Here is a 57,671-nt window from a genome sequence, read left to right as displayed (position 1 = left end):
GATCTTTATCTTCATTGCCATAAAACGAAAGATTAATTTTTTCAGTGTCAGTAAGAGTTCCTCTTAAATTATAATATTTGTTATCCCAGGTAATTATTTCGTCCTTGATATTTTTATTCGTATTAGGATTTTGGTATCCTGTTTTTGTAGCATACCACGCACCCAATACCTTAACTCGGTTTTGGACTCTGCTGTTATTGTCTTTTTCAGAATAAAGGGAGTTTACAGTATAAACCAGACTAGGCGGAAAATTAGGCATAAAAGTTATATTGCTTTTTTTAACTTCTCCTATTAAAACATAATCCATAACAAGCTGGCCATCTTTAAGAACTTCCTGCTTTTGAAGAATATTTCCATTCTCAACTTTAATTCTCAAGGCAACCATTGCATCATTTTCTGTTTTTAACTGGTCAATTGTTTTCTGATTTGCATCATCAAAAACTTTTGTAATGTTAGTAGGTGTTCCGTTAATAAATTCTAAAACCCCTTTTTCATCTAAACCGGATGCACTGATAAATTTGTATTTTTCATTACAAACACTGGCTACAATAGCTCTTTGAAAACTCAAACCCTGATCTGTACCATAATCAACAATCTCATTTGTTTTGTTATTGCTTAAATCAGTAAGAAGAGACCAATAAACCGTTGAACCATCAAGCAGGGTATTAGCTTTTCTTTCGATAGAAAAAATAGGTCTGTTGTCTAATGAAAGAATTTTATACGATAGTTTTTCTTTGTCTAAAATCGCGACTTCAGTTCCGTCGATGCTGATTTTATCTTTTTTAATTTTAATATCCTGACCAATTGCTGTTACAGAAGCGATCATGGCAAGCCCAAGTAATACTTTTTTCATATGTTATATTTTTGGCTAAAGTAGCCTTTTATTGTGTATTACCTGTTTAAAATAATTGCTGCTTCTTTAGCAAAATAAGTAGAAATAATACTTGCTCCCGCACGCTTAATGCAATATAGTTGCTCTATCATAATTTTGTCGTGATCTAACCATCCTTTTTCTGCTGCAGCCTTTACCATAGCGTACTCACCAGATACTTGGTATACGGCAACTGGTACATGAACGGTATCTTTTATCTCACGAACAATGTCTAAATATGCAATTCCTGGTTTTACCATAACAATATCCGCGCCTTCTTCAACATCTAATAATGCCTCACGAATTCCTTCAATTCTATTAGCATAATCCATTTGATAAGTCTTTTTATCTTTAGGGATATTTTGAGAATCTACCGGAGCAGAATCCAGAGCATCACGAAATGGTCCGTAAAATGCCGAAGCATATTTTGCACTGTAACTCATGATTCCCACATTATGATGTCCGTTTTCTTCTAATGCTTTTCTAATCGCTAAAACTCGTCCATCCATCATATCACTTGGCGCAACAAAATCAGCTCCGGCTTCAGCATGACTCAAACTCATTCTGGTTAAAGCATCTACAGTAGCGTCGTTGATTAATTGACCATTTTCAATAATTCCGTCATGGCCGTAAATAGAATAAGGATCTAAAGCTACATCCGGCATAACAATCATTTCAGGAACAGCATCCTTGATGGCACGAATTGTTTGTTGCATCAAACCATCTTTATTCCAGGCTTCTACACCTTTATTATCTTTTAGATTGTCGCTTACTTTTACATAAATATTCACCGCTTTTATTCCTAAATCCCAGGCTTCTTTTACTTCTTTAATAGTATTGTCTAACGAATGACGATATATTCCCGGCATTGACGGAATAGCAACTTTTACGTCTTTTCCTTCGGCAACAAACATAGGAAGCATAAAATCTTGTGGGCTTAAACTTGTTTCACGAACTAAAGAGCGAATAGATTCATTGGTTCTTAAACGGCGGTTTCTTTGTAATGGGAACATATAATTTAGGATTTAGATTTTAGATCTCAGATTTTAATCTGATTTATTCGAAAGCAGATTGGTAATCCTTAATGCTAAAAGTGTAGTTATTTTTATTTTTTTGAAGATTATAATGCTTTTTTAGAAGCACTGCAAAGTTAAAGAAAAATCAACAGAATAAGGAGATTAGAGTATTGGAGAATCCGTTAATATTATCTAAAAATTTGATGTTTTTTAGTTTCTGACGAAAATTTCAAAGCCCGTAAAATGAAACTTGTTTCGTCTGATATTATTGTTTTTAAAAATTTTCCCATTAAATTTGTCTAATGAAGAAATTTCTCGCTTTATGCTGTTGTTTACTGCTAACAAGTTGTTTTGAAATAACAGAAAGAATCAAACATCACGACGATCAAAGTGGCGAGTACACATTAATGGTCGACTTCTCAAAATCATGGTTTAAAACAAAATCTGCAATGTGGCTCGAAGAAGTCGATGGCGTAAAAATTCCAAACGAACAGGAAATCACCAAAAAATTAGAGGACTTTAAAACAAAAGCTTCTAAAATTGACGGAATTACAAACGTAACTACCAAGACTGATTTTGAAAATTATGTTTTCATTATCAAACTCAGTTATGCAAACGTAAAAGCGCTTAATGCCGTTGTAAATACGATAAACAATCAAAGCGATCAGATTCACTTTGCCAGTAGCGCCAAGAATTTCGAAAGAATTGCTTCATATCCAATTCCTGAAAAACTGATAAAAGATCCTAAGAAAAAACAAGATCTGGAAGCAGCCAATATTATTGCCATTTACACATTTGATAAAGATGTTCAGGCGGTGCAAAATCCAAATAGTAAAATTTCCCAAAACAAAAAGACCGTATTTTTAAAACAAAGTATGTACAGTGTACTTAAAAAATCGGCATTAATGAACAATACAATCCAATTAACTCCCTGATTTATGAAGCAGTTTTATACGCTCTTTTTATTATTCGCCCTGCATTTGACTTTTGGCCAAGCCAATCAAAAACAATACGATTATTTCGTTCAATTTAATGGTAACCAGCTTTCTAAAAAAGTAAATCTTGCAGATATACTCAATCATCCGCTTATTGCGAAATACAAAGATGGTCCTGATTTAGCCCAATATGCAGCTCTTTTTCAAATGGATCAAAAAGCATCTATTCACGGGAATTTTACAGATAGTATTCCATATTACCAGGTTACGATTCCTATAAAAAGCAAAGAAGCCGTTAAGGAATTTCTAATAGAGCAACGCACCATTAATAAAAATACAGATTCTGTTGAGGTGCCGGTAATACAGGATCTTGGTAAATATTTGCTTTTTTCTCCAAAGAACCAAAAGAAATCATTTGCATGGAATGATAATTACTTGGTTATTTTAGAATTTACTAAAAAATATAAATCAAACATTCTTTTTCCTGAGACAACGCAAGATTCTATTTCAATCGAAGAACCTTACGAAGAAACGGCAACGGTCGAGACAAACGGAACAACTGAAAACGATGATGCTGAAGAAGTAGAAGAATATGCCGGAATATCGAATGCAGAATATGAAAAAGCGGAAGCCGATTTTAACTTTTTGCAGGCAGAACAACAAAATCTTTTTATCAAATCGTTATTCGAAAATGGTTTTACAGCGCCAAATTCAGATAAGATAAATGCCGCTGCAGATATTTCATCATGGATAAACTACAGTTCAGTAATGTCTACATTAAGTTCTACATATGGTGCTTTGTCACAGTTTACCAGCTACAATAAGTTTTTACCAATGCAAAAAAGCTTTGGAAATTTTGTAAAAGGAATTAACCTTGATTTTTATTTCGATAATGACAATGCACGAATTGATGAGGTCGTAGAATATGCAGAACCAATGGCAGTAATCGTAGAGAAAATGACGAATAGAAAAGTAAATAAAAATATCTTTAATTATTTTCCTGATCAAAAACCATTGGGCTATATGTCATATCATATCAATAGCAAAGCCACATTGGAAAATTTCCCGTCATTAACCGCTGAACTTTTTCAAAATCCTAAACTCCTTAAAGAAGATATAACCATTGTAACCGATTTAATTTCGACAATTATTGATGAAGAAGCTACTGCAACACTTTTTGATGGTGATTTAAGTATGTTTTTATACAACATGAAAGAAGTTGAAGTAACAACCAAATCTTACGGATATGATGAAAATTATGAAGAGAAAGTAACAGAACAGAAGATTAAGAAAAACATTCCGTTATTCTCTGCCGTTTTTACCTCGACACATCCTACATTTGGTGATAAACTTATTCAATTAGGTGTTCGTAAACAATTTCTGGAGCAAAAAGGAGATTATTATCAAATACTGGGAACAGAAGAATACGGAACTATTTTTATCAAAAAAGATAAAGATGTAGTGGTTATAACCAACACGCAGGATTATTTTAATGCTGGAAAAGGATCTTTCTCTAAAGAAGCTAAAAAAGCCTTAAAGAAAAACTACATCTTCGGAAAATTCAACATTGCCGGATTATCAAATGTCTATGCAAATACTGGGGACACGACTAAATCAGATAAAATAAAAAGAGTTGCCGAAGAATTTATAGATGTCACATTCGAATCGCCTAAAAAATTAATTGACAACAAATTGATATTCGAATTTAAATTAAACGCTGCAAAATCAGATAAAAATATCATTTTGCAAACATTAGATTTAGCAGAAGAATTAAGTAAATAGTTTATAAAACTTATAAAAAAAAATCCCCAAGCTATTTTCTTGGGGATTTTTTTTATCATCTTATGTAATAGAAGCTTCGTAAATCCCTTTAATTGTTTTAGCTATTTTAGTATCAAACTCTTCATCAGACTGAGAAGCAGTAAGTCCTTCTGATAAGGCTCTTGAGAAACTGGCGATCAATCCGTGGTTTTGCGAAAGCTTTTCATTGGCTTCATCCTGTCCATATCCACCGGATAATGCTACAACACGCACAACATGCGGATCAGACATTAGGTCTTTATAAAAATCATTCACAGTTGGAATGGACAGTTTTAGCATCACTTTTACATCTTTGTCTAATAAACCAAGTTGTTTTTTGATTTCTGTTTTTAAAATCTCTTCTGATTTTGCTTTATCAGCACTATAAATATCAACTTCAGGCTCGATAATAGGAATAAGTCCTTTTTCGAAGATTTGTAAACCTACCGCAAATTGTTGTTCGACTACTTCACGAATTCCTGTTGCATTTGCTTCTTTAATTACAGAACGCATTTTAGTTCCAAAAACATTTCGTTCTGCGGCACGTGTCAGCAATTCATCTAAATTAGCAATAGGTTTCATCAATTGTACACCATTTGCAAGATCAGCAAGTCCTTTATCAACCTTTAAAAAAGGAACGATGTTTTTTTTCTCCCACAAATAATCGGCAGTCCATTGATTGTCAATTTTACGATCCATTGTGTTTTCAAATAGAATCGCGCCCAGGATATACTCACTCTTAAAAGCAGGGCTTTTAATGATGCGGGTTCTCATTTCATGTACAAGCGTGTACATTTCTTCATCATTCGAGAAGCTGCTTTCCAGGACTCCGTATTGAGCTAAAGCTTTTGGTGTACTTCCGCCACTTTGATCCAGTGCGGCGATAAATCCTTTTCCGGAATGCATACGGTTTAACTGTGCTATGTATCTTTCTCTATTTTTCATATCGTTATATTTTAGATTTTTAGAATGAAGATTTAAAGATAATGAATATCACAGACCTATTTTCTGATTTACCTTGTCATAAACTTCTTTTACTTTTTTGGGAGGATCAAATCTATAACCTGCAGAAAGTTTTAAAGTAGCGATATTATCATTCAGTCGCGGATTGACTTTTTCATCCTGAGCAAAACTTACAGTATTGATACTTGCAAAAGCAAAGAAACGATCCTTATTGTAGGCCAGTTTTAAATTAAAATCGGCTTGATATAGAGCCGATGAATCTCCGTCAATATCATTAATTCCAACGCCTAAAGCAATTCCGGTACCAATTAAAACTCTGTCACTAATTACAAAATTATAGAAATAGGATGGAGCCAAAGTAAATACATAAATATCTCCAGGTGTTGTGTCTGTAATGTTTAAGTCTATATTGGTGTAGTAAAACGAGAAAGTTGGAATAAAACTTCCGGAACTCTTAGTTTGCCATTCGTTTTGGCTTACCAGCGTTTTAAAAGAGAATTTATTATTAAAAACGTAAGCCGTCGATCCGCCAATTTTCGTAGTACGCATATCTGGCAGTTGTGCCGTTATATTATCATCGCTGATATAAAATCCTTTTTGATTGATGAAAGTAAAAGACTGCATCCATTTTTTGTAATAAAAACGGGTATTGAAATTAAAATTTTTGGAATGAGAGTCTCCTTTATTTTGACTTAGAAATTTTGGGGCAAAGCCAACAGAAATATCAATGATTTTATAGTTCAGATTAAAACCAATCTGTTCTCTTCTATTAGGAATAAGATTAACAAATGTTTCTGAATCCAGATTGCCTGAAGCAATCTGAAAACTATTCGAAGTATCTAAATAATAAATGCTGCCAGTAATTTTATCATTATACGATTTAAAATAGGGGTTCTGTAGTGAATCGTTTTGGGCAAAACATCCCAAAATACTATTCAAAGTTAATATACCGATTAATTTAAAATTCATCTGCAAAATCAGTTTTTATAGTGCTCCAACGTAGCAAAATATTTATAGCAATTGAATTGCCTGAATTATTTAAAGCTCCAAAGGAGCGATTATTAAACGTTTTCAAAAAGATATTCATTTCTAAAATCAATATTGAATAATTTTAAAAATGCGATATATTCTTCCCTAAATGTTTTTGTTTTATGATGTTCTTCCTGGTTTTCAATATATTTTATAAGATTGTTCAATTGAGAATGTCCATATGAAAAAGCACCAAAGCCAGTCTGCCATTCAAATTTTCCATTGATCCATTTTTGTTCGTTTATGAATTTGGATGAACTTGATTTAATATCTCTTACTAAATCAGATATTGAGATATCCGGTTTTATTCCAACTAAGATATGAATATGATCTGGCATTCCGTTAATAGAAATTAGTTTTTGTTTGTGATTGGTGATAATTCCTGTAATATATTTATAGATTTCGTCTTTATTATTTTTGGAAATTAAGTTTTGTCTTCCCTTTACCGCAAAACAATTTGAATATATAGTTGAGTGTAAGTGTTTGCCATATTTTAATTAAAATTTATTGATAGGTAAAGCTAAAGAATAAATTCAATTTGTAGGATAAATATTTCTTTTTTTGTTATCGAAAAATTAATTGAATTCTGTTGATAATTATAATATGTCACCCCTCTGGGGCTTTTTGTGAATGGTAATAAATTTTCTATAGATATTTCGCTCCTCTGGAGCTTTATTTGGATGGTAATAAATTTTGCTATAGATATGACACCCCTCTGGGGCTGGCAATAAATTTTTCTATAGATATTTCGCTCCGCTGGAGCTGCATTATTTTGCTATAAATATTTTACTCCTATGGAGTTTTATATCTAGCTAAAGTCTAAACGTAGTTCCCAGAGGGACGAAATATTTATAGCAAAAATCATGGGGACATCATGCAAAGCTCCAGCGGAGCGACATATCTCTAGAAATAAATGGGCGAACAAGATTATAAGCTCCAGCGGAGCGGCATATTTATAAAAACATAAATTCGGATATAAATATTAAACCCAATCAACAGGATTTTCTAACACCTTCACCAATTTTTCTTCTTCACTTCCAGCTTCTGCATGATGATCATAAACCCATTGCACGTGCGGAGGTAAACTCATCAAAATGCTTTCAATTCTTCCGTTGGTTTTTAAACCGAATAATGTTCCTTTATCATGAACAAGGTTAAATTCGACATAACGACCACGACGGATTTCCTGCCATTTTCTGTTTTCCGGAGTATATTCTAAATTTTTTCTTCTTTCTACGATTGGAACATAAGCTTCAAGGAAACTATTACCAACTTCGGTTACGAAATTGTACCAATCGTCCATCGACATTTGTTCATTTGCTTTGCAATAATCAAAGAACAATCCACCAATTCCGCGGGCTTCGTGTCTGTGTGCATTCCAGAAATAAGCGTCGCATTGTTTTTTATATTTAGGATAAAACTCTGGATTATGTTTGTCACAAGCTGTTTTACAGGTTTGGTGAAAGTGCTTGGCATCTTCCTCAAACAAATAATAAGGCGTTAAATCCTGTCCGCCGCCAAACCATTGTTCGATTACTTTTCCGGATTCGTCATACATTTCAAAATATCGCCAATTGGCATGAACCGTTGGAGTCATTGGATTCTTTGGATGTAAAACCAAACTTAATCCACAGGCAAAAAAATCTGCTTCGCCAACGCCAAACATCTTCTGCATCGCTTCAGGTAATTTTCCGTGAACTGCTGAAATGTTGACACCGCCTTTTTCGAAAACATTTCCGTTTTCAATTACGCGGGTTCTTCCTCCGCCACCTTCAGGGCGTTTCCAGAGATCTTCGCGGAATTTTGTAGTTCCGTCAACAGCTTCTAATCCAGCGCAAATCTGGTCTTGTAATTTTTGTATGTATGCGTAAAATTTATCTTTCATGTGCTTTATATTCTGATTTGAGCAATCCAAAGTAAACAGTGTTTTGCAATTCTCCGTCACCATTTCTAAATTCGTCTCGTAAAATTCCTTCTTGTTTAAAATTATGTTTCAACGCAATTCGCTGACTTGCCAAATTAACTTCTGAGGTGCATATAAAAACCTTGTTTAGCATTAATTTGTTGAAACAAAAATCAAGTACATGAGAAACCATTTTTGATGTAATTCGCTTTCCTTGATAATCTTCATCAATAAAATAACCTAATTCGCATTTAGAAATTCGGTAATCTATGGTTTTAACACACAAATAACCAATTAAAGCATTAGTTTTTATATCTCTGGCGTAAAAATGATAACCTTCTTTGTTTTTCTCTTTGTCAAGACTAACTTTTAAAAAATTCTGTGCTTTCTTTAGAGAATCAGAATTGGCCAGCGTAACGGGAAAAGTTTTTCCAATATAACTTTTGTTCTTTTCGATGAGGTTATAAAACTCTTCCGGAAGAATGTTGGCAATTGTTTCTATTTTCCAATCTGTAAAACTCATTTTTGTTTGTTTTTAGCCGAAGCAATTTTAGCATTTATTCCAAATGAAAAAACCTTGCTTTCCTGCTGGATATATTGATAAATTGCTAAAGCTTTATCTTCAAATTTATAGTTGTCTGTTTTTGAAAAATGGATTAAGAAATCAGCAAATTGTTCCAGTTGATTCCAATCGAATTGATTACGGATTAATAATGCAATTAATTCTTCATTATCGTAATCAACCAGAATTTGAATGTTTAAACCGAGTTCCTGAAGTTGATTTTCAATTTCAAGTTTTTCATCGTCATTCAACATTTTAGGAACAAAGTCAAGAGCGTGCAATGTTTTCAGGACATTGTCAATTCTGATGCTTTCGTTGTCTCGTAATCCCTTGTTGAGCATGATTAGTTATTTTTTATTCGATTTAAATTTCTGATTATTGATCGTTTGGCTAAAGACTAATTTACCTTCTTGGGAGGTAAAATTGTTAGTTCTTCCAAAGTTTTTAATTGTCCAATAGATAAAATACAAAACAGGCAAAGAATAATATATAAATCCCATGCATATCGGGACATAAGGTTTATCTATGAATAATCCGCTTGATTTTACAGTATCGAAATAATGGGATTTTTCTAAAAATTCATCTGTTAATCCGAATTTCGGAATTATGCCATTTCCGAAGCATACGGCAAAAATTAAAAAGAAATAAAACATTGCTTTTGCTACAGATTTCCCTATTTGTAAAGCCCGAACTTCCGGCGGGACATCAGAAAAAGCAAAGCGCATTCGGTTTAAAACCGTCAACAAATAAATGTAAAAAATATTGGTATTAATTACAGAATGATTAAAACCATATGCAAACAATCCGTACATGGGGAAAAACACGAAAAGCGACAATTTTTTAGGCATAACCGCCATAAAAACTCCTGAATGTACCATGATAAACTCGAAAGCCATTAAAATAGCCAGGTCATTAATCATACTTACATTGTGTTGTTCCGGATGTAACCAAACCATCAAAAACACCGTCGCATAATATGCCTGAAAAGCATATTCTATAAAAGAAAATGGTGAATTTCTATGAAGGTTTATGTTTGCAAACATTTTAGGACATGGTTTTTTAAGTTTGCAGCCCCACTCGCAGTTTTCAGTTTAAAATTAGACTGAAAACTGCGACTGAAAACTGAATACTATATTTAGTTCCCGTATTCCTTAACCGCGTCAATAAACGCTTTTGCATGATCTACAGGGATATTTGGTAAAATTCCGTGACCTAAATTTACAACATATTTATCTTTTCCGAACTCGTCGATCATTTCATGAACCATTTTTTTGATAGTTGGAATTGGAGAAAGCAATCTTGACGGATCAAAGTTTCCTTGTAAAGTAATGTTTCCACCAGACAAATAACGAGCATTTCTAGCCGAACATGTCCAGTCTACACCCAATGCCGAAGCTCTACTTTTACCCATTTCGCCAAGAGCAAACCAACATCCTTTTCCGAAAACAATAACCGGAGCGTGATCAGCCAAAGCTTCAACGATTTGGTTGATGTATTTCCATGAGAATTCCTGATAATCAACCGGAGAAAGCATTCCTCCCCAAGAATCAAAAATCTGAACAGCATCAACTCCTGCTTTTACTTTTTCTTTTAAGTATAAAATAGTAGTGTCTGTAATTTTTTGTAGTAAAGTATGCGCTGCTGCAGGGTTTGAGAAACAGAATCCTTTTGCAGTATCAAAACTTTTAGAACCTTTTCCTTCAACAGCATAACAAAAGATTGTCCAAGGCGAACCAGCGAAACCAATTAATGGCACTTCGTCGTTCAGCATTTCTTTAGTCAATTTAATGGCATCCATAACATAACCTAAACTTTCCTGAATGTCCGGAACATAAACTCTATGAACATCTGCCAAAGAACGAATTGGGTTTGGTAAAAAAGGACCAAAATTCTCTTTCATTAAAACTTCTATTCCCATTGCTTGCGGAACAACCAAAATATCCGAGAATAAAATTGCTGCATCCGGAGCAATTCTGCGAATAGGCTGAACAGTAATTTCAGCAGCCAATTCAGGAGTCTGACAACGAGTGAAGAAATCATATTTATCACGCAAAGCGATAAATTCCGGTAAATATCTTCCGGCTTGACGCATCATCCATACTGGCGGACGTTGAACAGTTTCTCCTTTTAATGCTTTTAAAAATAGGTCGTTTTTTAACATGTTTTTTATTTTAGGTGCAAAGCCACAAAGGGACAAAGTCACAAAGGTTTTTACTTATATTCGTTAATCACATCTTCAATTACGTCTTCAACTGTAGGCTGATCTGCAATGATGATGTTTTTGGTAATTTTATGTAAAGCTTCTGCGGTGGTTTCTCCAATGCAAAAGCACTTTTCTTTCTTGATTGTATTGTCTTTCAAATAACTTTCAACGCCGGAAGGACTAAAAAATAAAATTCCGTCTACCGTAGTTTTTATTTTCTGAGGAACTAATGACGTATCATAAACCTGAATTTCATTCAATTTGACATCAGCATCTTTCAATGCTTTTGGCAACGTTTCTCTGCGAAGGTTTCCGCTAAAAAAAGTATAGCTTTCGCTGCGGTAAATTAAAGTGATGATTTCGGCTAAATCAGAGGCATAACCTGTATAAGCCACAACATTAAAACCATTTTCAGATAATAGAATTTTGGTTTTTAAGCCCACACAAAACACATTTTTGCTTTTCAGTTTTTCTGAATCAGGATTCGATAAAACGCTATGAACTGCATTCTGACTCGTAAAAATCAGATTTTCGTTGAGGTCTTTTAGTTCGAAAGATTTGTTTTGAGTTTGAATAAAATCAGCATCAATAACTTCAATATTGGCTTTTACCAATGCTTGTTTTTGTTCGCCCGATAGCTTTTTTGTAGATAATATTTGAATTGATTTACTCATTTATTTTTTTAAAGATTCTTTTATAGATGCCATCAGTTCAGTTCCGCCATTGTTTAGAATTTCCTGGGCGGCGAAGAAACCTAGTTTTTTCCACTCTGCTATATCAACCGTTTTGTTTACTTCTAGTTTTTGTTTACCATCAACAGAAAGTAAAACGCCTTGAAAATGCAGCGTATCTTCATCTTCATTATATTTTACCAAAGCCCCGATTGGCGCGGTACAACCGCCTTCCAGCGTTCTTAGAAACTGACGTTCTATATAGGTACAAATTTCAGTTTCGATATGATTCAATTGCGAAAGCGCGTCCAGCGTATAATTGTCATTTTCCATTGCAACAACTAGCATTGCGCCTTGTGCCGGTGCTGGAATCATCCAATCAAGATCAATATAATTTCCCGGTTTCAGATTTATGCGCTCCAAACCTGCAGCAGCAAAAACAGCTCCATCCCAGGTATTGTCTTGTAGTTTCTGCATACGTGTATTTACGTTTCCGCGTAAATCAACAACAGTATGATTAGGATATTTGTTGAACCATTGCGCCTGACGACGTAAACTTCCGGTTGCAATTGTACTTGGATTTGCGAAATCAGGATTGCCTTTATGAACTAAAATGTCTAAAACATTGGCTCTTTCTAAAACTGCTGCCTGAACAATACCTTTTGGTAAAGCGGTTGGAACATCTTTCATCGAATGCACTGCAATATCAATATCTCCATTAATCATGGCAATATCTAAGGTTTTGGTGAAAATACCTGTAATGCCAAGTTCATAAAGAGGTTTGTCAAGAATAATGTCTCCTTGGGATTTTACCGCAACAATTGAAGTTTTATAACCTAAGTCATTCAGTTTTTTCTCGACAGTATGTGCTTGCCAAAGTGCTAATTCGCTATCGCGGGTTCCAATTCTGATTGTTTTTTCTGCCATGTTTTACTTTTTTTCCACCATATAAGTTATGTAAGTAAATTTAAGCAATGCGTAAACAACTATATTAAATGAACTTATATGGTGAAAAGAGTTTATGTTTTTAAGATGCTTTTATTTTAAAGACTTTCTCGATCCACTCGATGCTTTCATCAACCATGGTATCGTCGTCTTTTAAATGATTTGCGAAATGTGTAGTGATTTTCTGGATGATTCTGTTGCTGATGATTTCAGCCTGAGCTTCATTGAAATCAGCAATTTTTCTGCTTTGAAAATCTAATTCTGAAACTTTAATAGCATTCAGTTTTTCTTTTAAAGCATTTATGGTTGGAGCAAATTTTCTTCCTTTTGTCCAGGTAACAAATTCCTCTTTAACCTCTTCAATAATAGCTTCGGCAGCAGGGATATGTAATTTTCTGTTTTCAAGAGTTTCATCCGTCAATTGCGACAAATAATCCATGTGAATCAACGTTACACCTTCTAATTCCTCTACGTTTTCGTGTACGTTTTTCGGAATCGATAAATCAAGAATCAATAAAGGTTTCTTTAGATTTAAAATTGCTTTGTCAACTGTTGGGTTTTGAGCACCTGTAGCGACAACTACAACATCGGCTTTTTGAAGTTCTAAATGAAGTTCAGAATAATCTTTAACAATCAAATTTAGTTTTCCAGCCAGTTTCTCGGCTTTATCTTTCGTTCTGTTTATTAAAGTAATATGTTCGTTTTTGGTATGTTTTACAAGATTCTCGCAAGTATTTCTTCCAATTTTTCCTGTTCCGAAAAGTAAAATATTTTTATTGCCTATGTCTTCTACATTTTTGATAATGTATTGTACCGATGCAAAAGAAACAGATGTTGCGCCTGAACTAATCTCCGTTTCATTCTTGATCTTTTTACTGGCCTGAATTACGGCGTTTACCAATCTTTCTAAGAAAGCATTCGCAAGTCCCATTGATTTTGAATGTGCAAAACTGGTCTTGATTTGAGAAATAATCTCAAAATCACCTAAGATCTGACTGTCTAAACCAGTTCCTACGCGAAACATATGATTAATGGCTTCTTGATTTTTGTAGACAAAACCAACTTTCTGAAAAGCATCAACAGAACCGTTGCTGTTATCACAAATTAGTTTTATTAATTGAAATGGATGTTCTGCAAAACCGTAAATCTCGGTTCTGTTGCAGGTCGAAGTGACAATCAAACTTTCTATTCCTTCTTCTTTAGCCTGTTCCAGCAAACGCGTTTTTGCAATTGCATCCAAACTAAATTTACCTCTTACCTCAGCATCAGCTTTTTTATAACTCAAACCAACTGAGTAAAAATAAAGATGTTTAGGTACGTTATTGTTTTCCATAAATTCACTTTCATAAAAGTGCAACAAAATTATCACTATAGTCTTTATAAAAGTAACGCTGAAAGTACTTTTTGTATCGCTGCGTGTTTTTTTGTTTGTAAAGGTCTGTTTTTATGCAAAAAGAAGTACTTTTGTAGCAAAATCAACTTGTTAGAAATGTTTTGTTTAGAGTGATTCTAAATAACATTTTGCAATTGTCCTGATTTTTGTTCTAAAAAAATATCGCTATGAGTTCTCAGGAAATTATAAAAATTGAAGACGACTTTACGCTTATTCGTTTTCAAAATGACAGTTTAGAACCTTTTTCTGCACAACGAGAAATTGGTAGTGGCCTGATACAGTTTCACTTCGGAATAAAAGGAAATGCAAAATTCTTGTTCAATCAGGGTAACTATGCATTGGAATTGAAAGAAGAAAAATCGCTGCTTTTATATAATCCGCAGAAAGAATTACCACTCAATTTAGAGTTGGCTCCAAATTCCTGGGTGATCTCTGTAATTGTTTCGATTAAGAAATTTCACGCGTTGTTTTCTGCTGAAGCAGATTATATTACTTTCTTAAGTCCGGATAATAAGGACAAAAAGTATTATAACGAAGGAAATATTAGTCCGTCAATGGCAATTGTTTTGAGTCAACTGTTTCATTATAACTTACATCCGTCTATAAAAAACCTTTATTATAAAGGAAAAGGATATGAATTGCTGAGTTTGTATTTTAACAGAACCGAAGATCCAAATGCAGAGCAATGTCCGTTTTTGATTGATGAAGATAATGTTTTGAAGATCAGAAAAGCCAAAGAAATTATCATCGCTAATATGGCTGAACCTCCGGGATTGCAAGAGTTGGCAGATGAAATTGGTTTGAATCTAAAGAAACTCAAAATGGGTTTCAAACAAATTTACGGCGATACAGTTTACGGTTTTCTATTTGATTACAAAATGGATTTCGCCCGAAAACTATTAGATAGCGGATCTTATAATGTAAATGAAGTAGGATTAAAAATTGGTTACAGCACCGGAAGTCATTTTATAGCGGCTTTCAAGAAAAAGTTCGCCACAACTCCAAAGAAATATTTGATGTCAATTAATACTAATGTATAGCAAATGAGAAAAATACTTTTTTTGATATTTATTCCTTTATTAAGCTGTAAATCAACTGATCGTTCTTTATTGAATGAATATAAAAACTATGCATCGCATGATATTATAGTAGATAGTGTAAAGACATTTACTTATGGTTTACCTTTTATTTCTCCGATCGAGACCGAAAGAAAAATTCAAGAGACAAGAAAGTATAAGCGTGATAGTGTTTATAAAAAATATGGTTTATATAAACAAAATCAAGGTTGTGTTATAGGTGACAAGAAAATGGACAAAGCAATAAAAGAGTATCATAGAATAACAGATGTTTACCTCGTAAGTAGAAATGGAAAAGGATGGAAAGAGAAAATGGAAAAAGAGTTAAACGTTTTAAGTGAAGATTAAATTAAAAAGACTTCAGCATCAATTTTATATATCAGAACATAAATAAAAAATAACATTTATCATATTTCTAAAAAGTTGCAAGTTTTACTTTTGACGAAATTTTTAAACAAACAAATGCTTAAAGCCTATAGCTTAAAGCCTAAAGCAAAAAAAACAGAATGAAAGGCGTATTATTAGTAAACTTAGGATCTCCGGAAAGTCCAACACCAAAAGATGTAAAACCATATTTAGACGAATTTTTAATGGATAAATACGTGATCGATGTTCCGTATTTATTGAGAGCTTTATTGGTTCGTGGTATTATTTTAAGAAAAAGACCAGAAGAATCAGCGCACGCTTATGCGAAAATTTGGTGGGACGAAGGTTCTCCATTAGTAGTTCTTTCTGAAAGAATGCAGAAAAAAGTGCAGCCTTTAGTAAATGTTCCTGTTGCTCTGGCCATGCGTTACGGAAGTATGACTATCGAAAAAGGACTTCAGGAATTGCATGATAAAGGTGTTACTGAAGTATTACTTTTTCCGTTATATCCACAATATGCAATGGCTTCGACTTTGACCATTTTAGTAAAAGCAGAAGAAATTCGTAAAAAGAAATTCCCTCAAATGACTTTTACTGATGTTCCCGCGTTTTATAACAAACCGGATTACATCAAGAATTTGGCAGATTCGATTCATAAACATTTAGTTGGTTTTGATTACGATCATTTATTGTTCTCGTACCACGGAATACCGGAACGTCATATTCGCAAAACCGATGTAACAAAATCACATTGTAAAATTGATGGTTCTTGCTGTAATACACCTTCACCGGCACACGATTTTTGTTACCGTCACCAATGTTATGAGACAACCAGACAAGTCGTAAAATTATTAGGACTTCCTGAAGATAAATATAGTTTAACTTTTCAGTCTCGTTTAGCAGGAGATAAATGGTTAGAACCGTATACCGATGTTGAAATTGATAAAATGCCAGGAAAAGGAATCAGAAATTTAGCTGTTGTAACACCAGCTTTCGTTTCTGATTGTTTAGAAACGCTGGAAGAAATTGCAATGCGCGCCAAAGAAGATTTCGAGAAAAACGGAGGAGAAAAATTCCTGGCAATTCCGTGTTTAAATGATGACGATGAATGGTGTGAAACAGTAGGTAATTGGATTAATGATTGGGCTAAATAGAAAATAGAACAAAGAAGAAAGAGTAAAGAAAAAAGACTTTATAATGGAATACTATAACTATCTGAAATCACTGCATCTTATTTTTGTAATAACCTGGTTTGCCGGATTGTTTTATATCGTGCGTTTGTTTGTTTATCAAATTGAAGCCAACGAAAAATCATCTCCTGAAAAAGAAATTTTACAAGCGCAATACAAAATAATGACGTATCGTTTGTGGTATATTATTACGTGGCCGTCAGCAATTTTGGCAAGTATTTTTGCTTTTTGGATGTTGCTTTTTACAGATTTAGGAAACGCCTGGCTCAAAATGCCATGGATGCACGTTAAGTTATGTTTTGTTTTTTTATTGTATTTGTATCATGCAAAATGCCATCAAATATTTAAGCAATTGCAAAATGATGAGGTAAAATATTCTAACAATTTTATGCGTTTATGGAATGAAGGCGCAACGATTATCCTTTTTGCCGTGGTTTTTTTAGTAGTTTTAAAAAGTGCCATCAATTGGATTTTTGGTGTAATCGGAATCTTTTTATTCTCGATTATCATTATGTTGGGATTCCGTTTTTATAAAAGAATAAGAGAGAAAAAATAGTATTCAGTCTCAGTCTTAGTTTTCAGTTTATGCTGAGACTGAATACTGAGACTGAATACTGAGACTGAATACTGAGACTGAATACTAAATATATGCTGAACAACTTCAAAATGTCAATGCTTTCGCTTCGTACCAGGATTTTCCTGTCGATGATTGTATTGATTGTTGTGGCATCTTTTTTATTGGCTTCCATTTCGATTATTCAGTTTAAGAATGAAGCCAAAGAATACCATCAGGAACGTCTTGAACGAAAAGAAAATGCAGTAAAAGAACACATTAATTATGTGCTTTCGACTACAACTTATCCTTTAAAAACCGGAAACCTGGATTTGATTTTCAAGGATAAAATCCACGAATTAGCTCAGATTCATAAAATTGAAATCAATATTTATAGTCTTGATGGAAAACTATTAAAATCATCAAAAGAGTCTTTTGCCGTTGATAAAGTAGCGCCGCCTGTTCCGGATTATATTTTAAAATTAGTGCGTTCTTCGATCGAAAAGCGTTTTGTAGATATTAAAACCATCGATGGAGTCAAAAATCGATCATCTTACAGTTTAATCAAAGACGAAAAATTCAAACCGCTTGGTATTTTAAATCTTCCGTATTTAGAAGACGATGGCTATTATGATAACGAATTGAATACTTTCCTGATTCGTTTAAGTCAGGTTTATTCTTTTATGTTGGTTGTAGCTTTTGCATTAGCATATTTCCTTTCGACCTATATTACAAAATCGCTGAAAACCATTTCAGACAGATTAGAAGAAACCAATCTGGATCAGAAAAACGAAAAAATCGTTTTGGAAGCCAATAGTAAGGAAGTAAATTTCCTGATAAAGGCTTACAACGGAATGGTCGACAAACTCGAAACTAGCGCCATAAAACTAGCCCAAAGTGAGCGTGAAGAAGCCTGGCGCGAAATGGCGAAACAAGTAGCGCACGAAATAAAAAATCCGCTTACGCCGATGAGGTTAACCGTGCAGAGTTTTCAACGTAAGTTTGATCCAACGGCTCCGGATGTAAAACAAAAATTAAACGATTATTCTGAAACTTTAATTCAGCAAATTGATACTATGACCGCAGTAGCATCGGCATTTTCGAATTTTGCATCAATGCCGGCGCAACAAAACGAAACTTTAAATGTGGTTGAAGTCGTTGAGCTCTCTTTGGATATTTTCAACGAGGATTATATTGTGTTTGAAAGCGAAGAAGAGGAAATCATTTCAAAAATGGATCGTACACAATTGATTCGTGTCATTACGAATCTCGTAAAAAATGCAACACAGGCAATTCCGGAAAGTCAGTTTCATAAATCTATTGTTGTTACCGTAAAACGCAGAAACAATAATGTAGAGATTGCTGTAAAGGATAATGGAATAGGGATTCAAAAACTGGATACAGGTCGGATCTTTGAACCAAAATTCACTACGAAAACAAGTGGAATGGGACTTGGACTCGGAATTATAAAAAACATTATAGAAAATTACAAAGGAACAATTACCTTTGAATCAACTTACGGAAAAGGAACTACTTTTAGAGTTTCTTTGCCAATCACAAACTCCTAAAAAAAGCGTCATGAACTACGAAAATCTTTTAATCTCGATTGAAGAAAAAATTGCAACCGTAACCATAAACAGACCTACAAAACTAAATGCTTTAAACAAAGCAACAATTAGTGATTTGAGCAAAGCGGTAAAATTATTAGGTAAAAATGATGATGTTCGTGTAATTGTTATTACAGGAAGCGGCGAAAAAGCATTTGTAGCCGGAGCTGATATCTCAGAATTTGCAAATTATTCTGTAGCAGAAGGAGCTCAATTAGCCGGAGAAGGACAAGAATTACTATTTGATTTTATAGAGAACTTAAAGAAACCCGTTATTGCTGCCGTAAATGGTTTTGCACTTGGCGGAGGATTAGAACTTGCAATGGCATGTCATTTTAGAGTAGCATCAGATAATGCTAAAATGGGATTACCCGAAGTAACCTTAGGATTGATTCCCGGTTATGGAGGAACGCAGCGTTTGCCACAATTAATAGGAAAGGGCCGTGCAATGGAAATGATTATGACCGCAGCAATGATTTCTGCAGAAGAAGCCAAACAATACGGATTGGTAAATTATGTAGTGCCACAAGAAGAACTTTTGTCTTTTACAAATGTAATAGCCAATAAAATCATCAAAAATGCTCCTTTTGCAATTGGTAAAGCCATAAAAGCAATCAATGCAAATTATACAGACGGTAAAAATGGTTTTGATACCGAAATAAAATCATTCGGTAAATGTTTCGGAACCCAGGATTTTAAGGAAGGAACAACAGCATTCTTAGAGAAAAGAAAAGCTGAATTTACAGGAAAATAAAATTATACCACAACGAGATATAAAGATTCAAAAAGAATCTTAGTGCCTCAGAATCTTAGAAATAAAAAAATGTACGAACCTATATTTGCTCTTTTTTGCGAACGTGTTAAAGAAAGCATCAAAGCCGGCACCTTTGCCAAATTAACTCTGGCAAAAACCATCGGCGATACCGAGATTAAAAATATCTATTTCCGTTTGGCGATAAACGAAGACAATACGTATTCAATCGCATTAACAACGCGTTATAAAACCGAAGAAATCGAAAGTACACATACTTTAGATGAAGCTTTATTGGTATTGGGAACTTATATCAAAAATCCATTTTTGACCGCTTTATTGTTTACCACAGATAACGATGTGACTTTTAAAGTAAACAAAAAGAACGCAGGAAGTATCATCGAGCAAGAGCCGACATTCAAGAACGCTTCGCCCGTAATGTTAGAAATGATCGAGAAAGGAATTGTTTAAATAACTTTTATTGGATTTAGGAGCTAATCCCGCACAGGAGCCTGAAAGAGCGAACTGGCGAAGCAATCCGTTACAACCTTTTGTGCCTCCCGAAGCCTCGGGACCGGCACAAAAGGATTTCCACTTCTATCGGGGCGAGAAACAAATGTTGATGAAACTTTTTGCATCATAAAGTATAATGCCTCGCTTGTCAGGCTGAGGGAAGTCGAACTCCCGCTTTGTTGTAATCCATTTATGTGATCATAATCTCATTTTTGTCATCCCGATAAACGAGGGATATCCGTAAGAACTAACGTAAAGAATTTTTCCTAAAATGTGGAGCAACTTGTTGAGATCACTTGTTTCTCGGGATGACAAAAATCAGCAGACTTCTTCGCGAATCATTTGGAAACAATCTCTAAACCAGCTTTACAAACAAATTCGAAGCAATCTTATTCGAAATAGACAATTCTCTGCCATCAATTTTAATCTTCACAGATAAGTCAAAAGATTCCTTAGACAGAAGTTCCATTTGAGAACCCAGAGCAATCTCTTGTTTGTCGAGATATTTCAGGAATTCTGATGAAGTATCTTTTACACCTACACAAACTCCAATTTGATTTTCTGTTAATTCAGAAAGTAAGTGTTTCTCAATTTTTACAATTCGTCCATTCGCATCCGGAATCGGGTCACCATGCGGATCTTCTGTTGGATTTCCCAGAAAATCATCCAAACGATTGATTAACTGTTCTGATTTAATGTGTTCTAATTGTTCCGCAATATCATGAACTTCATCCCACGAAAAATTTAATTTTTCAACAAGAAAAACTTCCCATAAGCGATGTTTTCTAACAATCATTTTAGCGGCTAATTTGCCGTTTTCGGTCAAAGAAACGCCTTGATACTTTTTATAGTTTACCAAATCCTTTTCAGATAATTTTTTAAGCATATCCGTAACAGATGAAGCTTTGGTTTCCATCATTTCGGCAATAGCATTCGTGCTGACTTCAGCATCATTTGAAGCCGTAAGATGATAGATTGATTTAAGATAATTTTCTTCTGAAAAAGTCATTTTTTTATTTTTTGAGTCACAAAGGTTCAGAGGCACAAAAGTTCAAAGGTTTTAAATCTTTGTGCCTTTGTCGCTCTGTTACTTTGAACCTATTTTTTAACAATCAACAAAGGTATTGAAATTTTATGTCTCAATTTATCTACGGTTGTACCAAATAAAATATCTTTTAATCCAGTGTGGCCGTGGGTTCCCATAACCAGAATGTCAAAATTACCTTGGTTGATAATCTTCGGGATCACTGCGTTAGGTTTCCCAAAACCAAGTTCTGTTTCGATTCTGAATCCCTTCTGCGAAAGCATTTCTTTATATTCTAATAATAATTTTTCGTCAATAGTAGTTTCGTGATCGTCAACGTGTACGCCATACATTAATGCGCCAACAGTTTCTACAATGTGAATTAAGGTATATTGCGCATCGATTCCGCCCAATTCAAAGGCATTATTAAGTGCAGCTTCGTCAGCTTTAGAAAAGTCGACTGAAATCGCTATGTTTTTCTTGCCGTAACTTTCTTTTGGCGTATAAACTAATTTTAAGTGATGAGGTGAATGATTTTCGATATTCGATTTTGCTCTTGCAATAAAAGGTTTTGCAATAATGTATAATAATAAAGCAAGAAATCCAAAAGCGAGTGGAACGACTGTTAACCATAAAATTGTTGGATGATTCGAGTTTTCAAGCCATGATGTGATTTCGTCATAAACCAGTTTTGCATTTAATGAAACGATAATTAGCGCAATAATCCAGGCAGCGACCTGAGTTGTTTTAGAAATATGAAATCCTTTCATCTTAGTTTTATCGCTTACAAAGTGTATTAGCGGAATAATCGCAAATCCCAATTGTAAACTCAAAATAACCTGACTTAAAATTAGAAGTTTTCCCGTGACGCTTTCGCCATAAATCAAGATCACAATTACTGCCGGTACAATGGCAATTAAGCGGGTAATAATGCGTCGGACCCAAGGCTGAATTCTTAAATTCAGATAACCTTCCATTACAATTTGTCCGGCTAAAGTTCCGGTAACAGTCGAACTTTGTCCGGCGGCAATCAAAGCAACGGCAAATAAAATTGGTGCCCATTTGGTTCCCAGCAAAGGCTCCAGGAACTGATGTGCATCCTGAATTTCTGCAACTTCAAACATTCCGTTTCTATAGAATGTGGCTGCAGCCAAAATCAAAATAGCAGCGTTTACAAAAAAAGCAAGGTTTAAGGCGATTGTAGAATCTATGAAATTATATTTCAGAGCTTGTTTGATTCCGGCTGGAGTTCTGTCAAATTTTCTGGTTTGAACTAAAGAGGAATGCAAATATAAATTATGTGGCATTACCGTTGCACCAATAATCCCAATAGCAATATACAAAGCCGCTGAGTTTGGCATTGAAGGAATAAGACCATAAAGTACTTTATCCAGTTCCGGTTCTGCAAAAATCATTTCAAAAATAAAGGAGAAACCAATAATCGCAACCAGAACAATAATAAAAGCTTCCATTTTTCGGATTCCTTTATTGATAAGGAATAATAATAAAAAGGTATCTAAAACGGTAATTAAAACACCTTCGATAAGCGGAATATCAAAAAGCAAGTTGATCCCGATCGCCATTCCTAATACTTCGGCTAAATCGCACGCGGCAATGGCTATTTCTGCCAGGAAATATAAAATATAATTAATAAACTTCGAATACGTTTCTCGCGAAGCCTGTGCTAAATCACGTTGTGTTACAATCCCAAGCCTTGCACTTAAACTTTGTAAAAGTAAAGCCATTAAATTACTCATTAGCAAAACCCAAAGCAAAGAATACCCAAACTGACTACCGCCCGCAATATCTGTTGCCCAGTTGCCAGGATCCATATATCCTACGCTTACTAAATATGCCGGGCCTAAAAAGGCTAATATTTTTCTAAATCCTGTTTTTTTATGCTCTGTTGCAACCGATTGGTGAACTTCTTCTAAAGACTTGGTCATTGTAAAAATGTTGTTTTAACAAATATAGGTATAAATTACATTCGTAAAACAATATTTTTAGGCAAGTCTAAAACTTAAATGTTAGAATTTAAACAATTCGGGCACAATCCTGATAACGTAAAGTTTATGTCATTGACTTTATAATTATGAGGGATGATATAACTTGGCTTCACATTTTCGAGACAAGTTATTTCCAAACATTTTTCACAACTAAAATGAGCATGATTATGAATGTGCACACGTTGGGCATGATGATGGCATTTTGCATACTTGACCGTACCATCAAGATTTACAATTTTATGAATAATATCATCGTTTACCAATCTTTCTAATATTCTATAAATTGTAACCCTGTCACACAAATCGCCTATTTGTTTTTGAATTTCGGCATGTGACAGCGCAGTTTTAGAATTGCCAAAAATCTCTAAAACGGCTGTCTTTGCTGCTGTATTTCGTGTTGTTTTCATTTTATTATAATTAAAAATATTATCGCAACAATGTTGCGATTAAAATAATCTTGTATATTTGCAACAAAATTGCATTAAGCAAAAGTACTGAAAATGAAGAAAACAAGCACACCCTTTTATGATATTTTAGGAATTTCGAGCGCGACTATTTGTTTAGTTCATTGTTTGGTTTTTCCGCTTCTGACTATTTTGCCTTTAGGTTTAAGTCACAATCCATTTATTGATTTGCTCTTTGCAACGATCGGACTATTTGCAATTGTAAAGATAATTAAGAAATCAAACCTTTTGATTTCTTCTATTCTGATTATTTCAATGGCATTAATTTGGATCAGTGTTTTAAGCGAAATTATTCTTGATATTCATCTCGACCTGATATTTATTGGCGGAATAGGAATGATAATCGGCCATTTGGTTAATTATAGAATACATAAAAATACTAATCATTAAATATAAAGTTATGATACAAGAAACAAATTTTGAGGTTATCATTGTTGGAGGAAGTTACAGCGGACTTTCGGCAGCCATGAGTTTAGGGCGTTCACTGCGACAAGTTTTAGTGATTGACAGCGGTTTGCCTTGTAATCGACAAACGCCACATTCGCATAATTTCATCACGCACGATGGTGAAAAACCTGCAGTTATTTCGGCGAAAGCCAAAATACAAGTAGACTTTTATGATACAGTCCAGTTTTATAACGGACTTGCTATAAGTGCTGTCAAAACTGAAAACGGCTTTGAAATTAAAACCGAATCGGGAAAATCCTTTACTTCTCGAAAACTATTGTTCGCAACCGGAGTAAAAGATTTACTTCCGGAAATTCCAGGTTTTGCTGAATGTTGGGGAATTTCGGTTTTGTATTGTCCATATTGTCATGGTTATGAAGTTAAAACAGAGAAAACAGCAATTATTGCGAATGGCGAAATGGGATTTGAATTTGCTAAACTGATTTCGAATTGGACCAAAGATCTTAGCGTATTAACTAATGGAAAATCAACTTTATCTACGGAAGAAACGTTGATTTTGCAACAACATAATATTGCTGTTATTGAAGATGAAATTGATTCTTTTGAGCATGAAAATGGAAATATTAAGAATGTTGTTTTCAAAAATCAATCAAAAATTGCAATAAAAGCCATTTATGCCAGACCTCCTTTTGAACAGCATTGTCTTTTACCGGAAAGTTTAGGTTGCGAATTAACCCAACAAAGTTTACTGAAAGTCGATGCCATGCAAAAAACAAATATTGCCGGAATCTATGCGAGCGGAGATTGCACAACTCAAATGCGATCTGTGGCAATTGCGGTTTCTACAGGATCTTTTGCCGGAGCGGTAATTAATAAAGAACTTATTGACGAGTCATTTATTTAGCTTTTTTACATGGGATTATAAACAGTTATGTAAATCAAAGATTGAAATGTGCCTTTAGGTACTTAATGTTGGTAGAAATTAGATAGAAATATAACATATTGAAGTGAAATAAGTTATAAATTTCTAAATCTAAAATCAATATTTGTCAAATTTAATTTTTAGTTTTGTCTAAATTTAATTTTATAATAATGAAAAAACTATTTTTGATATTGCTTTTGTTTGGTTTACAAATTTCGTTTGCACAAGAAACTACTTCTATTTCTGGCTTTGTATCAGGTGAAGGTCAGAAATTGCAGTTAGCAAATGTTCATTTATTGGGAACAAAATATAAAGCAGTTACGGATAGTTTGGGATATTATAAATTAGAAAATGTTGCAATTGGAAATTATACACTTCAGGTTTCTCAAATTGGATTTCAGACTTTGAAAAAGAAAATAGAAGTCATTAAAGATTCTATTGAGTCGTATGATTTTGAATTGACAGATAACGAAAACCAACTGAATGAAGTCGTGGTTTCCGGAACTTTAAAAGCGGTAAAACGATTGGAAAGTGCAGTTCCGGTTGAGGTTTATTCGCCGGTTTTCTTCAAAAGAAATCCAACGCCAAGTATTTATGAAGCACTTCAGAATATAAATGGTGTTCGTCCGCAGCTAAATTGTGGTGTTTGCAATACCGGAGATATTCACATTAACGGATTGGAAGGACCTTATACTTTGGTTTTAATTGACGGAATGCCAATTGTGAGCAGCCTTTCAACGGTTTATGGATTATCCGGAATTCCTAATTCACTCGTAGAACGTATTGAAATCGTAAAAGGTCCGGCATCTTCTCTTTACGGAAGTGAGGCAGTTGGTGGCTTGATCAATATTATAACTAAAAATCCAACCAATGCACCGTTGTTTTCGGCCGATGTTTTTACGACTTCATATTTAGAAACGAATGTTGATTTGGGAATGAAATTTAATCCAACCAAAAAGTCTACAACACTTTTAGGAATTAATTATTTCGACTACAATCAGGTTGTGGATAAAGATAAGGATGGATTTACGGATGTTACGCTTTCGCAAAGAATTTCAGTTTTTAATAAATGGAGTTTTCAAAGGGAAAATAATCGTTTGTTTACGATCGCAGCACGCGGAATGTATGAAGACCGATGGGGTGGAGACGTGCGTTGGGAAAAGAAGTATCGCGGAGGTGATGAAATTTACGGCGAAAGTATTTATACTAAAAGAGGTGAATTGATAGGAAGTTATCAATTGCCATTCGAAGAAAAACTAATGCTTTCGTTCTCGGGAAATGTGCATTATCAGGACAGTCGTTATGGAACAACTTCATACATCGCCAATCAAAAGATAGGTTTCCTGCAATTGACCTGGGATAAAAAGATTGGAAGGAACGATTTCCTTGCCGGAATCGCCAATCGGTATTCTTATTATGATGATAATACTACTGCCACAAAAGAAGCAGAAAGTACTTGGTTACCGGGAATTTTTGTTCAGGATGAAATTACGCTTTCTCCCAAAAGTCAGGTTTTGTTAGGAATGCGTTATGACTACAACTCGATTCATGGTTCTATTTATACGCCAAGAGTTGCATATCGATGGAAGAAAAATGAAAATACCATTTTCCGTTTCAATGCCGGAACCGGATTTCGTGTCGTAAATTTATTTACCGAAGATCACGCTGCCCTTACCGGATCAAGAGATGTTGTACTTAAAAGCAATTTAAAACCCGAACAATCTATAAATGCAAATCTGAATTACATTCAGAAAATAAACTTTACAAACGGAATTTTTATAGGCATTGAAACGACGGCTTTTTATACCCGTTTCAGCAATAAGATTATATCAGATTATGAAACTGATCCTAATAAAATCATCTATGACAACATTAACGGTTACGCCATAAGTCAGGGAATCAGTACGAATGTTGATGTCAATTTTCCAATGGGATTAAAAATGATTTTGGGTGCGACGGTTTTAGACAATAAAAATGTTGAAAATGGAATCTCAGAAACTCCTTTTTTAACCGAAAAATTCACAGGAACCTGGAGTATGTCCTATAAAATAGAGCCTTGGAATTTATTAATGGATTATACAGGGAATGTTTACAGCCCAATGAAATTGCCTTTGTTGAGCGATTCAGATCCAAGAAGTCCAAAATCGCCTTGGTACAGTATTCAGAATATTCAGTTTACTTATTTTGGATGGAAAAATTTTGAATTGTACGGCGGAATAAAAAACCTATTGAATTTTACACCAAAACAGAATAATCCGTTTTTGATTTCAAGAACCAATGATCCTTTTGATAAAAATGTGCAATATGATTCCGCTGGAAAAGTACTGGTTACTCCGAATAATCCCTATGGTTTGACTTTCGACACGACTTATGTTTACGGACAAAACCAAACGATTCGTGGATTTTTTGGACTAAGATATACACTGCGATAAAATTATATGCCACAGATTAAATGGATTAAAAACACTATTTTTTAGAAGAAATTCGTGGCAGCAAAATCTTTTTAATCCATTTAATCTGTGGCAAAAATGAAAAAAAAATGAAAAAGCTATTTCTATTTATCTTGTTTTTCAGTGTAACTTCAATAGGATTCTGCCAGCTTAAAAACAGAACTTTTGAGGAAGTAGACAGTTTGCAGCAAATTCAAAAACGAAGAATAATTGTTTTTATCCATACGGATTGGTGTCAGTTTTGCCAACGAATGAAACAAACGACTTTCAAAAATCAGGAAATCATCCAAAAACTGAATTCAGATTTTTATTTTGTCGATTTTAATGCCGAAGAAAAACGGGATATTACATTTAATAACCAGAAATTTAAATATCAGCCTTCGGGAAATAATGTAGGTGTTCATGAATTGGCTTTGCAGTTAGGAACCATGAACAATCAAATCGTATATCCGGTTTTGTGTGTTTTGAATGAAAAACGAGAAATTATCTTACAATACAATAGTTGTCTTAATCCAAAGGATTTTAAGGTACTTTTAGAAAAATTGAGTGAATAAAATTCATTATTTTTGAGAATGAATTCTTCGCAAATCCAACACTTCAATTACATCTTTACAGGAACGGGTTTATCTGCCTTGATGACCGTTTATAAAATGGTATTGTCCGGGAAATTTTCCAATAAATCCATTTTGCTGTTAGATCAGGATTTAAAAAAAACAAATGACAGAACTTGGTGTTTTTGGGCGAAAGAGGAAACGTTATGGAATTCGATTATTTTCAAAAAATGGAATTCGGCGTTGTTTGCCAATGAATGTTTTAATCGTGATTTAGATCTGAATCCTTATCAATACAATCAAATTCGGGGATTGGATTTTTATAATTTTGTTTTCGAAAGCCTTTCAAAACATTCAAATATTACTTTTTTAAATGAAAAAGTAACGGATATCAATGAACTCGAAACCCATGTTTTTGTAGGTACGGAAGTTAGCAGATATACTTGTGATTACTTATTCAATAGTATTTATACCAAAGCTTTTGCTTTAAGTCAGGCTAAATATCCGGTTTTGCAACAACATTTTGTGGGTTGGTTTGTAAAGACGAAAATCGAGATTTTTAATCCGGAACAGGCAACTTTTATGGATTTTTCGGTCGAACAAAGAGGGAATACGCGTTTTATGTATGTTTTGCCAATTTCAAAAACCGAAGCTTTAGTTGAATATACTTTGTTTTCTGAAAACTTGCTTTCAAAAGAAGAATATGAAAATGAGATTCAGATCTACTTAAAAAAATTAGACATTGATCAATATGAAATTATTGAAAAGGAGCAGGGAAGTATTCCTATGACTTCTTATCCCTTTTGGAAAAAAAATACCAAACGTGTTCTAAATATAGGAACTGCCGGTGGGTGGACAAAAGCAAGTACAGGTTATACCTTTAGAAATTCTGATAAAAAAGCTGAAGAATTAGTTCAGTTTCTTTCCGCCACTTCTCCCGAAGCTTCAGGACAGCTCAAAATGTCATCTTTTCATAAAAAAAGCCGATTCTGGTTTTATGATTTATTGCTTTTAAATATTCTGCATCGTCATAATGAATTGGGAAGTGTTATTTTTTCATCGATGTTCAAAAAAGGAAATCCTGCTCTGATCTTTAAGTTTCTGGATGAAGAAACCAGTTTGTTAGAAGATCTTAAAGTGATTTTAAAATGTCCTAAAATGCCTTTTATTAAGGCGTTGCTTCGGGTTATCTTTAAGTAAAGATTCTTATTGCTTTCAAAGTCGAAATTATCTATCGTAATAAATAGCGGATGTCTTGAAAGCTTTGACGTATTGGATCAATACAAAATCCAGCTCATAAATTCTTATGCCCTTATTTGTCTGTTTAAAATGTCTTATTGTTTTGTTTTATAGACTTTTTAGGGCAACTACAATGACACATTTACATTTAAATTTGCTGTTTCTAAAAAATGTTGATTCATTATTGAGCAAAACTTTGGTTTTGCATCTTACAGATAGAAAAAACACAAAAATAGAGAAAAACAGATAATGAAAAACCTGTAAAAATCATTCGGGCATTCTATAATCGTTCATTAGCGATAATGAATTAATTGGCAAATTTATGGGTATTACCAAACATTTATATTTTGATAAGGAAACAAAAACAATAGGAAAAATTTGCAAAGCACTTGGTCATCCTGCAAGAATTGAGATTATGACGCTCCTTTGGAAAAGAAATAACAGGACTTGTGGTGAAATTGTTGAATTAATGCCATTGGCACAATCAACAATATCCAAACACTTATTAGAATTAAAAAAAGCAAATCTTGTAAATATAGTGAATGAGGGAAAGAAAATAATCTACTCTGTTGAAGTTAGTAATATCGAAACACTTAAAAAATACCTGTCAAGTTATCTGTCAACCATTGAAATTTTAGAACATAATAAAGAAACTGTTTTAACAACCAAGCATAAACTAAGAAGCAGGTATAGCCATTTGAAACAATATAATTATGAGTTTTCTAATAAAAAACAAAAGAGATTGTGCTTTAGAGATAATAACCCATCTTACTAACGCTATGTGTTTTGTCATAATATATGTAAAACCGTTAAGAAAACAAGTTTAAAATTGACGATAATTCCTAGTATTGCTTTAATGTTTTATTCTGTTCAAAATCTATTATGGAACTATAACAAAACTTTATACCTGAAATTAACTAGTTGCGAGTAAACTTTGTAACTTTGCAAATCAAAAGTAAAATTTAAAATAAAGAAATATGTATCCAGAAGAAATGGTAAAACCAATGCAAGCTGAACTAACAGCTGCTGGTTTTCAAGATTTACATAGTGCTGACGCTGTAGATAATGCTATCAAAGCTGAAGGTACCACTTTAGTTGTTGTAAACTCTGTTTGTGGTTGTGCTGCAAGAAATGCACGTCCAGGAGCAAAAATGAGTTTAGAAGGAGCTAAAAAACCAGATCACTTAATCACTGTTTTTGCTGGTGTTGACAAAGAAGCTGTTGATGCTGCAAGACAACATATGTTTCCTTTTCCTCCATCATCGCCTTCTATGGCTTTGTTCAAAAACGGAGAATTGGTTCACATGTTAGAGCGTCACCACATCGAAGGGCGTCCGGCTGAATTAATCGCTGAGAACTTGCAAGATGCTTTTAACGAATTCTGCTAATTCAGGTTCAAAGCAACAAAAGTACAGAGATATAAAGATTTTAAAAGCACTATTAATTTAGTGCTTTTTTGTTTTTATAAAGTATTTCAAAACCTTTGAACCTGACAAAACCTTTGTCTCTTTGAACCTTTTTCTTTACCTTTGCACCTCAAAAAAAAATCTAAACTTAATAACTGTTTATAGCATGCAACTGTACAACACTTTAAGCGCAGAAGAGAGAGCCATCATGATCGATGATGCCGGTAAACAACGACTAACGTTGTCTTTCTATGCGTATGCCAAAATTCAAGATCCCAAAAAATTTCGCGATGATTTATTTGTAGCCTGGAATAAGCTTGATGCTTTAGGCCGAATTTATGTCGCCAATGAAGGAATTAATGCTCAGATGAGTATTCCGGAAGAAAATTTGGAGACTTTTAGAGCAACTCTGGAAGTATATGATTTCATGAAAGGCATTCGTTTGAATGAAGCGGTTGAACATGATGATCATTCCTTTTTAAAATTAACCATTAAAGTTCGTGATAAAATCGTTGCCGACGGTTTGAATGATGAGACTTTTGATGTAACTAATATTGGCGTTCACTTGAAAGCCAAAGAATTCAACGAAATTTTAGACGATCCAAACACGATTGTAGTAGATTTTAGAAATCACTACGAAAGTGAAGTAGGGCATTTTAAAGGCGCAATTACTCCTGATGTTGAAACTTTTAGAGAGAGTTTGCCCATAATCAACGATCAGCTCCAAAACCATAAAGAAGATAAAAATCTGGTCATGTATTGTACCGGAGGAATTCGTTGCGAAAAAGCAAGTGCTTATTTTAAACACCAGGGCTTTAAAAATGTGTTTCAGTTAGAAGGAGGAATCATTAATTACGCCAAACAAATTGAAGCAGAAGGTTTAGAAAGCAAATTCATTGGGAAAAACTTTGTATTTGATAACCGTCTTGGCGAAAGAATTACCGAAGATATTATTTCGCAATGTCATCAATGCGGAAAACCTTGCGACAATCATACGAATTGCGAAAATGACGGATGTCATTTGCTATTTATTCAATGTGACGAATGTAAAGCCGCAATGGAAAATTGCTGTTCTTCAGAATGTCTTGATGTTATACATATGCCTCTTGTTGATCAGGTTCGTTTAAGAACCGGAAAACAAGTTGGAAACAAGGTTTTCAGAAAAGGAAAATCAGATAGTTTGAAATTTAAGCATTCCGGTGAATTACAAAATGTTGCCTTGGCTACTGCAGAAAAACCAGTAGATATTCGCCAGAAAATAAAAGTGAAAAAAGTACTTATTGGTAAAGCCGAACATTATTATGTAAAAGCACAAGTTGGTCTTTTTACTGTTGAAAATCAAGAATTAAATGCAGGTGATAAAGTCTTAATTTCCGGACCTACTACAGGAAATCAGGAATTAGTTTTAGAAAAAATGATTGTCAACGAAGTCGAAGCTTTAACCGCTAAGATAGGTGATAAAGTTACTTTTGAAGTTCCTTTCCGTATTCGTTTATCAGATAAAATCTATAAAATTTTAGAATAAAATTAGTGTTTAGTGCGAAACTTTAGCACGTTCAAATACCACATAAAGTTAATTTTTAGAGGAAATACTAAGCTTTAAAATTAATTCAAATGACATTTAATAATAAAATTGAACTTATGGCTCCCGCCGGGAGCTTTGAGTCACTTCAGGCTGCGCTAGATAATGGCGCAGATTCTATCTATTTTGGTGTAGAGCAACTCAATATGCGTGCGCGTTCAACGGTAAATTTTACTATGGAGGACTTGCAGGAAATTGTGAATCGCTGTGAAGCTAAAAATGTACGAAGCTATTTGACTTTAAACACGATTATTTACGATCATGACTTGTCTGTTGTAAGGACATTGTTAAATAAAGCTAAAGAAGCCAACATAACAGCTGTAATTGCGTCAGATCAAGCAGTAATTGCAATGGCAAGATCGATTGGTATGGAAGTGCATATTTCGACACAATTGAATGTAACCAACATTGAAACCATAAAATTCTATAGTTTATTTGCTGATACTATGGTTTTAAGCCGCGAATTAAGTTTGCGCCAGGTAAAAAGAATTACAGATCAAATAGAGAAAGAACAAATAAAAGGTCCGAACGGAAATTTAGTCGAAATCGAAATTTTTGGTCATGGTGCTTTGTGTATGGCAGTTTCAGGGAAATGTTATTTGAGTTTGCATTCGCATAATTCATCTGCAAATCGTGGTGCCTGCAAACAAAACTGTCGAAAAAAATATACCGTTATCGATCAGGAAACTGGTTTTGAGATCGAACTGGATAATGAATATATGATGTCACCTAAAGATTTATGCACACTGGACTTTCTAGATCAGGTAATTGATTCAGGAATTCAGGTTTTAAAAATAGAAGGTCGTGGTCGTGCGCCTGAATATGTGGCAACTGTTATTAAAACGTATCGGGAAGCTATTGATTCGTATTATGATAAAACATTTTCGAAAGAAAAAACCGCAGTTTGGATGGAAGCGCTGAATACAGTTTATAATCGTGGTTTTTGGTCAGGATATTATTTAGGGCAGGAATTAGGAGAATGGAGTGATATTCCGGGATCTGCAGCAACGCAAAAGAAAGTATACGTAGGGAAAGGAACACATTATTTCCCGAAAGCTGAGGTAGGGCAATTTAAAATCGAAGCTTACGACATTAAAATTGGGGATAGAATCTTAGTAACCGGACCAAGTACGGGAGCTCAGGAAATGATTATTAACGAAATGTTTGTTAATGATTTGGTTTCTGAAAAAGCAACAAAAGGGGATGATTGTACTTTCAAACTTCCGTTTAGAATAAGAATGTCGGACAAATTATATAAAATAGTTGAATTGTAATGGTTATCATAACTTTACAAAGAGATAAATGCATTGGCTGTAATTACTGCGTCGAAATGGATCCGGTACATTTTCAAATGTCTAAAAAAGACGGGAAATCGGTATTGATTCATTCGAAAGATGCCAAAGGTTTTTTTACTTTAAAATCGAATAATCACGATCTTGCTGAAGGTTTTGAACTGGCTGCGAAAGCGTGCCCAGTGAAGATTATCACAGTCAAGGAGACTTAGAATTAAAACAATCCCTATTTTGTAATAATGCAAAATAGGGATTGTTTTGTTTTTGAAACTTTCTTTGTTAAATGCCTATTTTGGCATCGATATTATGCTTTTCGACATATGCTTTTGCGACATTCATTAATTTTGTAAACTTAACTTCTATGTCGTTTTGAGTTGAGGCATCAAAATCTGCTATTGCTTTTTCTATTGTTTCAGGTGAAGCTTTTTCATCCTTCATTTTGGCAATTGGCAAATAGCCTTCTTTTTCTTTAGCAATTGCATAAGAGAATAAATCTTTTGATGCCTGAAGAAGTTCCCGATTGTCATCATCTTCCTTTATATCTTTGATATTTTTCAACTGAATTTCTAAATTTGCGATATCAAATTTAAAATAATCGTAATATGAAGATGGAATCATTTTTTTTTGGGCTTCATCATAAACCTGAGGTTCAGATTCCAGCTTAAAATTAATATCCTTACTTCCAAAACGAGATAATAAATTCGAATTTAGTGCGGCTATTTCAAAAGTTTTTTCTGGGGAAAGGTTTGTACAAGAAGTTGAAAATATACTTGCAGCGATTAATACTAATAATATTATGGAATTATTTAATGTCTTTTTCATTTTTTAAGTTTCTTGTTATTTATCCTTTTAAAATTTTAATTTTCTCAGCGTCAAATTCTTCAGAAGTTAAAATTCCCGCATCTAGAAGTTCTTTCAAATCTAATAATGCCTTTTTCTTTACTTCCATAGAATTTCCTGAATCTGCTTTTTGTGGTTCTTCTTTCTGAATTGGTGTTATCACAGTTCCAGATGGCGCATATTTCAAAATCAATTCTGTAATTTCATTAAAGCCTTTTACATTCGAATAATCAATTGCTTTTTGCTCTTTTACATTTACAATAGAAGCGTCTGCTTTATTATCAAGTAAATATTTGACAGCATCTTTCTTTCCGTTTGCAGCGCTGTAATGTAAAGGTGTATTCCCGGATTCGTCCTGAATGTTGATATTTGCCCCAGCTTCTATTAGTAATTTTACCATACTCAAATTGCCTTTTTTTGTAGCAACATGCAGAAGACTTTCGCCACCATACGTATAATTGCTATTGAGTGTAAAACTAGATTCGTTAGCAATATTTGTAGCGCTAACAATCCAATCCAGATAATCATTCATAGAAGAAGTGTCGCTGGCCAAAGGTTTGCTGTAGTTCACGTCAACTCCATTTTCTAAAAATAAAGAGACAATTTCTTTCTGATTATTCGCGCAGGCGTACCAAATAGGAGAGTAGCCGTTATTGTTTGATGCGAATACATCAGCTCCTCTTTCGACTAAAAGTTTAGCAAGCATTCTGTTGGTTTCATAGCATGCAATCAAAAGAGCATTTTCTCCTGAATGATTGACATGATTTATAGCTGCGCCATTGTCTAAAAGTAAAGTAACAACCGGGATCGATTTGGTGTAACAAGCATGAAGAAGTGATGTGTTTCCTAGTTTGTCTGTGACATTAATATCGGCTCCTTTGTCTAAAAGCAACTGAATAATTTCCCTATTTAATTTTGTTGAAGCAAGGATAAGTGGCGTTTCTCCATTATTATTCAGTAAATTAACATCAATTCCTGCTTCAAGCAACTTTGTTGCAATTTCAGTTTGAGCGGTTTGAACCACTAAATGTAAAAGACTGTTTCCTGATTTATCATTTTTGGTAATTTCAGCGCCATTTTCTAAAAGATATAAAGCAGTTTGCTTTTGCTTTTGCAAACAGGCAAAGAATAAAGGCGTTTCTCCCTGATGATCTTCATAATTAATATCAGCACCATCTATGCATAAAATTTTTACAATATCAAGATAACCTCTGTGAGCTGCATAGTGAAGGGCAGTTCTTCCTTTTTCATCTGTATATTTTACATCCACTTCCTTGTTTTGAAGTAGTAATTCGGCTATTTTTCTGTTGCCGTTTTCACAGGCAATTATAAATGACATTGACATATTAGTAGTATTTTGTATAATTCAGTTTATGATTTCATTAAAAGTTCGACCGTTTTAATTTTCAGGTTATCTCCGGATGCAAGCATTAAAGCGGTTTCATCTTTATCATTGGTAATCGAAATATCTGCTCCCTGATCTAAGAGCAGCTTCACTTTTCGATAGGTTTCCTTTGCCATTTCTGCATCATAATTGACATTATACGCGCAAACTTTATGCAAAATTGTGTTTCCCTGATTGTCTTGTTCATTCACATCTAAAGAAACATTTTCTAAAACCGATTTTAAAATGTCTGATTTCTTTTCAACAATGAAATCAATTCCCGATTTTGGCTGACCATAATATTGAGCGCAGAAGTTTACATCGGCACCATCTGATAACAATCTTTCTAAAAAGGTAATATCGCTTGGAGAGCCCGAAACAGAACTGATGAAATGAGTCAATAAAGTGCGTCCGTCTTTGTTTACAATATTAAAATCAGGTGAAGAAACTGTTGCTAGCGCATCGTATATATCAAAAGAAAACTGTTCAGCAACAGCGTAATAAAAAGGGGTATTGTTGAGGTTGTCTGTTTCGTTGGCATCCGCTCCATTTTCGAGTAGGAAGGGAACAAAATCTTTTTTGCTTCTTTTAACAGCACAGATTAACGGAGTTGTGCCAACAATGTTTTTTTCGTTAATGTCGACACCATTATCTAAAAGAATGGCTATGTATTCTTTTACTTTATCTGTTTCAAGACCATAAGTGTTCAAAATAGTATAAATGAAATTTTCTCCTGCATTATTTTTATATTGAGCATTCGCACCAAAATCATCAATCAGAGTTTTAATGATTTTTGGAGATGCATTTTTTTCAAGAAAATAACCAAGTAACGTTTTATCGCTTATTTCATCATTAATGTTTTCCATTTTTGACATGAGTTCTTTGAAAAAAGCAATCGATTCATCGTCATCTTTTAATCCGGTTAAAGAATTAAAAATCGATTTGTCAAAACTATCCAATTCATAGATATCGGTTTCAATAAAACCCGCTTTAATTAATTTTTCAATAAAATCAATTTCTTTAGCTTCAATAATTTTGGTTGTGATTTGAGAAAAATTGTTTTTAAGATATTGATCGTTAAAAATTTCGCCGTTATTTAGGCATTCTCTGGCCTCGTCAAATTTTCCTTGGAAAAGGAAATTTTCAATCTGGTTTTGTGTTTGCATTTGCAGTGGTATTTTAAATGAAAAATTATGTTTTGATGAAGCCAGGATTGATAATAGTTGACTTCACAAACTATGTTGTAAGATAAAACATAAAATTGACAAATATATTTCAAGATGAAAATTAAAAAAGATTTATATACATTAATTTTTACATCAGCTAATAGATTACAGAATTCCGGTTTTAAAGATTGAAGGTCACGGTTGTGTCCAACATTTATCAAAAAATATCGCGAAGCTATTGATACCTATTATTATAAAGCGTTCTCAAAAGAAACGGTTTCCGTTTGTTTAGAAGCTTTAAATACGGTGTATAACCGCCGTTTTTGGCACGGATATTATTTGGGTCAGGAATTGGGCGAATGGAGTGATATTCCTGGATCTGCGGCAACTCAGAAAAATGTTTATGTAGGAAAGGGAACTCATATTTCCCAAAAGCAGAAATGAGACAATTAAATTTGAAGCTTACGACATTAAAAAAGGAGATAGAATATTACTTACGACCCAAGTACAGGTGCTCAGAAAATGATAATTGACGAAATGTTTGTAATGATATAGTCTGAAAAAGCGACAAAAGGAGATAACTGCACTTTTAAAACCCCTTTTAGAATTAGAATGTCTGATAAATTATATAAAATTGTGGAGGTATAATGGTTATTATAACATTACAAAGAGACAAATGCATAGGGTGCAATTGCTGTGTTGAAATGGATCCGGTATTCTCAAATGTCAAAGAAAGACGGGAAATCCTTTTTGGTTCAAAGGAAGCAAAAAGGATTTTTTACTTTAAAATCCCCTAATCATGTAATTGTAGAATGCTTTGAATTGGCTGTAAAGCTTATCCAGTTAATATCATTATTGTTAAAGCAACAATGTTGCATGTTTAATGAGAGTGCTTGATTCTTAATAATGCACAGGACTTTGTGTGCAGGAGCAATTACTGATTCCCCTTAGGAAATCAATTCCAATAGTGACCACATGTGTCCCTGAGTTGTAGGCGCCAAGCTGGTTTAGCGATGCCTGATAGGAATACCCAAAATAGAAATCATTTTTTTTGAATCCAGCCATTGGCCCAATCATTAGGGGCTCAAGGGGCTGATCGTTTAAGAAACGATAAGAAACTCCGATCCAGAAATAATCTTCATAGCGGTTGTATTGTCGGTATTTGAAATTTATGTCAGTACTGGAACGCTTGTCACTGGCAAACATCTGGTAATATAGTGAGGGCTCAAATTCTACCCTGTTGCTGTTTGCGCCTTTAAAAGTAAAGCCGGTATACACTTGGTAATTTCGAAGCAGGCCGGGTTCTATGCCTGTAAACTGGTCTATTTTTTTCTCGAGTATATTACTGATATTAAAGCTCAGGAAATATCCTTTGTTTCGGTATAATGCCCCAATGTCAAAGTTGCTGTTGGCCAGGTATCTGTTATTTGTAATCCCAGGATCAGAAACGGGCATTTCAGCGGTAGGTTTGAATTGGTCTATATCGATTTTGAAATTATTAAAGTTATAGGAGATTCCAAAGGAAAGGTATTGTTTGGAATAGTAATCCAAAATCAGGTGATGAGCAAATGAAATTTTTGCTCCCATCTGTTTGGTATATCCATTGGAGTCGTTGTAGAGGGATATTCCTACCCCGGAACGGTCCAGAACCCTGAAATCGGCATATACGGACTGGTTATCGGGGGCATCTTTGATTCCTACCCATTGTGTTAGCCCGTTGGCTCGTATTCTTAAATTGTCGCCAATACCGGCAAATGTTGGGGATACAACAAAGGGATTGTCAGCGAGGTATTGTGTAAAGACGGGTAGATTTAATTCCTGGCTGTACCCTGCGGTTACAGCCATAATTAAAATGGTTATGATGAATTTTTTCATTGTATTGTACGTTTTAGATAACATGACTTTTTGTGGCGGGTTATCTGTAAAGGGTGAAATGGCCAACAAACTCCCTGTTGTCCTTATTGTCGTTTAGTTTTAATACATACCAGTAATCTCCGGAGGACAATTCATTTGCGTTGTATTTTCCGTCCCATTTTTGACCGTACTTAAAGTTTCCGATGATACGTCCATGTCTGTCAAAGATGGTAAAGGTCAACTTATGATAGTTGCTGCTGCATCCAGGTCCCCACTCATCATTGATGCCGTCCCCGTTTGGGGTAAAATGGTTTGGGATACAGACATCGATGTATTCAAAATATCTTGAAGCTGTAGCGGTACATCCGTTTTTATCCGTTACGCTGACTTGGTATATGCCTGATTTGTATATAATGAACTTATTTTCGGTGGTGTAAGGTTCCTCGTTAAAGGAATATCTGTATGGTCCTTCGCCGCCTTTTGGAGTGGCAAGAATCTGGTTCAATTCCCCATCCTCAATACTTAGGGCCAGAGGCTCAATGTACTGAATGGTAAAATCCTTTGCTGTCCTGGTACAGCCATTTGAATGTCTGGCTGTTATGGTGTGCTTGCCGGGGCTAAGATTTGTAAAAACATTCCAGGATTGGTAACTTCCCCCGTCAAGGGAATAGTCGAGATCGGCAGGATTGTTAATACTGGAATCCACCGTTACGGTTACCCTGTTGGCATTGGCATTCTCTACACAGGCAGTGGCGATATTGACAACAGGATTCAGTTTGACCGCATCGGGAAGGATTGCCGAAATCTCAGCAGTACAGCCCATTGCATCTATAATGTAAACGATATGTTTTCCTGCCGAAAGATCGGTAAGGTCTATTATCTTTTGTTGGGGCCCGCTTTTTACAAAAGGTCCTTTTTTGCTGTCCAGCCTATAGGTATAAGGCATGGTTCCTCCTGATATTTCGATACTAAAAGCGCCATCTTTATCCCCCTGACAGAATTCGGGAAGTATAGGCTCCAAAACTTTGACCTGTAAAGCAAGAGGTTCGGTTATGGTGACCTGAACGGGTGTCGTACAGTTATTGCTGTCCGTTACAACAAAAGTATAGTCTCCTGCTATAAGCCCGGTTTGCGATGGGGTAATGGTATAAGGGGCTGTTCCTCCTGATGGAATAATAAGCACGGATCCGCCTGCATCGCCTTTGCACTCTATATTGAACTGATTTTTAATGCTGGCACTAAGGACCATATCGGGTTCAGTAAGAGTGGCTTTGACTGTTGTCTTACAATTGTTACTATCGATGACGGTAAAGGTGTGGACTCCTGCGCTCAAACCGTTTTGCGATGGAGAAATAATATAGGGTGCTGTTCCTCCGGTTGGTGTGATCACTACGGATCCGCTTGCATCACCTTTACATTTTACATTTACCTGACTTTTAATGGTAGCAGCCAGAGCCATGTCGGGTTCTGTAATTGTGGCCTTGATTGTTGTTTTACAATTATTATAATCTGTTACGGTAAAAGTATGAACCCCGGCAGTCAAGCCAATTTGTGAGGGAGTAATGGTGTAAGGGCCTGTTCCTCCTGTTGCAATTACAACGGCTGATCCGTTTGCATCACCTTTACATTTTACATCGACCTGAGCTTGTATTGTTGCTTGTAGGGCTATAAGTGGTTCGTTAATGGTAACACGCACTTCTGTGGAACACTTCTTAGTATCGATAACGTTAAAAATATGCACCCCTGCCGTTAACCCACTTTGCGATGGGGTAATGGTGTAAGGGCCTGTTCCTCCGGTTGGTATGATTACTACTGATCCGGTTGCATCACCTTTGCATTTTACATCAACGTGTCTGTCTGAAACGGCTGTAAGGACAGAAGGTTCTGTGATATTGATTTCCACGTCAGTCGTACAGTCATTGGCGTCTGTTATAGTAAAAATATGTATGCCTGCATTTAGTCCTGTTGTGGATGGAATCGTATAAGGTGCTGTTCCTCCGAAAGCAGTAATCAGAACCGATCCGTCTGCCAGACCATTGCAGGATACATTGATCTGCTTGCCTGAAACGGCTGTTAGTACTTGAGGTTCAGTTATGTTTACTTCTACGTTAGTTGTACATCCGTTGGCATCTGTTATGGTAAAAATATGTATGCCTGCATTTAGTCCTGTTGTTGAAGGAATCGTATAAGGTGCTATTCCTCCGGAAGCAGTGATTTCTACTGATCCGTCTGCCAGACCATTGCAGGATACATTAACCTGTTTGCCTGAAAAGGCTTTTAGTATTTTAGGCTCTGTAATGATTACCGGAACCTCTATTTCGCAATTATTACTGTCGGTAACTGTAAAAGTATGATTCCCTGCAGCTAAATTGTTTTGAGCCGGTGTAATGATATAAGGCGCTGTTCCTCCACTTGGTGTAATGTCAACCGAAGCATTTGATTCTCCATTGCAGTTTACATTTACTTGTGTAAATACGGCGCTAAGTATCTCCGGTTCTGTAATAGTTACGGGAATTTTTATCTCACAATTGTTGCTGTCAGTTACTGTAAAAGTATGGCTTCCTGCTTTAAGGTTGTTTTGAGTGGGTGTAATGATATAAGGCGCTGTTCCTCCACTTGGTGTAATGTCAACTGAACCATTTGATTCTCCTTTACAGTTTACGTTTTCTTGTGTAAATACAGCGCTAAGTATCTCCGGTTCTGTAATAGTTAATGGAATTTTTATCTCACAATTGTTGCTGTCAGTTACTGTAAAAGTATGGTTGCCTGCTGTTAAATTGTTTTGAGCCGGTGTAATGATATAAGGTGCTGTTCCTCCACTAGGTGTAATGACAACCGAAGCATTTGATTCTCCATTGCAGTTTACATTTACTTGTGTAAATACGGTGCTAAGTATCTCCGGTTCTGTAATAGTTACTGGAATTTTTATCTCACAATTGTTGCTGTCAGTTATTGTAAAAGTATGGTTGCCTGCTGTTAAATTGTTTTGAGCCGGTGTAATGATATAAGGTGCTGTTCCTCCACTAGGTGTAATGTCAACCGAAGCATTTGATTCTCCATTGCAGTTTACGTTTTCTTGTGTAAATACGGCGCTAAGTATCTCCGGTTCTGTAATAGTTACTGGAATTTTTATCTCACAATTGTTGCTGTCAGTTACTGTAAAAATATGATTTCCTGCTGTTAAATTGGTTTGAGCGGGTGTAATGATATAAGGCGCTGTTCCTCCACTTGGTGTAATGACAACCGAACCGTTTGATTCTCCTTTACAGTTCACGTTTACCTGTGTAAATACTGCGCTAAGTATCTCCGGTTCTGTAATGGTTACCACAACTTTTGTTTCACAATTATTGCTATCGGTTACTGTAAAAGTATGGTTGCCTGCTGTTAAATTGGTTTGTGCGGGTATGATGGTGTAAGGCGCAGTTCCTCCGCTAGGTGTAATGACAACCGAACCGTTTGATTCTCCTTTACAGTTCACGTTTACCTGTGTAAATACTGCGCTAAGTGTCTCAGGTTCTGTAATGGTAACTGACACTGTAGTAATAATGCTATTGCTATCTGTTACTATAAAAGTGTAGTCCCCTGCTGCTAAATTGGTTTGTGCGGGTGTGATGTTGTAAGGCGCTGTTCCTCCACTTGGTGTAATGACAACCGAGCCATTTGATTCTCCTTTGCAATTTACATTTGTCAGATGATCCACTATAGCATTTAGTGCCATATCTGGTTCAGCAATCGTTACGTCAATTTTTGTTATGCAATCATTACTATCTGTTACTGTAAAAATATAATCTCCAGCTGCTAAATTGGTTTGCGCTGGTGTAATAGTATATGGGCCTGTTCCTCCCTGAGCTGTAATAACTACTGAACCTGTACTATCGCCTTTACGCAATATATTTACCTGATTGCCTGAAACAGCACTTAATTCCTCCGGTTCTTTAATAGATACAAAAACTTCTGTTTCACAATTGTTGCTGTCGTTTACTGTAAAAGTATGGTTCCCTGCTGCTAAATTGGTTTGTGCGGGTATGATGGTGTAAGGTGCTGTACCTCCGCTAGGGGTGATGACAACAGAACCGTTTGATTCTCCTTTGCATTTTACATTTACTTGTGTGAATACAGAACTAAGTATCTCCGGTTCTGTAATGATTACCGGAACCTCTATTTCACAATTATTACTGTCGGTAACTGTAAAAGTATGATTCCCTGCAGCTAAATTGGTTTGCGCTGGTGTAATGATATAAGGTGCTGTTCCTCCACTCGGTGTAATAACAACTGAACCATTTGATTCTCCTTTACATTTTACATTTACCTGTGTAAATGGAGTAGTAAGTTTAGTTCCTACGGTTAAAATTAATTTCTGATCAGCCGTGCATCCATTATTTTCTTTGGTGTACGTTCCAGAAACGTTATAGATTTGTCCGTCAATATCCCAGGCAAAAGATTTACCAAAACAGATATTTTCTGTTGTGGTTATGGTTATTGGTTTCAATATTAAGTTAACTTCAACAGCTTTTCTATCCTCAGGTTTGTTTTCGCAATAATTATCTCCACTTACAGCAATATAATAAGTTTTTGAGCTATCAAGAATCCCTGTAGAATAAGAGGAGGAATTGCTTAAAAGTCTAGCGTCGCTAGTATTACTATCATACCAATAAAATTTTGTTCCTGCATTTGATGAAGGTGTTATGGTTGTTCCTGTACCCTCGCATACATTATATATAGATGATACTTCTATATCATTAGCTTTTGCCCGTGGAGTAACTTGTACGGTTGTTTCCTTGCTACCGGAACATTGTAAATTATTATTATTGGTTATGTCAATTCCTGTTTGGGCATAACGAATCCTGTATTTTTTAGTTTCGAATAATGAAAGGATTTCATGTTTTTCTGAAGTAGCTCCAGTAATATCCAACCAGTTAGTTCCATTAAATTGTTGCCATTGATAACTATAAACTGTCGTCGGATTATCAATAGTGGCTACTAAAGTATTGTTCTGTCCTTCACATGTGATTGTATTACTTTGTGAAATTATTAAAGGAGGCATACAAATACTAAAAGAAACATCATCAAATGCCACATCGTTACCCATGACATTGGTGTCACCCTGGGCATTGCTAACTCTAACAATTACCGAATCTAATCCTTCAGGAATCATAAATGACAAAGAAAGTTCATTCCATATGAGTTCATTTTTTTTGCTTAATTGCAACTCATTAGAAATTATTGATTTTAAAATAGTTCCGTTTACAGGGTTTATTAAATCAATTTTGACCATTGGCTTTACCGTATAACCTACATAAGACGTTGGTACCAAATTTGACGCATAAATAGAAAAAGTACATATACTGCCAGTACATAGTCCGGTATATTTTTTTTCATAAAATACACTTCCCACAATTGTATTTGCATCAAAAACTAGCATATATCCATTTCCAGTAGTGTGGTCGCCACCATTTGACCATGCACTATTCCCTTGGCTAGCATTTTTCATTACACCATATCCATTTGATCCTATCAGACCAGATGATGCAAAATTATATGTAGTGGTAAAATCTGAAGGCATTGGTCCTCTGTCGGAAGTTCCTGTTCCAAAATTATCATCTAGTATTACTTGCAACTCTCCGTTACAAACTAAAGGTGCTGCATTTACAATTAATTCCAAGATCTGATTGGCTGTACAACCATCATTTATTTCATGGTAAGTTCCAGTCTTACTATAAGCCTGACCGTTAACGGACCAAATATAGGTCTCTCCGGTATAGATTGTTGCTATTGTTTCAACATTTTCGGGTCTATTTACAATAGGAATATAGGTTATAGTAGAAATATTAGACGGTTTACCATAGTAATCATTAAAAGTATAATTTATTTGAATTGATTCTTCTACAGAATTATTTAGAGGAGTAAAGGTTACTTTCCCCGTAACTGAATTGTAGGTAAATGTTCCTTTATCTGGAACTGTTTTAGATGATTGAATACCTGGAGTATCTAAATCTAAATCTATTGATTCTCTATTTATAGTTGCTAAAGTATTTACTGTTCCATCATTATTGCTATTTATATCAGTAAGAGTTGTCGCTACCAAACCGGCACATTCTGATAGAGAATTTGGTCGTGCTATTGGAGTAAAAAGTGTAGGCAAATCAACAGAAAGATTTAGATTACGTATTTCATGAAAATTGTTATCTCCGCCAGTTGAGGATGTAATGGCGAATTTTACCATTGGTGGAGGTACGGTTTTATATTCGTAATTGTTTATTACTAAAGATTTTATATTGCCATGTTCTAAGTAAACATCAATAAAAAAGCCACCTGCTTGTCTAGGTTTTAGAACAATTTCTATTTTTCTATAACCAGCTTTAGAATTATCCGTAGCTGTTCTGTCTTTTCCTGGAATATTAAATGAATACGGTGAAGCTGTAGTTTGTGTACTTGTTAGATAAGGATACCCTATCGTCCCTGATCCTTGCCCTCTTAAGACAATGCTATTTGATGTGCTTTGGATTGTACCGCCATTTTTTCCTTCACTATTAGCTGCAAAATTACCATATTCATCAATTCCAATTCCTAAGTAACCTCCTGAAAAACCACTTACTGAATTTTGCTGGGCATAACCCAATGAACCGCCAAAAGCACCTGTAGTTACTGAAGGTACTGTTGCATCAAATAATACAAAGCAAATTCCATCGGCGCCATTAGATCCATTTCCTGTATGTGTATAATATTCAAAAGAAATAGTCATTCCGTATAGGGATGGAAAGGCATATAAATCAGACCATACAGTTCCACGTTGTTCTGTTTTGTTATTTGTTAATCTCAAAAAACCATTTCCCTCAGAATCATTATAACCATCTTTTAATCCAATTCCTCCTGTAAGAAAAGCAGTGGGCGATCCACCAAATTGTATATTAGAAGCAGTACTGTTTTTAAAACTTTCAGAAAATGGAAACTGAGCTTTAGTTTTCAGGCTAACAAAAAATAAAAGAATAAGGAAATAAAAAAAGTAAAGTTTATTGTAAGTAAAGCTTTGCATAGACAGGTATAGTGTTAAAATTGATTAAAAAAAATCATAATCTCAAAACACTTACGTCACATTTTTATTTAAGAAAATAATGAAAATCAAAGTATTTAAGGCAGATAATTTTAATATGATTTGATGCTTTGGTTTTTAAAAAATGAATTGGCAAAATTCCTCTATTTAACCACATTGGATTAATGGTAAAAGACAAAAGAGTGATAGAATAGGGTTAATTAAAAAACATTTTAAATTCCTTTTTCGCTAAAAATGAGTGATTTAACGCTTTAACATACCTTAAGAATAATCCGTAAAAAGCAAACTAAAAAAAATACTATCTTTACCGTTCAAACGTTTATGAACTTAAGTTGCTTTTTTTGCAACACTACATATATAATTATGGCATGTACAAGTTGTTCAACCTCAGATGGTGGCGCACCAAAAGGTTGTAAAAATAATGGGACTTGCGGCACCGATAGCTGCAATAAATTGACGGTTTTCGACTGGCTCGCTAACATGAGCCCGTCTAATGGAGAGGCAATTTTTGACTGTGTTGAAGTTCGTTTTAAAAACGGACGTAAGGAATTTTTTAGAAATTCAGAAAAATTAACTTTAAGCATTGGTGATATTGTAGCAACTGTTGCATCACCGGGACATGATATTGGGATTGTTACTTTGACAGGCGAATTGGTAAAAATTCAAATGAAGAAAAAAGGTGTTAATCACGAAAGTAATGAAGTGCCAAAAATTTATCGCAAAGCATCTCAAAAAGATATTGATATTTGGTCTGTAGCACGTGATCGTGAAGAACCAATGAAAGTTCGCGCACGTGAACTGGCAATTCAACATAAACTTGAAATGAAAATCTCAGATATTGAATTTCAAGGTGATGGATCTAAAGCTACATTTTACTATACAGCAAATGACAGAGTCGATTTTAGACTTTTGATAAAAGATTTCGCAAAAGAATTCAGTACGAGAGTAGAAATGAAACAAGTAGGTTTCCGTCAGGAAGCAGCTCGTTTAGGCGGAATCGGTTCTTGCGGAAGAGAACTTTGCTGCTCGACCTGGTTAACAGATTTTAGAAGTGTAAATACTTCTGCAGCAAGATATCAACAGCTTTCTCTGAATCCTCAAAAACTGGCCGGACAATGTGGGAAATTAAAGTGTTGCCTGAACTACGAGCTTGATACTTACATGGATGCATTAAAAGATTTCCCGGATTATGACACTAAATTAGTGACTGAAAAAGGAGATGCAATCTGTCAGAAACAAGATATTTTTAAAGGATTGATGTGGTTTGCTTATACCAATAATTTTGCCAACTGGCATGTTTTGAAAATTGATCAGGTTAAAGAAATTATCGCTGAAAACAAACAGAAAAATAAAGTTTCATCGCTTGAAGATTTTGCTATTGAAGTCGTTTCAGAACCTGAAAAAGACTTTAATAACGCAATGGGACAAGAGAGTTTAACTCGTTTTGATCAGCCAAAAAGAAAGAAAAAACCAAATCGCAAACGCAAACCAAATGCCGAAGCAGCAATTGTGGCAACTCCAAACAAACCACAGGCGACTCCAAATCAAAATAAACCTGCTGCAGGAAATTCAAATAAAGGGAATAATCCAAATAAAGGAAATAAACCAAATAATAACAAGCAGAATAAACCTAACAGTTCAAACGACAATAAACCGGCTGAACCTAGAAAACCTATAATTATTACTAAAAATGAGAATAAAAAATAGTGCGATTCTTCTTTTGGTAGGAATACTTCTTTTTTCTTGTGATAAAAAAAGAGTATTCGATGAGTACAAATCTGTTGGAAGTGCCTGGAACAAAGACAGTATTGTAACATTTGATCTGCCAGTTTTAGATTCGACCAAGAAATACAATTTATTTATAAATTTGAGGGATAACAACAATTATCCGTTCAAGAATTTGTTTTTGATTGTAGCTATTGAAACACCAAGCGGTTTCACAAAAGTAGATACTTTAGAATATGAAATGGCAAAACCAGACGGAACCCTGCTTGGGAACGGTTTTACAGATATAAAAGAAAGTAAACTTTATTATAAAGAAGATGTAAAGTTTAAAGGAAAATATAAAGTACACATTAAACAAGCTGTTAGAGAATCAGGTAAAATTCCTGGTGTTCAGGCTTTAGAAGGTATTACAGACGTAGGTTTTAGAATAGAACAAAAAGATTAGAAAAATAGTTATGGCCACCAAAAAAAACAATCAACCTAATAGTAATAAGGATATTAACTACTATAAAAAGAAATTTTGGAGATTTTTTGCTTATACCTTATTAGGTGTTTTAGCTTTCTTTTTATTTGCTTCATGGGGATTATTCGGTTCAATGCCTTCTTTTGAAGATTTAGAGAACCCGGATTCTAATCTCGCCACAGAAATTATTTCGTCTGATGGAGTAGTGATTGGAAAGTATTTTAAAACCAACAGATCTCAGCTTAAATATTCAGATTTGCCAAAGAGCTTAGTTGAAGCGTTGGTTGCGACTGAAGATGCCCGTTTTTATGAACATTCAGGAATCGACGGACGTGGTACTTTAAGAGCCGTTTTTAGTTTAGGAACTAATGGTGGTGCGAGTACATTAACACAGCAATTAGCGAAACAATTATTTCACGGAGAGGGGTCTAAGTTTCTTCCGTTTAGGATCGTACAAAAAATAAAGGAATGGATTATTGCAATTCGTCTGGAAAGACAATATACCAAAAATGAAATTTTGGCCATGTATTGCAACGTTTATGATTTCGGAAATTATTCTGTTGGAGTAAGTTCTGCTGCACAAACTTATTTTTCCAAAGATCCAAAGGATTTAACAATGGATGAATCTGCTATTTTAGTAGGAATGTTCAAAAACTCAGGGTTATACAATCCGGTTCGTAATCCTGAAGGAGTTAAAAATCGCCGTAATGTCGTACTTTCTCAAATGGAAAAAGCTAAGATGATTACTGACTCTGAAAAATTGAGATTGCAGGCTTTGCCTATCGCTTTAAAATTCAAATTAGAAAGTCACCGTGAAGGAACTGCTACTTATTTCAGAGAATACCTTCGTGATTACATGAAAAAATGGGTTGCTGAAAACAAAAAACCGGACGGATCTGATTATGATATTTACAAAGATGGTCTGAAAATTTATACTACGATTGATTCAAGAATGCAGTTACATGCTGAAGAAGCAGTTTCTGAACACATGAAAAATCTTCAACAGCAGTTTTTTATTGAGCAGAAAACCAATAAAAATGCGCCTTTTGTAAATATTACTCAGGCAGAAACGGAGCGACTTATGATGCAGGCAATGAAAAATTCTACGCGTTGGGCTATCATGAAAGATCAGGATAAAAGCGAGGATGAAATTATTGCTTCTTTCAAAGTAAAAACAAAAATGCGCATATTTACCTGGAAAGGTGAGCGTGATACAACAATGACTCCGCTTGATTCTATTCGTTATTTCAAACACTTTTTACAATCTGGTTTAATGGCGATGGAGCCGCAAACCGGAAATATTAAGGCTTGGGTTGGAGGAATTAATTATAAATATTTTCAATACGATCACGTGGGTCAGGGTGCAAGACAAGTAGGTTCTACATTTAAGCCCTTTGTATATGCAACTGCAATTGAGCAGTTAAATATGTCTCCTTGTGATTCTATTCTGGATGGTCCGTTTATGATTCATAAAGGACGTCATAATGTTACCGCTGATTGGGAGCCAAGAAACTCTGACAACAGATACCGCGGAATGGTAACCTTAAAACAAGGTTTGGCGAATTCGATCAATACAGTTTCGGCTAAATTAATAGATCGTGTTGGTCCTGAGGCTGTTGTTGAGTTAACGCATAAACTTGGTGTTAAAACTGAAATTCCTGCTCAACCTTCTATAGCATTAGGGGCAGTAGATATTACTGTTGAAGATATGGTTGCTGCTTACAGCACATTTGCCAATCAGGGAGTTTATGTTAAGCCACAATTTTTAAGCCGAATTGAGAATAAAAGCGGAGAGGTTATTTATGAGCCTATTCCGGAATCTCATGACGTTTTAAATAAAGATATTGCATTTGCCGTAATCAAATTACTTCAAGGAGTTACAGAAACTGGTTCAGGTGCACGTTTACGTACACAAGGCGGTGGAAGTGGAGATAACCGCTGGACAGGATATCCTTATATGTTCACAAATCCTATTGCGGGTAAAACCGGAACAACGCAAAACCAGTCTGATGGTTGGTTTATGGGGATGGTTCCTAACTTAGTAACAGGAGTTTGGGTAGGTTGTGAGGATCGTTCGGCACGTTTTAAAAGTTTAACTTACGGACAAGGAGCTACAGCTGCATTACCTATTTGGGGGTATTTCATGAAACTTTGTTATGCAGATCCGGGACTTCAGGTTTCTAAATCAGAGTTTGAACGTCCGGCAAACCTTTCTATTAAAGTAGATTGTTACAGCAGACCGGCAGTCGTAAAAGATACAACAGCAACAGAACAAAACACTGACGAGTTCGAACTATAGTTTTCAGTCGCGGTTTACAGTTTTCAGTTGAAGTGTATTCTGTAAATAAAAAAACATCCTTTTGTCCTTCTGATTCAGAAGGACAAAAGGATGTTTTTTTGTAATACTTTAAATGCAGCTAATTTGCTATGTAAAAGAAATATGTTTCTTTTTGAGCTTCTTCTAAAACTATTCAAAACCTATGTTTATATCTTGAAATAATTATATGAAAGGAATAAAGGAGGAGATTTTATTTTTACGAAATCGTTATAATTCAATCTAAAAATCTTATTTTTATCAAAAATATACAGTAATAAAGACTATTTCTTATGATTACAAAAAAAGTAAATAACGTTCAGGAAGCCATAAAGGGAATAGAAGGCGGAATGACTATTATGTTTGGTGGTTTTGGATTGTGCGGAATCCCTGAAAATACTATAGCTGCACTGGTTAATACGCCAATTTCTGATTTAACTTGTATTTCGAATAATGCGGGTGTTGATGATTTTGGTTTAGGATTACTTTTGCAGAAGAAACAAATCAAAAAAATGATTTCATCTTATGTGGGTGAAAATGCAGAGTTCGAGCGTCAGATGCTTTCAGGAGAACTGGAGGTTGAACTAACTCCACAAGGAACATTAGCAGAACGTTGTAGAGCAGCACAAGCTGGAATTCCGGCTTTTTTTACACCTGCAGGTTACGGAACAGAAGTTGCAGAAGGAAAAGAAGTTAGAGAATTTAACGGAAAAATGCATATCATGGAGGAAGCCTTCAAAGCTGATTTTGCAATAGTAAAAGCCTGGAAAGGTGATGAAGCAGGAAATTTGATTTTTAAAGGAACGGCCAGAAATTTTAATGCATGTATGGCAGGAGCTGCAAAAATAACTATTGCCGAAGTTGAAGAATTAGTACCTGTTGGAACTTTAGATCCCAATCAAATTCATATTCCCGGAATTATGGTGCAGCGCATTTTTCAGGGGGAAAAGTTTGAGAAGAGAATTGAACAACGAACAGTTAGACAAAGGAATTAGATAATGAGATAATTTGTCAATTAGATAATTAAGTCAATACTGTAACAATGTTGCTTTTAAAAAAAAACTTAATTATTTAGATGGCTTATAATAAAGTGATTAATATTTATTACATAAAGAAAAACATTAGATAATTAGAAAACGTGATAATTAGAAAGTTAAGTTAGATTGTACAAAGATTGGCATTATCTAATTATCTAATTTCCAAATTGACACATTAAGAAATATGTTAACAAAAGAAGATATTGCAAAACGAATTGCGAAAGAAGTAAAAGACCGATATTTTGTTAATCTGGGTATAGGGATTCCCACCTTGGTTGCAAATTATGTCAGAGAAGATATTGCAGTTGAATTTCAAAGCGAAAACGGCGTTTTAGGAATGGGGCCTTTTCCTTTTGCAGGAGAAGAAGATGCTGATATTATCAATGCCGGTAAGCAGACTATTACCACACTTCCGGGAGCTAGTTTCTTTGATTCGGCTTTTAGCTTTGGAATGATTAGAAGCCAAAAAGTAGATTTAACGATTTTGGGTGCTATGGAGGTTTCTGAAAATGGGGATATTGCCAATTGGAAAATTCCGGGTAAAATGGTAAAGGGAATGGGAGGAGCCATGGATTTAGTTGCTTCTGCAGAAAATATTATCGTTGCTATGATGCACGTGAATAAAGCTGGAGAATCTAAGATATTAAAAAAATGTACTTTGCCTTTAACGGGTGTAGGATGCGTAAAAAAGGTCGTAACAGAACTTGCAGTTCTTGAAGTGACTAAAAACGGTTTTAAACTCTTAGAACGTGCGCCTGGTGTTTCTGTCGAGCATATTATTGCCTCAACAGAAGCTGAGTTAATTATTGAAGGAGATATTCCGGAAATGGATATTTGATAAAATTCTTACTTTTAGTTTAAAAATAGATTTAGGTTGACTTTTAATAGGTCAGCCTTTTTTTGTAAGAATAATTTAAAGGTAGTTTTTGTCTCTTTTTCCAGTAAAATTAGGATGTTAGCTGTTTTTTAATATTTAATTCATTATAAATCAAAGGTATAATTATTTTTAGGCCACTTTTTTTATGAATTATTCAGGGTTTGTTAAATAAAAGTGAATTTAACATAAAAAATGTTGTATTTTATCGATTAACGGCAAATATCATCGATAATCTGACGTAAATAAAATACTTTTATCTCAAAATAAAGTATTTACTTACATTAAATATTTTATTTGTAATCCTTTAACCAAACTCAAAATAATTTATTATGAAAAGAAAATTACCAAAGATTATGACATCAACCGCTGTTATTCTTATATTTTCTGTGGCCGGATTTGCCCAAACCACAGACAAAAGGGTGAGTCAGAAAAATGTTTCAGAAAACGGACAACCAAGTTTAATCACTTTTAGTGAAAAATCTACCTACAAAGGGTCAGATTACAATACTGTCTTTAAAGAACAATTAGGCTTAAAAGACAACCAGTCTTTTTCGAAAGTCAAAATAGAATCTGATAAAGAAGGTTTTACACACGAAAAATTTCAGTTATACGAACAAGGTATTAAAGTTGAATTTGCCAATTATACACTGCATTCAAAAGGCGGAAAATTAACATCGATGAATGGAGAGTTTTATGCTCTTGCTAATGTTAAGACAACACCTAAATTATCCAGTCAGGCTGCTTTTGCCAAAGCTATTGCTTATACTGGAGCAAAAGAGTATTTATGGGAGAAACCGGAAGATGCCGCTGCAATGAATTATGAGAAACCAAAAGGAGAATTGGTTTTACTTCCTGCGATGGAAGAACAAGGTGAAGAGAGAAAAAGTGATAAAGTACGACTAGCTTATAAATTTGATATTTATGCTACAAATCCCTTAAGTCGTGGTGATCTTTATATTGATGCTCAAACCGGAGCAGCTTTGTATTACAACGCTACTATAAAACATCTTGGAGAAAATAGTCACGGCAGATTAATTTCGGCTACAGCCAAAAATCAAAAAGACATTGAAAGTTCTAATAAAGCTTTTGTTGCCGCAAATGCAGCAACTCGTTATAGCGGAACGCAAACCATTCAGACAAGTTTAAGCGGATCATCTTATATATTATCTGATGTAACACGTGGTAATGGGGTTCAGACTTATAACTCAGCCAGAACAGCAACTTATCCAACAACAAATTTTACGGATGCTGACAATAACTGGACAGCAGCTGAATATAATAATACAAACAAAGACAATGGTGCATTAGATGCACATTGGGGCGCTGAAATGACATACGATTATTGGTCAGCCGTACACGGTAGAAATAGCTTTGACAATGCAGGAGCAAAAATTAAAAGTTATGTTCATTATAATCTTGTAGCTGCTGGATACCCAAATAATAATAATGCATTCTGGAATGGTAGTGTTATGACATATGGTGACGGCACCGGAACGGGTGGATTTGATATTTTAACCGCAATGGATGTAGCCGGACACGAAATAGGTCATGCTGTTTGTACTTATACTGCTAATTTAGCGTATCAAAAAGAATCAGGAGCAATGAATGAAGCTTTCTCTGATATTTGGGGAGCTTGTATCGAATATCGTGCAGCACCAACAAAATCGACTTGGTTGGTTGGAGAAGACATCGAAAGAAGAAGCGGTCACCTTGCTTTGCGTTCTATGAGTGATCCAAATTCTGAAGGACAACCGGATACTTACGGCGGAACTTATTGGGTAAATGTAAATTGTACCCCTACAAGCAGTAACGATCAATGTGGAGTTCATACTAATTCAGGAGTTCTAAATCACTGGTTTTATATTTTATCTGTTGGTAAATCAGGTACAAATGATATTGGAAGCGTTTATAACGTAACTGGTATTACAATTGACAAAGCAGCAAAAATTGCTTACCGCTTAGAAAGTGTTTATTTAACTGCAAATTCAACATATGCAAATGCAAGAACTTCAGGTATACAATCTGCCATAGATTTATACGGTGCAGGATCTGCAGAAGTTATAGCAACTACTAATGCATTTTATGCTGTAGGTGTTGGTGCAGCATACGTAGGATCTACTGATACAGTTGCCCCAACGGCTCCAGCTTCACTTGCAGCTTCAGGAACAACGGGATCAACAACAAATTTAACCTGGACTGCTTCTACAGATAATGTAGCAGTTACGGGATATAACATATATCAGGGAACAACTTTAAAAGGTTCGTCTACAACAACAAGTTATACGGTAACCGGATTGACAGCTTTAACTGCTTATACTTTTAGTGTAAAAGCGAAAGATGCTGCAGGAAACCTTTCTGCTTCAAGCAATAGTGTAAATGTAACTACCACTGCAGCAAGTTTGGCATATTGTACTTCTCAGGGTAATAGTACTGCAGATGAAAGAATTAGTAAAGTTGTGTTTGGTACAATTAATAATACATCAACCGGAACAACAGGTTATGAAAATTATACTTCTATTTCTACCAATGCAACCACAGGAACAGCTTATACAATCACAATTACGCCAAGTTGGACATCTTCTGTTTATAGCGAAGGATATGCTGTTTTTATAGATTATAATCAAGATGGGGATTTTACAGATTCAGGTGAAACTGTATGGACAAAAGCTGCATCAACAACAACTCCGGTAACAGGGACTATAACAATTCCTGCTACGGCAACTCTTGGAACAACAAGAGTTAGGGTTTCTATGAAATACAATGCAATCCCAACATCTTGTGAGGCTTTTTCTTACGGACAAGTTGAGGATTACTCTATAAACATAACTTCTTCAGGAGCAATTATAACTCAGGAAATTGGGGCAGGATTAGTTGAGACCACTGAAACATCAAGTTTTGCATTATACCCAAATCCGGTTGCAGATGAACTAAATGTTTCATTTTTGAACAACACAGGATATACTTTTAGAATTGTAAATACTCTTGGACAACAAATTAGTACTGGAGAACTTTCCGGAAATCCTATTGATGTGAGCAAATTAAATACTGGAGTTTATATTATCGAATTGAATAACGGCAGTAAAAGAATCGTTAAGAAATTTGCTAAGAAATAAATTGAATTTGAATTAGTAAAAATGAAAAGCCTCGCAATTTTAATTGCGAGGCTTTTTTATGATTAACAGCAAGTGCTTACAAATTAAATGAAGCTCCTAAACTAAAAGTAGCCTGATTGTTTAAATGATCGAAGACACCATCATTATTACCATATTTTGCTATTGGAAAACCAATTTCTGTAAAAACACCAAATCCGTCAGTAAAGAAATAACGACCACCTACATGACCACCAAAATTATGCAGTCCTAAACTTAAACCCGGGTAAACGTCTAATTGCTCTACACCAATAACACTGCTTAAATTAGCATTAATTCTGGCTTTAGCATCAAAACGATCCTGAAATTCCGGTTTGTAATCATTGTAAGGAGTTGGGTTATTGTGGTAAAAACCATTAAAGTTATCTACGCCTAATAAATAATTAGCAACAAAACCAAATGAGAAATTCTCTCCTAAACCAAAATCAACAGAACCCTGAATTCCTGAACCACCATCTTGAAGATTAGCACCAACGTTAACCTTAACATCTCCTTTGCCTTTAAAAGCTTGTTGTGCTTGCGTGAACCCAAATGATACTAAAAACAAAAGTGTAATTACCTTTTTCATAAACTTAAATATTAATTATTTTAAAATGCAAAAATAGTTTTTTATAGATTAATTCCTACCTTTTTCGTTGAAATACAATTCATTTAACGGATCACTTTGCCAGAATTCCTTGGTATCGACGTTCATGATTGTTAGAGGACCTCTAAAAGCAGCACCGGTATCTACATTCCAGACACAGGCTTTTTGAACCGGAACAGTTTTTCCTATTCGGGTAACCGGAGTGTGGCCAATGTAAATTTCTTTATAAATCGTAAAACGTTTAGGATAATATAAATCATCAGGTTTTAAATTGGGATCTAATGAAAGTGCGGATTCCCAAAGTGTTCTGTCCCAGTAAAATAATTTTGGAAAATATTCCCACATTACACCGCTTAAGTTTGTAAATCCTGCATGAACAAAAAGTCGGTTTTCATCATCAAGGTAATAATCCTGCAAAGATTCTAAAAAGGCAATATGTGTTTTCTTTTTCTCTACAGAAAGTTTAGCATATCCTTCAACAGTAGCACGTCCGCCATGTTTATACCACATCTCTTCGTCAAAATCCTCATGTCTGTTTTCTAACCAATCCAGTGCTAGCTGATCATGATTTCCTCTAATGCAAATGCAGTTTTGCTTGCTTTTCAAATCAATTAAATAATCGATTACTTCAGCAGACTGGCTCCATCCGTCAACATAATCGCCTAAAAATATAAGAGTGTCTTTTGTCGTTACTTCGGCTTTTTTCAACACTTGTTCAAGTGCGAGTAATCCCCCGTGTATGTCGCCTATAACAAATGTTCGCATTTTAGTTTTTTTCGTGTAGCCTACAAAAATAAAGAAAATGATTTGTTTGAGATCATTTAGTTGTTAATCTTTAAAAATTGATACTATTTATAACTATTGCGGCGCTCTTTTTATTGCTTTACTGTTTAAATTTGCATAATGTCTGAAACTCCTAAATATCGAAAAATTATCCATATTGATATGGATGCTTTTTATGCCTCGGTAGAGCAGATGGATAATCCTGCTTTACGAGGCAAACCTGTTGCTGTAGGCGGTTCAGAGAATAGAGGAGTAGTTTCGGCGGCAAGTTACGAAGCCCGTAAATTTGGTGTGCGTAGCGCTATAAGTGGCGTTCTGGCTAAAAAATATTGTCCCGATATTATTTTTGTGCGTCCGCGTTTTGATCGTTATAAAGAGATTTCGGGTAAAATTCATAAAATCTTTCATGAATATACAGATCTGGTAGAGCCACTTTCGCTTGACGAGGCTTATCTTGATGTTACTCAGAATAAAAAAGGAAATCCAAGCGCGAGTTTGCTTGCTCAGGAAATTAGACTGAGAATTTTGAATGAGGTCGGAATTTCTGCCTCGGCGGGAATTTCTGTTAATAAATTTGTAGCCAAGATTGCCAGCGATATCAACAAACCAAACGGACAAAAAACGGTAAACCCGGATGAAATCGAAGCTTTTTTAGAAGACTTACCCATTAGAAAGTTTTATGGAGTAGGTAAAGTGACAACAGAAAAAATGTATCAATTAGGTGTTTTTACCGGTTTTGATCTTAAAAGTA

The 57,671-nt window shown here is 34.8% G+C and carries 48 protein-coding genes and 3 pseudogenes (2 of these 51 only partly in view); 28 read left to right on the top strand and 23 right to left on the bottom strand.

Annotated features, from left to right (window positions below; genetic code table 11):
- Both RC62_RS08275 and hemB read right to left on the bottom strand, forming a co-directional pair.
- Window positions 1-853 carry the 5' portion of a hypothetical protein gene (locus RC62_RS08275; protein ID WP_055094399.1) on the bottom strand. 65 nt of this gene lie to the left of the window's left edge, so 853 of the gene's 918 nt are visible here — the first part of the coding sequence; the start codon lies at window positions 851-853; its stop codon lies off the left edge, out of view.
- Window positions 854-891: 38 nt separating this feature from the next.
- The gene (gene hemB, locus RC62_RS08270) at window positions 892-1,884 is read right to left on the bottom strand and encodes a porphobilinogen synthase (RefSeq protein WP_055094398.1); all 993 of its coding nucleotides are present in this window, start codon (window positions 1,882-1,884) and stop codon (window positions 892-894) included.
- Between the two features lie 305 nt (window positions 1,885-2,189).
- On the opposite strand from hemB, the gene RC62_RS08265 reads away from it, so the two are divergent.
- Window positions 2,190-2,822 carry a hypothetical protein gene (locus tag RC62_RS08265; protein WP_055094396.1) on the top strand — a complete coding sequence of 211 codons (633 nt, stop codon included), beginning with the start codon at window positions 2,190-2,192 and terminating at the stop codon, window positions 2,820-2,822.
- A 3-nt stretch (window positions 2,823-2,825) separates the two neighbouring features.
- The gene (locus tag RC62_RS08260) at window positions 2,826-4,604 is read left to right on the top strand and encodes a hypothetical protein (RefSeq protein ID WP_055094395.1); all 1,779 of its coding nucleotides are present in this window, start codon (window positions 2,826-2,828) and stop codon (window positions 4,602-4,604) included.
- Window positions 4,605-4,664: 60 nt separating this feature from the next.
- Here RC62_RS08260 and RC62_RS08255 read toward each other — a convergent pair whose 3' ends face one another.
- The 11 genes and pseudogenes from RC62_RS08255 to hemA all read right to left on the bottom strand — a co-directional run bounded on the left by RC62_RS08255 (window position 4,665) and on the right by hemA (window position 14,231).
- Complete coding sequence (locus tag RC62_RS08255; RefSeq protein ID WP_055094393.1) at window positions 4,665-5,567, bottom strand: fructose bisphosphate aldolase; 903 nt, start codon at window positions 5,565-5,567, stop codon at window positions 4,665-4,667.
- Between the two features lie 48 nt (window positions 5,568-5,615).
- On the bottom strand, window positions 5,616-6,554 hold the full coding sequence (locus RC62_RS08250; RefSeq protein WP_055094391.1) for a DUF4421 family protein: 939 nt from the start codon (window positions 6,552-6,554) through the stop codon (window positions 5,616-5,618).
- 92 nt (window positions 6,555-6,646) lie between these two features.
- Window positions 6,647-7,104, bottom strand: a pseudogene (tnpA, locus tag RC62_RS08245) (IS200/IS605 family transposase).
- 492 nt (window positions 7,105-7,596) lie between these two features.
- Window positions 7,597-8,499: an oxygen-dependent coproporphyrinogen oxidase gene (hemF, locus tag RC62_RS08240; RefSeq protein WP_055094389.1), complete on the bottom strand. Its 903-nt coding sequence runs from the start codon at window positions 8,497-8,499 to the stop codon at window positions 7,597-7,599.
- Window positions 8,489-9,040, bottom strand: a complete 552-nt coding sequence (locus RC62_RS08235) for a GNAT family N-acetyltransferase (RefSeq protein WP_055094387.1) — start codon at window positions 9,038-9,040, stop codon at window positions 8,489-8,491. Before RC62_RS08235 ends, hemF begins: the two co-directional genes overlap by 11 nt.
- The gene (locus RC62_RS08230; protein WP_055094385.1) at window positions 9,037-9,420 is read right to left on the bottom strand and encodes a hypothetical protein; all 384 of its coding nucleotides are present in this window, start codon (window positions 9,418-9,420) and stop codon (window positions 9,037-9,039) included. Before RC62_RS08230 ends, RC62_RS08235 begins: the two co-directional genes overlap by 4 nt.
- A gap of 6 nt (window positions 9,421-9,426) precedes the next feature.
- Entirely contained in the window at window positions 9,427-10,122 is a 696-nt protein-coding gene (locus RC62_RS08225; RefSeq protein ID WP_055094383.1) for a hypothetical protein, read from the bottom strand.
- Window positions 10,123-10,214: 92 nt separating this feature from the next.
- Window positions 10,215-11,240 (bottom strand): uroporphyrinogen decarboxylase, encoded by a 1,026-nt coding sequence (gene hemE, locus RC62_RS08220; protein WP_041520396.1) that lies wholly within the window; start codon window positions 11,238-11,240, stop codon window positions 10,215-10,217.
- 50 nt (window positions 11,241-11,290) lie between these two features.
- The gene (locus tag RC62_RS08215; RefSeq protein ID WP_055094381.1) at window positions 11,291-11,956 is read right to left on the bottom strand and encodes a uroporphyrinogen-III synthase; all 666 of its coding nucleotides are present in this window, start codon (window positions 11,954-11,956) and stop codon (window positions 11,291-11,293) included.
- On the bottom strand, window positions 11,957-12,880 hold the full coding sequence (hemC, locus tag RC62_RS08210; protein ID WP_055094379.1) for a hydroxymethylbilane synthase: 924 nt from the start codon (window positions 12,878-12,880) through the stop codon (window positions 11,957-11,959).
- Window positions 12,881-12,980: 100 nt separating this feature from the next.
- Window positions 12,981-14,231, bottom strand: a complete 1,251-nt coding sequence (gene hemA, locus RC62_RS08205; protein WP_055094377.1) for a glutamyl-tRNA reductase — start codon at window positions 14,229-14,231, stop codon at window positions 12,981-12,983.
- 227 nt (window positions 14,232-14,458) lie between these two features.
- On the opposite strand from hemA, the gene RC62_RS08200 reads away from it, so the two are divergent.
- The 7 genes from RC62_RS08200 to RC62_RS08170 all read left to right on the top strand — a co-directional run bounded on the left by RC62_RS08200 (window position 14,459) and on the right by RC62_RS08170 (window position 20,305).
- Window positions 14,459-15,331 (top strand): helix-turn-helix domain-containing protein, encoded by an 873-nt coding sequence (locus tag RC62_RS08200; protein ID WP_055094375.1) that lies wholly within the window; start codon window positions 14,459-14,461, stop codon window positions 15,329-15,331.
- A gap of 3 nt (window positions 15,332-15,334) precedes the next feature.
- Complete coding sequence (locus tag RC62_RS08195; RefSeq protein WP_055094373.1) at window positions 15,335-15,715, top strand: hypothetical protein; 381 nt, start codon at window positions 15,335-15,337, stop codon at window positions 15,713-15,715.
- A gap of 158 nt (window positions 15,716-15,873) precedes the next feature.
- Complete coding sequence (hemH, locus tag RC62_RS08190) at window positions 15,874-16,887, top strand: ferrochelatase (protein ID WP_055094371.1); 1,014 nt, start codon at window positions 15,874-15,876, stop codon at window positions 16,885-16,887.
- Between the two features lie 43 nt (window positions 16,888-16,930).
- Entirely contained in the window at window positions 16,931-17,479 is a 549-nt protein-coding gene (locus tag RC62_RS08185; protein ID WP_055094369.1) for a CopD family protein, read from the top strand.
- Window positions 17,480-17,628: 149 nt separating this feature from the next.
- Window positions 17,629-19,044, top strand: coding sequence for an ATP-binding protein (locus RC62_RS08180; protein ID WP_082421242.1), 1,416 nt, complete (start codon window positions 17,629-17,631; stop codon window positions 19,042-19,044).
- Between the two features lie 10 nt (window positions 19,045-19,054).
- Window positions 19,055-19,837 (top strand): enoyl-CoA hydratase/isomerase family protein, encoded by a 783-nt coding sequence (locus tag RC62_RS08175; RefSeq protein WP_055094365.1) that lies wholly within the window; start codon window positions 19,055-19,057, stop codon window positions 19,835-19,837.
- A 69-nt stretch (window positions 19,838-19,906) separates the two neighbouring features.
- Window positions 19,907-20,305: a hypothetical protein gene (locus tag RC62_RS08170; protein WP_055094364.1), complete on the top strand. Its 399-nt coding sequence runs from the start codon at window positions 19,907-19,909 to the stop codon at window positions 20,303-20,305.
- A gap of 397 nt (window positions 20,306-20,702) precedes the next feature.
- Here the strand turns inward: RC62_RS08170 and RC62_RS08165 are convergent, their stop codons facing one another.
- From RC62_RS08165 to RC62_RS08155, 3 genes are all read right to left on the bottom strand, one after another.
- On the bottom strand, window positions 20,703-21,356 hold the full coding sequence (locus RC62_RS08165; protein ID WP_055094362.1) for a metal-dependent transcriptional regulator: 654 nt from the start codon (window positions 21,354-21,356) through the stop codon (window positions 20,703-20,705).
- Window positions 21,357-21,445: 89 nt separating this feature from the next.
- Entirely contained in the window at window positions 21,446-23,317 is a 1,872-nt protein-coding gene (locus RC62_RS08160; protein WP_055094360.1) for an Nramp family divalent metal transporter, read from the bottom strand.
- 74 nt (window positions 23,318-23,391) lie between these two features.
- Complete coding sequence (locus RC62_RS08155; protein ID WP_055094358.1) at window positions 23,392-23,784, bottom strand: Fur family transcriptional regulator; 393 nt, start codon at window positions 23,782-23,784, stop codon at window positions 23,392-23,394.
- Between the two features lie 93 nt (window positions 23,785-23,877).
- On the opposite strand from RC62_RS08155, the gene RC62_RS08150 reads away from it, so the two are divergent.
- The 10 genes from RC62_RS08150 to RC62_RS08105 all read left to right on the top strand — a co-directional run bounded on the left by RC62_RS08150 (window position 23,878) and on the right by RC62_RS08105 (window position 33,903).
- Complete coding sequence (locus RC62_RS08150) at window positions 23,878-24,231, top strand: MerC family mercury resistance protein (RefSeq protein WP_055094355.1); 354 nt, start codon at window positions 23,878-23,880, stop codon at window positions 24,229-24,231.
- A 10-nt stretch (window positions 24,232-24,241) separates the two neighbouring features.
- Complete coding sequence (locus tag RC62_RS08145) at window positions 24,242-25,153, top strand: NAD(P)/FAD-dependent oxidoreductase (RefSeq protein ID WP_055094353.1); 912 nt, start codon at window positions 24,242-24,244, stop codon at window positions 25,151-25,153.
- A gap of 188 nt (window positions 25,154-25,341) precedes the next feature.
- Window positions 25,342-27,603, top strand: a complete 2,262-nt coding sequence (locus RC62_RS08140; protein ID WP_055094351.1) for a TonB-dependent receptor — start codon at window positions 25,342-25,344, stop codon at window positions 27,601-27,603.
- Window positions 27,604-27,710: 107 nt separating this feature from the next.
- Window positions 27,711-28,175 (top strand): thioredoxin family protein, encoded by a 465-nt coding sequence (locus tag RC62_RS08135; RefSeq protein ID WP_055094349.1) that lies wholly within the window; start codon window positions 27,711-27,713, stop codon window positions 28,173-28,175.
- Between the two features lie 18 nt (window positions 28,176-28,193).
- Window positions 28,194-29,372, top strand: coding sequence for a lycopene cyclase family protein (locus RC62_RS08130; protein ID WP_055094347.1), 1,179 nt, complete (start codon window positions 28,194-28,196; stop codon window positions 29,370-29,372).
- A 361-nt stretch (window positions 29,373-29,733) separates the two neighbouring features.
- On the top strand, window positions 29,734-30,186 hold the full coding sequence (locus RC62_RS08125) for an ArsR/SmtB family transcription factor (protein WP_055094345.1): 453 nt from the start codon (window positions 29,734-29,736) through the stop codon (window positions 30,184-30,186).
- Between the two features lie 202 nt (window positions 30,187-30,388).
- Entirely contained in the window at window positions 30,389-30,799 is a 411-nt protein-coding gene (locus tag RC62_RS08120) for a BrxA/BrxB family bacilliredoxin (RefSeq protein ID WP_026982321.1), read from the top strand.
- A gap of 184 nt (window positions 30,800-30,983) precedes the next feature.
- Complete coding sequence (locus RC62_RS08115; protein WP_055094343.1) at window positions 30,984-32,342, top strand: rhodanese-related sulfurtransferase; 1,359 nt, start codon at window positions 30,984-30,986, stop codon at window positions 32,340-32,342.
- 89 nt (window positions 32,343-32,431) lie between these two features.
- Window positions 32,432-33,673: a peptidase U32 family protein gene (locus tag RC62_RS08110; protein WP_055094341.1), complete on the top strand. Its 1,242-nt coding sequence runs from the start codon at window positions 32,432-32,434 to the stop codon at window positions 33,671-33,673.
- Window positions 33,673-33,903: a ferredoxin gene (locus RC62_RS08105; RefSeq protein WP_055094339.1), complete on the top strand. Its 231-nt coding sequence runs from the start codon at window positions 33,673-33,675 to the stop codon at window positions 33,901-33,903. The genes RC62_RS08110 and RC62_RS08105 overlap by 1 nt, the downstream gene beginning before the upstream one ends.
- A 67-nt stretch (window positions 33,904-33,970) precedes the next feature.
- Here the strand turns inward: RC62_RS08105 and RC62_RS08100 are convergent, their stop codons facing one another.
- The 3 genes from RC62_RS08100 to RC62_RS08090 are packed head-to-tail and all read right to left on the bottom strand — an operon-like array spanning window position 33,971 to window position 37,081.
- A complete protein-coding gene (locus RC62_RS08100; RefSeq protein WP_055094337.1) occupies window positions 33,971-34,513 on the bottom strand; it encodes a hypothetical protein in 543 nt (180 codons plus the stop codon).
- A gap of 19 nt (window positions 34,514-34,532) precedes the next feature.
- Window positions 34,533-35,876, bottom strand: a complete 1,344-nt coding sequence (locus tag RC62_RS08095; protein WP_055094335.1) for an ankyrin repeat domain-containing protein — start codon at window positions 35,874-35,876, stop codon at window positions 34,533-34,535.
- Between the two features lie 26 nt (window positions 35,877-35,902).
- On the bottom strand, window positions 35,903-37,081 hold the full coding sequence (locus RC62_RS08090; RefSeq protein WP_055094333.1) for an ankyrin repeat domain-containing protein: 1,179 nt from the start codon (window positions 37,079-37,081) through the stop codon (window positions 35,903-35,905).
- Between the two features lie 145 nt (window positions 37,082-37,226).
- On the opposite strand from RC62_RS08090, the pseudogene RC62_RS23090 reads away from it, so the two are divergent.
- Together RC62_RS23090 and RC62_RS23085 are read left to right on the top strand one after the other, a co-directional pair.
- Window positions 37,227-37,729, top strand: a pseudogene (locus RC62_RS23090) (U32 family peptidase); the annotation flags it as partial.
- Window positions 37,729-37,965 (top strand): annotated as a pseudogene (locus RC62_RS23085) (ferredoxin). The pseudogenes RC62_RS23090 and RC62_RS23085, both read left to right, overlap by 1 nt.
- A gap of 16 nt (window positions 37,966-37,981) precedes the next feature.
- Here RC62_RS23085 and RC62_RS08080 read toward each other — a convergent pair.
- Both RC62_RS08080 and RC62_RS08075 read right to left on the bottom strand, forming a co-directional pair.
- A complete protein-coding gene (locus RC62_RS08080) occupies window positions 37,982-38,956 on the bottom strand; it encodes a type IX secretion system membrane protein PorP/SprF (RefSeq protein ID WP_055094544.1) in 975 nt (324 codons plus the stop codon).
- Between the two features lie 40 nt (window positions 38,957-38,996).
- Window positions 38,997-45,968: a T9SS type B sorting domain-containing protein gene (locus tag RC62_RS08075; RefSeq protein ID WP_055094329.1), complete on the bottom strand. Its 6,972-nt coding sequence runs from the start codon at window positions 45,966-45,968 to the stop codon at window positions 38,997-38,999.
- Between the two features lie 381 nt (window positions 45,969-46,349).
- On the opposite strand from RC62_RS08075, the gene RC62_RS08070 reads away from it, so the two are divergent.
- From RC62_RS08070 to RC62_RS08045, 6 genes are all read left to right on the top strand, one after another.
- A complete protein-coding gene (locus RC62_RS08070) occupies window positions 46,350-47,693 on the top strand; it encodes a stage 0 sporulation family protein (protein ID WP_055094327.1) in 1,344 nt (447 codons plus the stop codon).
- Entirely contained in the window at window positions 47,677-48,156 is a 480-nt protein-coding gene (locus RC62_RS08065; protein WP_055094324.1) for a gliding motility lipoprotein GldH, read from the top strand. The genes RC62_RS08070 and RC62_RS08065 overlap by 17 nt, the downstream gene beginning before the upstream one ends.
- Before the next feature lie 10 nt (window positions 48,157-48,166).
- Window positions 48,167-50,473 (top strand): penicillin-binding protein 1A, encoded by a 2,307-nt coding sequence (locus RC62_RS08060; RefSeq protein WP_055094322.1) that lies wholly within the window; start codon window positions 48,167-48,169, stop codon window positions 50,471-50,473.
- Window positions 50,474-50,781: 308 nt separating this feature from the next.
- Entirely contained in the window at window positions 50,782-51,483 is a 702-nt protein-coding gene (locus RC62_RS08055; RefSeq protein ID WP_055094320.1) for a CoA transferase subunit A, read from the top strand.
- Between the two features lie 226 nt (window positions 51,484-51,709).
- Complete coding sequence (locus RC62_RS08050) at window positions 51,710-52,363, top strand: 3-oxoacid CoA-transferase subunit B (RefSeq protein WP_055094318.1); 654 nt, start codon at window positions 51,710-51,712, stop codon at window positions 52,361-52,363.
- Between the two features lie 368 nt (window positions 52,364-52,731).
- Window positions 52,732-55,515: a M4 family metallopeptidase gene (locus RC62_RS08045; RefSeq protein ID WP_055094316.1), complete on the top strand. Its 2,784-nt coding sequence runs from the start codon at window positions 52,732-52,734 to the stop codon at window positions 55,513-55,515.
- Window positions 55,516-55,591: 76 nt separating this feature from the next.
- On the opposite strand, the gene RC62_RS08040 is transcribed toward RC62_RS08045, so the two are convergent.
- Together RC62_RS08040 and RC62_RS08035 are read right to left on the bottom strand one after the other, a co-directional pair.
- On the bottom strand, window positions 55,592-56,119 hold the full coding sequence (locus RC62_RS08040; RefSeq protein WP_055094314.1) for a DUF6646 family protein: 528 nt from the start codon (window positions 56,117-56,119) through the stop codon (window positions 55,592-55,594).
- A gap of 48 nt (window positions 56,120-56,167) precedes the next feature.
- A complete protein-coding gene (locus tag RC62_RS08035; RefSeq protein WP_055094312.1) occupies window positions 56,168-56,902 on the bottom strand; it encodes a metallophosphoesterase family protein in 735 nt (244 codons plus the stop codon).
- Window positions 56,903-57,040: 138 nt separating this feature from the next.
- On the opposite strand from RC62_RS08035, the gene dinB reads away from it, so the two are divergent.
- Window positions 57,041-57,671, top strand: the 5' portion of a protein-coding gene (gene dinB / locus RC62_RS08030) for a DNA polymerase IV (RefSeq protein ID WP_055094310.1). 452 nt of this gene lie beyond the right edge of the window; only the first 631 of its 1,083 coding nucleotides appear in the window; the start codon lies at window positions 57,041-57,043; the stop codon falls past the right edge of the window.

It is taken from the genome of Flavobacterium aquidurense, from assembly GCF_001404985.1.
GTDB classification, from domain to species: domain Bacteria; phylum Bacteroidota; class Bacteroidia; order Flavobacteriales; family Flavobacteriaceae; genus Flavobacterium; species Flavobacterium aquidurense_B.
Note: the sequence above shows the minus strand (reverse complement) of the source record. Positions and strands in the feature narration are given on the sequence as shown.

Bases quoted from the DNA above. Each gene is read 5' to 3' on its own strand.
- RC62_RS08195 (WP_055094373.1), top strand. From the start codon at position 15,335: ATGAGAAAAATACTTTTTTTGATATTTATTCCTTTATTAAGCTGTAAA.
- RC62_RS08150 (WP_055094355.1), top strand. From the start codon at position 23,878: ATGAAGAAAACAAGCACACCCTTTTATGATATTTTAGGAATTTCGAGC.
- RC62_RS08225 (WP_055094383.1), bottom strand. From the start codon at position 10,122: ATGTTTGCAAACATAAACCTTCATAGAAATTCACCATTTTCTTTTATA.
- RC62_RS08200 (WP_055094375.1), top strand. From the start codon at position 14,459: ATGAGTTCTCAGGAAATTATAAAAATTGAAGACGACTTTACGCTTATT.
- RC62_RS08035 (WP_055094312.1), bottom strand. From the start codon at position 56,902: ATGCGAACATTTGTTATAGGCGACATACACGGGGGATTACTCGCACTT.
- RC62_RS08185 (WP_055094369.1), top strand. From the start codon at position 16,931: ATGGAATACTATAACTATCTGAAATCACTGCATCTTATTTTTGTAATA.
- hemC (WP_055094379.1), bottom strand. From the start codon at position 12,880: ATGGCAGAAAAAACAATCAGAATTGGAACCCGCGATAGCGAATTAGCA.
- RC62_RS08140 (WP_055094351.1), top strand. From the start codon at position 25,342: ATGAAAAAACTATTTTTGATATTGCTTTTGTTTGGTTTACAAATTTCG.
- RC62_RS08055 (WP_055094320.1), top strand. From the start codon at position 50,782: ATGATTACAAAAAAAGTAAATAACGTTCAGGAAGCCATAAAGGGAATA.
- RC62_RS08255 (WP_055094393.1), bottom strand. From the start codon at position 5,567: ATGAAAAATAGAGAAAGATACATAGCACAGTTAAACCGTATGCATTCC.
- RC62_RS08090 (WP_055094333.1), bottom strand. From the start codon at position 37,081: ATGCAAACACAAAACCAGATTGAAAATTTCCTTTTCCAAGGAAAATTT.
- RC62_RS08040 (WP_055094314.1), bottom strand. From the start codon at position 56,119: ATGAAAAAGGTAATTACACTTTTGTTTTTAGTATCATTTGGGTTCACG.
- RC62_RS08265 (WP_055094396.1), top strand. From the start codon at position 2,190: ATGAAGAAATTTCTCGCTTTATGCTGTTGTTTACTGCTAACAAGTTGT.
- RC62_RS08075 (WP_055094329.1), bottom strand. From the start codon at position 45,968: ATGCAAAGCTTTACTTACAATAAACTTTACTTTTTTTATTTCCTTATT.
- RC62_RS08230 (WP_055094385.1), bottom strand. From the start codon at position 9,420: ATGCTCAACAAGGGATTACGAGACAACGAAAGCATCAGAATTGACAAT.
- RC62_RS08130 (WP_055094347.1), top strand. From the start codon at position 28,194: ATGAATTCTTCGCAAATCCAACACTTCAATTACATCTTTACAGGAACG.
- RC62_RS08135 (WP_055094349.1), top strand. From the start codon at position 27,711: ATGAAAAAGCTATTTCTATTTATCTTGTTTTTCAGTGTAACTTCAATA.
- RC62_RS08105 (WP_055094339.1), top strand. From the start codon at position 33,673: ATGGTTATCATAACTTTACAAAGAGATAAATGCATTGGCTGTAATTAC.
- RC62_RS08095 (WP_055094335.1), bottom strand. From the start codon at position 35,876: ATGTCAATGTCATTTATAATTGCCTGTGAAAACGGCAACAGAAAAATA.
- RC62_RS08250 (WP_055094391.1), bottom strand. From the start codon at position 6,554: ATGAATTTTAAATTAATCGGTATATTAACTTTGAATAGTATTTTGGGA.
- hemE (WP_041520396.1), bottom strand. From the start codon at position 11,240: ATGTTAAAAAACGACCTATTTTTAAAAGCATTAAAAGGAGAAACTGTT.
- RC62_RS08060 (WP_055094322.1), top strand. From the start codon at position 48,167: ATGGCCACCAAAAAAAACAATCAACCTAATAGTAATAAGGATATTAAC.
- hemH (WP_055094371.1), top strand. From the start codon at position 15,874: ATGAAAGGCGTATTATTAGTAAACTTAGGATCTCCGGAAAGTCCAACA.
- RC62_RS08110 (WP_055094341.1), top strand. From the start codon at position 32,432: ATGACATTTAATAATAAAATTGAACTTATGGCTCCCGCCGGGAGCTTT.
- RC62_RS08045 (WP_055094316.1), top strand. From the start codon at position 52,732: ATGAAAAGAAAATTACCAAAGATTATGACATCAACCGCTGTTATTCTT.
- RC62_RS08155 (WP_055094358.1), bottom strand. From the start codon at position 23,784: ATGAAAACAACACGAAATACAGCAGCAAAGACAGCCGTTTTAGAGATT.
- RC62_RS08050 (WP_055094318.1), top strand. From the start codon at position 51,710: ATGTTAACAAAAGAAGATATTGCAAAACGAATTGCGAAAGAAGTAAAA.
- RC62_RS08070 (WP_055094327.1), top strand. From the start codon at position 46,350: ATGGCATGTACAAGTTGTTCAACCTCAGATGGTGGCGCACCAAAAGGT.
- hemB (WP_055094398.1), bottom strand. From the start codon at position 1,884: ATGTTCCCATTACAAAGAAACCGCCGTTTAAGAACCAATGAATCTATT.
- RC62_RS08260 (WP_055094395.1), top strand. From the start codon at position 2,826: ATGAAGCAGTTTTATACGCTCTTTTTATTATTCGCCCTGCATTTGACT.
- hemF (WP_055094389.1), bottom strand. From the start codon at position 8,499: ATGAAAGATAAATTTTACGCATACATACAAAAATTACAAGACCAGATT.
- RC62_RS08120 (WP_026982321.1), top strand. From the start codon at position 30,389: ATGTATCCAGAAGAAATGGTAAAACCAATGCAAGCTGAACTAACAGCT.
- RC62_RS08160 (WP_055094360.1), bottom strand. From the start codon at position 23,317: ATGACCAAGTCTTTAGAAGAAGTTCACCAATCGGTTGCAACAGAGCAT.
- RC62_RS08175 (WP_055094365.1), top strand. From the start codon at position 19,055: ATGAACTACGAAAATCTTTTAATCTCGATTGAAGAAAAAATTGCAACC.
- RC62_RS08100 (WP_055094337.1), bottom strand. From the start codon at position 34,513: ATGAAAAAGACATTAAATAATTCCATAATATTATTAGTATTAATCGCT.
- RC62_RS08065 (WP_055094324.1), top strand. From the start codon at position 47,677: ATGAGAATAAAAAATAGTGCGATTCTTCTTTTGGTAGGAATACTTCTT.
- RC62_RS08125 (WP_055094345.1), top strand. From the start codon at position 29,734: ATGGGTATTACCAAACATTTATATTTTGATAAGGAAACAAAAACAATA.
- RC62_RS08145 (WP_055094353.1), top strand. From the start codon at position 24,242: ATGATACAAGAAACAAATTTTGAGGTTATCATTGTTGGAGGAAGTTAC.
- RC62_RS08215 (WP_055094381.1), bottom strand. From the start codon at position 11,956: ATGAGTAAATCAATTCAAATATTATCTACAAAAAAGCTATCGGGCGAA.
- RC62_RS08235 (WP_055094387.1), bottom strand. From the start codon at position 9,040: ATGAGTTTTACAGATTGGAAAATAGAAACAATTGCCAACATTCTTCCG.
- RC62_RS08180 (WP_082421242.1), top strand. From the start codon at position 17,629: ATGATTGTATTGATTGTTGTGGCATCTTTTTTATTGGCTTCCATTTCG.
- RC62_RS08170 (WP_055094364.1), top strand. From the start codon at position 19,907: ATGTACGAACCTATATTTGCTCTTTTTTGCGAACGTGTTAAAGAAAGC.
- RC62_RS08165 (WP_055094362.1), bottom strand. From the start codon at position 21,356: ATGACTTTTTCAGAAGAAAATTATCTTAAATCAATCTATCATCTTACG.
- RC62_RS08115 (WP_055094343.1), top strand. From the start codon at position 30,984: ATGCAACTGTACAACACTTTAAGCGCAGAAGAGAGAGCCATCATGATC.
- RC62_RS08080 (WP_055094544.1), bottom strand. From the start codon at position 38,956: ATGAAAAAATTCATCATAACCATTTTAATTATGGCTGTAACCGCAGGG.
- hemA (WP_055094377.1), bottom strand. From the start codon at position 14,231: ATGGAAAACAATAACGTACCTAAACATCTTTATTTTTACTCAGTTGGT.